General features: G+C 35.6%; 56 protein-coding genes and 1 riboswitch (1 of these 57 cut by a window edge). Of the genes, 15 read left to right on the top strand and 41 right to left on the bottom strand.

Annotated elements, in window-relative coordinates; translation table 11 throughout:
• On the top strand, window positions 1-406 hold the end of the coding sequence (kinB, locus tag ACYVEC_RS08985) for a sporulation sensor histidine kinase KinB (RefSeq protein WP_048526810.1). Its footprint begins 803 nt before the window's first position; the window shows 406 of its 1209 coding nt (coding positions 804-1209); its start codon lies beyond the left edge, outside the window; the stop codon is at window positions 404-406.
• 11 nt (window positions 407-417) lie between these two features.
• Here the strand turns inward: kinB and ACYVEC_RS08980 are convergent, their stop codons facing one another.
• The 4 genes from ACYVEC_RS08980 to ACYVEC_RS08965 form a co-directional block, all read right to left on the bottom strand.
• The gene (locus tag ACYVEC_RS08980; protein WP_000038254.1) at window positions 418-534 is read right to left on the bottom strand and encodes a DUF6254 family protein; all 117 of its coding nucleotides are present in this window, start codon (window positions 532-534) and stop codon (window positions 418-420) included.
• A gap of 100 nt (window positions 535-634) precedes the next feature.
• Window positions 635-1168 (bottom strand): DinB family protein, encoded by a 534-nt coding sequence (locus ACYVEC_RS08975; protein WP_016088772.1) that lies wholly within the window; start codon window positions 1166-1168, stop codon window positions 635-637.
• A 139-nt stretch (window positions 1169-1307) separates the two neighbouring features.
• A complete protein-coding gene (locus ACYVEC_RS08970; RefSeq protein ID WP_460506190.1) occupies window positions 1308-3002 on the bottom strand; it encodes a M3 family oligoendopeptidase in 1695 nt (564 codons plus the stop codon).
• Window positions 3003-3162: 160 nt separating this feature from the next.
• Window positions 3163-3609: a MarR family winged helix-turn-helix transcriptional regulator gene (locus ACYVEC_RS08965; RefSeq protein WP_000203340.1), complete on the bottom strand. Its 447-nt coding sequence runs from the start codon at window positions 3607-3609 to the stop codon at window positions 3163-3165.
• A 194-nt stretch (window positions 3610-3803) separates the two neighbouring features.
• Between ACYVEC_RS08965 and ACYVEC_RS08960 the strand changes: the two genes are divergently transcribed.
• The gene (locus tag ACYVEC_RS08960) at window positions 3804-5300 is read left to right on the top strand and encodes a DUF3149 domain-containing protein (protein WP_098556557.1); all 1497 of its coding nucleotides are present in this window, start codon (window positions 3804-3806) and stop codon (window positions 5298-5300) included.
• Window positions 5301-5329: 29 nt separating this feature from the next.
• On the opposite strand, the gene ACYVEC_RS08955 is transcribed toward ACYVEC_RS08960, so the two are convergent.
• A complete protein-coding gene (locus ACYVEC_RS08955) occupies window positions 5330-5611 on the bottom strand; it encodes an aspartyl-phosphate phosphatase Spo0E family protein (RefSeq protein WP_063224501.1) in 282 nt (93 codons plus the stop codon).
• Window positions 5612-6006: 395 nt separating this feature from the next.
• Here ACYVEC_RS08955 and ACYVEC_RS08950 point away from each other — a divergent pair, with 395 nt between their 5' ends.
• Window positions 6007-6777: a divergent polysaccharide deacetylase family protein gene (locus tag ACYVEC_RS08950; RefSeq protein WP_063224502.1), complete on the top strand. Its 771-nt coding sequence runs from the start codon at window positions 6007-6009 to the stop codon at window positions 6775-6777.
• 67 nt (window positions 6778-6844) lie between these two features.
• On the opposite strand, the gene cbpA is transcribed toward ACYVEC_RS08950, so the two are convergent.
• The 11 genes from cbpA to ACYVEC_RS08895 form a co-directional block, all read right to left on the bottom strand.
• Window positions 6845-7468: a cyclic di-AMP binding protein CbpA gene (cbpA, locus tag ACYVEC_RS08945; RefSeq protein WP_063224503.1), complete on the bottom strand. Its 624-nt coding sequence runs from the start codon at window positions 7466-7468 to the stop codon at window positions 6845-6847.
• Window positions 7469-7597: 129 nt separating this feature from the next.
• Window positions 7598-8227 (bottom strand): class II aldolase/adducin family protein, encoded by a 630-nt coding sequence (locus ACYVEC_RS08940; RefSeq protein ID WP_063224504.1) that lies wholly within the window; start codon window positions 8225-8227, stop codon window positions 7598-7600.
• 248 nt (window positions 8228-8475) lie between these two features.
• Entirely contained in the window at window positions 8476-10794 is a 2319-nt protein-coding gene (locus ACYVEC_RS08935) for an NEAT domain-containing leucine-rich repeat protein (protein ID WP_080468688.1), read from the bottom strand.
• Between the two features lie 410 nt (window positions 10795-11204).
• A complete protein-coding gene (locus ACYVEC_RS08930; RefSeq protein ID WP_063224506.1) occupies window positions 11205-11987 on the bottom strand; it encodes a DeoR/GlpR family DNA-binding transcription regulator in 783 nt (260 codons plus the stop codon).
• 40 nt (window positions 11988-12027) lie between these two features.
• Window positions 12028-13212, bottom strand: a complete 1185-nt coding sequence (locus ACYVEC_RS08925) for a saccharopine dehydrogenase family protein (protein WP_063224507.1) — start codon at window positions 13210-13212, stop codon at window positions 12028-12030.
• A complete protein-coding gene (gene phnW, locus ACYVEC_RS08920; protein WP_063224508.1) occupies window positions 13209-14306 on the bottom strand; it encodes a 2-aminoethylphosphonate--pyruvate transaminase in 1098 nt (365 codons plus the stop codon). Before phnW ends, ACYVEC_RS08925 begins: the two co-directional genes overlap by 4 nt.
• Window positions 14307-14321: 15 nt before the next feature.
• Window positions 14322-15116, bottom strand: coding sequence for a phosphonoacetaldehyde hydrolase (gene phnX / locus ACYVEC_RS08915; protein WP_063224509.1), 795 nt, complete (start codon window positions 15114-15116; stop codon window positions 14322-14324).
• 21 nt (window positions 15117-15137) lie between these two features.
• Window positions 15138-16895: a putative 2-aminoethylphosphonate ABC transporter permease subunit gene (locus tag ACYVEC_RS08910; RefSeq protein ID WP_199677667.1), complete on the bottom strand. Its 1758-nt coding sequence runs from the start codon at window positions 16893-16895 to the stop codon at window positions 15138-15140.
• A complete protein-coding gene (locus tag ACYVEC_RS08905) occupies window positions 16896-17897 on the bottom strand; it encodes a putative 2-aminoethylphosphonate ABC transporter ATP-binding protein (RefSeq protein WP_063224511.1) in 1002 nt (333 codons plus the stop codon).
• Window positions 17898-17917: 20 nt separating this feature from the next.
• Entirely contained in the window at window positions 17918-18994 is a 1077-nt protein-coding gene (locus ACYVEC_RS08900) for a putative 2-aminoethylphosphonate ABC transporter substrate-binding protein (protein ID WP_063224512.1), read from the bottom strand.
• A gap of 227 nt (window positions 18995-19221) precedes the next feature.
• Complete coding sequence (locus tag ACYVEC_RS08895; RefSeq protein WP_000240799.1) at window positions 19222-19374, bottom strand: hypothetical protein; 153 nt, start codon at window positions 19372-19374, stop codon at window positions 19222-19224.
• A 148-nt stretch (window positions 19375-19522) separates the two neighbouring features.
• Here ACYVEC_RS08895 and ACYVEC_RS08890 point away from each other — a divergent pair, with 148 nt between their 5' ends.
• Window positions 19523-19858, top strand: a complete 336-nt coding sequence (locus ACYVEC_RS08890) for a DUF3905 domain-containing protein (protein WP_063224513.1) — start codon at window positions 19523-19525, stop codon at window positions 19856-19858.
• Between the two features lie 38 nt (window positions 19859-19896).
• On the opposite strand, the gene ACYVEC_RS08885 is transcribed toward ACYVEC_RS08890, so the two are convergent.
• The 5 genes from ACYVEC_RS08885 to phaR all read right to left on the bottom strand — a co-directional run bounded on the left by ACYVEC_RS08885 (window position 19897) and on the right by phaR (window position 25103).
• A complete protein-coding gene (locus tag ACYVEC_RS08885) occupies window positions 19897-21246 on the bottom strand; it encodes a TrkH family potassium uptake protein (RefSeq protein ID WP_063224514.1) in 1350 nt (449 codons plus the stop codon).
• A gap of 22 nt (window positions 21247-21268) precedes the next feature.
• The gene (locus tag ACYVEC_RS08880; protein ID WP_063224515.1) at window positions 21269-22462 is read right to left on the bottom strand and encodes an NAD(P)/FAD-dependent oxidoreductase; all 1194 of its coding nucleotides are present in this window, start codon (window positions 22460-22462) and stop codon (window positions 21269-21271) included.
• A 95-nt stretch (window positions 22463-22557) separates the two neighbouring features.
• Entirely contained in the window at window positions 22558-23643 is a 1086-nt protein-coding gene (gene phaC, locus ACYVEC_RS08875) for a class III poly(R)-hydroxyalkanoic acid synthase subunit PhaC (protein ID WP_060630047.1), read from the bottom strand.
• An 82-nt stretch (window positions 23644-23725) separates the two neighbouring features.
• Window positions 23726-24469, bottom strand: a complete 744-nt coding sequence (locus tag ACYVEC_RS08870) for an acetoacetyl-CoA reductase (protein ID WP_000250412.1) — start codon at window positions 24467-24469, stop codon at window positions 23726-23728.
• A 151-nt stretch (window positions 24470-24620) separates the two neighbouring features.
• Window positions 24621-25103: a polyhydroxyalkanoic acid synthase subunit PhaR gene (gene phaR, locus ACYVEC_RS08865; RefSeq protein ID WP_000566952.1), complete on the bottom strand. Its 483-nt coding sequence runs from the start codon at window positions 25101-25103 to the stop codon at window positions 24621-24623.
• A 198-nt stretch (window positions 25104-25301) separates the two neighbouring features.
• Here phaR and phaQ point away from each other — a divergent pair, with 198 nt between their 5' ends.
• The 7 genes from phaQ to ACYVEC_RS08830 all read left to right on the top strand — a co-directional run bounded on the left by phaQ (window position 25302) and on the right by ACYVEC_RS08830 (window position 30777).
• The gene (gene phaQ / locus ACYVEC_RS08860) at window positions 25302-25754 is read left to right on the top strand and encodes a poly-beta-hydroxybutyrate-responsive repressor (protein ID WP_000939954.1); all 453 of its coding nucleotides are present in this window, start codon (window positions 25302-25304) and stop codon (window positions 25752-25754) included.
• A 42-nt stretch (window positions 25755-25796) separates the two neighbouring features.
• On the top strand, window positions 25797-26321 hold the full coding sequence (gene phaP, locus ACYVEC_RS08855; RefSeq protein WP_063224516.1) for a polyhydroxyalkanoic acid inclusion protein PhaP: 525 nt from the start codon (window positions 25797-25799) through the stop codon (window positions 26319-26321).
• 101 nt (window positions 26322-26422) lie between these two features.
• Window positions 26423-26866 carry a MaoC family dehydratase gene (locus ACYVEC_RS08850; RefSeq protein ID WP_063224517.1) on the top strand — a complete coding sequence of 148 codons (444 nt, stop codon included), beginning with the start codon at window positions 26423-26425 and terminating at the stop codon, window positions 26864-26866.
• A gap of 147 nt (window positions 26867-27013) precedes the next feature.
• Window positions 27014-27199, top strand: coding sequence for an alpha/beta-type small acid-soluble spore protein (locus ACYVEC_RS08845; RefSeq protein WP_000241212.1), 186 nt, complete (start codon window positions 27014-27016; stop codon window positions 27197-27199).
• 114 nt (window positions 27200-27313) lie between these two features.
• On the top strand, window positions 27314-28633 hold the full coding sequence (locus tag ACYVEC_RS08840) for a TrkH family potassium uptake protein (RefSeq protein WP_063224518.1): 1320 nt from the start codon (window positions 27314-27316) through the stop codon (window positions 28631-28633).
• A 38-nt stretch (window positions 28634-28671) separates the two neighbouring features.
• Window positions 28672-28837, top strand: a riboswitch (yybP-ykoY riboswitch).
• A gap of 90 nt (window positions 28838-28927) precedes the next feature.
• Window positions 28928-29722, top strand: a complete 795-nt coding sequence (locus tag ACYVEC_RS08835; RefSeq protein WP_000383325.1) for a TerC family protein — start codon at window positions 28928-28930, stop codon at window positions 29720-29722.
• A 203-nt stretch (window positions 29723-29925) separates the two neighbouring features.
• Complete coding sequence (locus ACYVEC_RS08830) at window positions 29926-30777, top strand: formate/nitrite transporter family protein (RefSeq protein WP_063224519.1); 852 nt, start codon at window positions 29926-29928, stop codon at window positions 30775-30777.
• A gap of 27 nt (window positions 30778-30804) precedes the next feature.
• On the opposite strand, the gene ACYVEC_RS08825 is transcribed toward ACYVEC_RS08830, so the two are convergent.
• The 9 genes from ACYVEC_RS08825 to ACYVEC_RS08785 all read right to left on the bottom strand — a co-directional run bounded on the left by ACYVEC_RS08825 (window position 30805) and on the right by ACYVEC_RS08785 (window position 38961).
• The gene (locus tag ACYVEC_RS08825) at window positions 30805-31116 is read right to left on the bottom strand and encodes a cyclic-phosphate processing receiver domain-containing protein (protein WP_063224520.1); all 312 of its coding nucleotides are present in this window, start codon (window positions 31114-31116) and stop codon (window positions 30805-30807) included.
• Between the two features lie 14 nt (window positions 31117-31130).
• On the bottom strand, window positions 31131-31853 hold the full coding sequence (locus tag ACYVEC_RS08820) for a prepilin peptidase (RefSeq protein WP_460506178.1): 723 nt from the start codon (window positions 31851-31853) through the stop codon (window positions 31131-31133).
• Between the two features lie 112 nt (window positions 31854-31965).
• Window positions 31966-32676 (bottom strand): LutC/YkgG family protein, encoded by a 711-nt coding sequence (locus tag ACYVEC_RS08815; protein WP_063224522.1) that lies wholly within the window; start codon window positions 32674-32676, stop codon window positions 31966-31968.
• Window positions 32676-34097, bottom strand: a complete 1422-nt coding sequence (locus ACYVEC_RS08810) for a LutB/LldF family L-lactate oxidation iron-sulfur protein (protein WP_063224523.1) — start codon at window positions 34095-34097, stop codon at window positions 32676-32678. Before ACYVEC_RS08810 ends, ACYVEC_RS08815 begins: the two co-directional genes overlap by 1 nt.
• A 16-nt stretch (window positions 34098-34113) precedes the next feature.
• The gene (locus tag ACYVEC_RS08805; RefSeq protein ID WP_063224524.1) at window positions 34114-34833 is read right to left on the bottom strand and encodes a (Fe-S)-binding protein; all 720 of its coding nucleotides are present in this window, start codon (window positions 34831-34833) and stop codon (window positions 34114-34116) included.
• 168 nt (window positions 34834-35001) lie between these two features.
• Window positions 35002-35691, bottom strand: a complete 690-nt coding sequence (locus tag ACYVEC_RS08800; RefSeq protein ID WP_257148953.1) for a FadR/GntR family transcriptional regulator — start codon at window positions 35689-35691, stop codon at window positions 35002-35004.
• Window positions 35692-35918: 227 nt separating this feature from the next.
• The gene (locus ACYVEC_RS08795; RefSeq protein ID WP_063224526.1) at window positions 35919-37319 is read right to left on the bottom strand and encodes a sensor histidine kinase; all 1401 of its coding nucleotides are present in this window, start codon (window positions 37317-37319) and stop codon (window positions 35919-35921) included.
• 3 nt (window positions 37320-37322) lie between these two features.
• A complete protein-coding gene (locus tag ACYVEC_RS08790; protein WP_063224527.1) occupies window positions 37323-37994 on the bottom strand; it encodes a response regulator transcription factor in 672 nt (223 codons plus the stop codon).
• Complete coding sequence (locus tag ACYVEC_RS08785) at window positions 37987-38961, bottom strand: YncE family protein (RefSeq protein ID WP_063224528.1); 975 nt, start codon at window positions 38959-38961, stop codon at window positions 37987-37989. The genes ACYVEC_RS08790 and ACYVEC_RS08785 overlap by 8 nt, the downstream gene beginning before the upstream one ends.
• Window positions 38962-39097: 136 nt before the next feature.
• Between ACYVEC_RS08785 and ACYVEC_RS08780 the strand changes: the two genes are divergently transcribed.
• The 4 genes from ACYVEC_RS08780 to ACYVEC_RS08765 all read left to right on the top strand — a co-directional run bounded on the left by ACYVEC_RS08780 (window position 39098) and on the right by ACYVEC_RS08765 (window position 44394).
• Window positions 39098-40213, top strand: a complete 1116-nt coding sequence (locus tag ACYVEC_RS08780; RefSeq protein WP_063224529.1) for a CdaR family transcriptional regulator — start codon at window positions 39098-39100, stop codon at window positions 40211-40213.
• A gap of 117 nt (window positions 40214-40330) precedes the next feature.
• Complete coding sequence (gene glcD / locus ACYVEC_RS08775; RefSeq protein WP_063224530.1) at window positions 40331-41743, top strand: glycolate oxidase subunit GlcD; 1413 nt, start codon at window positions 40331-40333, stop codon at window positions 41741-41743.
• Complete coding sequence (locus tag ACYVEC_RS08770; protein ID WP_063224531.1) at window positions 41740-43068, top strand: (Fe-S)-binding protein; 1329 nt, start codon at window positions 41740-41742, stop codon at window positions 43066-43068. Before glcD ends, ACYVEC_RS08770 begins: the two co-directional genes overlap by 4 nt.
• Window positions 43069-43533: 465 nt before the next feature.
• Window positions 43534-44394, top strand: coding sequence for a CAP domain-containing protein (locus ACYVEC_RS08765; protein WP_275718905.1), 861 nt, complete (start codon window positions 43534-43536; stop codon window positions 44392-44394).
• Window positions 44395-44434: 40 nt separating this feature from the next.
• On the opposite strand, the gene ACYVEC_RS08760 is transcribed toward ACYVEC_RS08765, so the two are convergent.
• From ACYVEC_RS08760 to inhA1, 11 genes are all read right to left on the bottom strand, one after another.
• Window positions 44435-45040 (bottom strand): DUF1648 domain-containing protein, encoded by a 606-nt coding sequence (locus tag ACYVEC_RS08760; RefSeq protein WP_060630033.1) that lies wholly within the window; start codon window positions 45038-45040, stop codon window positions 44435-44437.
• Window positions 45041-45131: 91 nt separating this feature from the next.
• Window positions 45132-46055, bottom strand: a complete 924-nt coding sequence (locus ACYVEC_RS08755; RefSeq protein WP_063224533.1) for an RluA family pseudouridine synthase — start codon at window positions 46053-46055, stop codon at window positions 45132-45134.
• Window positions 46056-46154: 99 nt separating this feature from the next.
• The gene (locus tag ACYVEC_RS08750) at window positions 46155-46571 is read right to left on the bottom strand and encodes a hypothetical protein (protein WP_060630031.1); all 417 of its coding nucleotides are present in this window, start codon (window positions 46569-46571) and stop codon (window positions 46155-46157) included.
• Between the two features lie 100 nt (window positions 46572-46671).
• Window positions 46672-48864, bottom strand: coding sequence for an MMPL family transporter (locus tag ACYVEC_RS08745; RefSeq protein ID WP_098556546.1), 2193 nt, complete (start codon window positions 48862-48864; stop codon window positions 46672-46674).
• 110 nt (window positions 48865-48974) lie between these two features.
• Window positions 48975-49622, bottom strand: coding sequence for a phosphatase PAP2 family protein (locus tag ACYVEC_RS08740; protein WP_142332818.1), 648 nt, complete (start codon window positions 49620-49622; stop codon window positions 48975-48977).
• A 60-nt stretch (window positions 49623-49682) separates the two neighbouring features.
• Window positions 49683-50732 (bottom strand): spermidine/putrescine ABC transporter substrate-binding protein PotD, encoded by a 1050-nt coding sequence (potD, locus tag ACYVEC_RS08735; protein WP_063224536.1) that lies wholly within the window; start codon window positions 50730-50732, stop codon window positions 49683-49685.
• Between the two features lie 38 nt (window positions 50733-50770).
• Window positions 50771-51571: a spermidine/putrescine ABC transporter permease PotC gene (gene potC / locus ACYVEC_RS08730; RefSeq protein ID WP_000714199.1), complete on the bottom strand. Its 801-nt coding sequence runs from the start codon at window positions 51569-51571 to the stop codon at window positions 50771-50773.
• Between the two features lie 6 nt (window positions 51572-51577).
• On the bottom strand, window positions 51578-52426 hold the full coding sequence (gene potB / locus ACYVEC_RS08725; protein ID WP_000715496.1) for a spermidine/putrescine ABC transporter permease PotB: 849 nt from the start codon (window positions 52424-52426) through the stop codon (window positions 51578-51580).
• Window positions 52423-53406: a spermidine/putrescine ABC transporter ATP-binding protein PotA gene (gene potA / locus ACYVEC_RS08720; protein WP_063224537.1), complete on the bottom strand. Its 984-nt coding sequence runs from the start codon at window positions 53404-53406 to the stop codon at window positions 52423-52425. The genes potB and potA overlap by 4 nt, the downstream gene beginning before the upstream one ends.
• 238 nt (window positions 53407-53644) lie before the next feature.
• A complete protein-coding gene (locus ACYVEC_RS08715) occupies window positions 53645-55012 on the bottom strand; it encodes an aldehyde dehydrogenase (RefSeq protein WP_063224538.1) in 1368 nt (455 codons plus the stop codon).
• A gap of 172 nt (window positions 55013-55184) precedes the next feature.
• The gene (inhA1, locus tag ACYVEC_RS08710; RefSeq protein ID WP_098556545.1) at window positions 55185-57572 is read right to left on the bottom strand and encodes a M6 family metalloprotease immune inhibitor InhA1; all 2388 of its coding nucleotides are present in this window, start codon (window positions 57570-57572) and stop codon (window positions 55185-55187) included.
• Window positions 57573-57671: the final 99 nt, after the last annotated feature.

Genomic DNA, 57671 nt, shown 5'->3' with positions numbered 1-57671 from the left:
GTTAATTACACCGCTTGCTAATTTAGCAAATGTGCGTACACATTATATAAAGCAAAGCACTTCTTTTTTTATCGCGGGAGAAAAACAAAAACTAAATCAATGCTTGTTAAATATTTTAAAAAACTGCATTGAGGCCATGCCAAAAGGCGGTGATCTTTATTTCACATTAGTTCCTGATCATAAACATATTCAGTTATATATAAAAGATACAGGAGTCGGTATGGATACCGAACAAGTGAAGCGTCTTGGCTCTCCTTTCTACTCAACAAAAGAAAAAGGGACTGGACTTGGAATGATGGTCGTATTCAGTGTTGTTCAAGCTATGAATGGAAAAATTGATATTATAAGTGAAAAAGGAATCGGTACAACCTTCTTATTAACTTTTCCACTCATACAAAAAACGTGATGAAATAATCATCACGTTTTTTCTGTTCCTTCAACTAATTCAGCAAAAGCTTTCACTTTTCCATGTGGTTTTTGATTTTCTTTACGTGCTTTCCAAGCGCGCTCTTCTTCTTTCTTTTTCTTGGACATACTTTTCAACTCCTTCTTTCCTTTCTCCATCTAGTATTCCAAAATAAGAAAGAAAACTATGCACATATCAAAAAAGAAGTGGTCTCCCACTTCTTCCTAATTATCTTTGTAAAATTGCGTGTTTCGCCTCTTTTAACTGCGTAAGATGTCTTTGTTCATGCAAATCAAGAAATTGAATCCACTGATACAAATTCAGATCATTAAAAACAGGATGCTTTAATCCATTTTCAAATAGATCTTTTTCATCTATAACACTATGAAGCGCGTGTAATAGTTCTTGTCGTGAATGTTCTAGTAATTGAATTCCTTGCTGTTTTTTCATTAACGTTTCTGTTGGTTGCATTTGCTGAGGAGCTTCTCGTTTATGTGTGCGATCAAGCGTAAGTTGGAGGTCTTTAAATGGAGTCGTGTTTCTTTCATTTTTTTGTAAAGCATATACAAGGGCAGACGTGACAGATTGTTCAACTAAATGCAAGTGATGCAAAATTTGAATAATACTCCATTTATCACGGCGTGGCTTTACATTCACTTCTGTATCATTTAACATTTCAATTTCTGATAATAGCGTGCTTCGAGTAGACTGTAATGAGTTCACCAAACTTTCTAAACTCACATCCATATTAGATTGAAGCATACTTCTTTCCCCCCTTTTTGTTGGTGAAAAGAGGTGCTCCTTATTAGAAACACCTCTTTAGTATTCTGAATTTTCTTTTATTATCTCATCATTTTCACATTATGTCGATGTTAAACATGTGAAAAAAAGCGCATGTTTTTTACAATTTTGTGTCGTCAATCGCATGTAGCCATGCTTCAATTTCTGTAATGACGCTTTTTACACAGCCTTCAGCAAATGGTGATGTTAAATTTGCAACTTCTACTAATTCTAAGAACGATTTACTTCCACCTTGTTGGCAAAGATTCACATAATCTTCCCACGCCTCTTGTCTATTATCTCTTGCACGTTTCCAAAATTGCAGTGCGCAAATTTGTGCTAACGTGTAGTCGATATAGTAGAACGGCGAGCTATAAATATGCCCTTGACGTTGCCAGAATCCACCGCGCTCTAAATAATCATTATCTTCATAATCACGATGCGGCAAATACTTTTTCTCTATATTACGCCATGCTGTCTTACGCTCTTCTGGCGAAGCTTCTGGATTTTCATATACATAATGTTGATATTCATCAACAGATACACCATACGGTAAAAACAGAAGTGCTGAACTTAGGTGAGAGAAGTAATATTTATCTGCATCTTCTTCAAAGAATAACTTCATCCATGGCCATGTAAAGAATTCCATACTCATAGAATGAATTTCACAAGCTTCATACGTTGGCCAGTTGTATTCTGGAATTTCAAACTTACGACTTTCATATACTTGGAAAGCATGACCAGCTTCATGTGTTAATACGTCAATGTCGCCAGATGTTCCGTTGAAGTTTGAGAATATAAATGGCGCTTTATAATTCTCGATATATGTACAATATCCACCGCCAACTTTTCCTTTTTTCGCAACTAAATCTAATAAATCATTATCTAGCATGAAATTGAAAAATTCATCCGTTTCAGCCGATAACTCTTTATACATCGTTTTCCCATGATTAACAATCCAATCCGCATCTCCTTTTGGAGTTGGATTACCAGTAGAAAACTCAAAGTTCTCATCATAATATGCTAATTTTTCTACACGAATACGTGCTTTTTGTCTTTGTCTTAATTCGGTTGTAACTGGAACAATATAATCAAGTACTTGCTGACGATAATTCGCCACCATTTCCGCATTATAATCTGTACGGTACATTCTTGCATATCCAAGTTCAACAAAGTTTTTGAAACCTAAAGATTTGGCAATTTTCGTTCTCACTTTAACAAGCTCATCATAAATACGATCTAACTCTTCCTCATTCTCAGATAAAAAACCGTAATATGCTTCACTTGCTGCTTTACGTTCACTTCTTTCCTTCCCTTGCATAAATGGAATAAGCTGTGATAACGTTCTTTCTTCTCCTGCAAAGTCAATTTTTGCAGACGCTAATAACTGTGTATATTGTGAAGACAATTTATTCTCTAATTGTAAATCTTTCACGACTTCATCAGAATATGTTTTTAAATCACACTCCGCAAGGGCAAATAATTGCTTCCCATAATACGCTTCTAATTCTTTACGGAATGGAGAATGAATTAACGCATTATAATACTTTGTACCATATCCTTGTACAACTGGAGAGAATTCATCAAAGAAATCTTGCTCTTCCTTATAAAAAGCATCTGTCGTATCAACAGAATGACGAATATAACAAAGATTCCCCATTGTACCAAAATCGTTGCGAATTTCGTTAATTGAATGAATGACTTGCTTTTGTTCTTCTACAGTTTTTGCGTTATCAAACTTCTCTAAAGCAACAGTAAACTTCTCTTTTAATTCTTCAATATGTGGCCGTTTATATTCATAGTCTTTAAATGACATGAACGAGCCTCCTCTCCATTATATGCATCCTTACTATAATTCAATGCTTACTTACAAATCTCCTCTTATTCTTCAGCAAAATACGGCAAATGCTGTCATAATTACATGTAAACAAAAAAGCCTTGGATTTCTTTATCCAAAGCTCCTTTGGAACATACTATTATTTTTCATACTTTCCAATCTTTTTTAATAGATCAAGTAATTCATCCTTTTCCTCTTTCGTTAACATTTCAAAAGACTGATGTATAACTTGCTCATGCCCTGGAAAAATAGAAGCAATAAAGTTCTCTCCCGACTCAGTTAGTTGTGCATAAATAACACGTCTGTCATTCGGGCACGGAATTCTCTTTACTAGTCCCTTTTTCTCTAGCTTATCTACAACATATGTAATGCTGCCACTAGCTATTAAAATACGCTCACCAATTTGCTGAAGTGGTTGACCACCTTTATGATATAGCAGTTCTAATACAGCAAATTCAGTTGGATTTAACCCGTTACTTTGTATAGACTTATTTGTAGTATCCATAACAGAACGATGTACACGAGATAATGCAATAAATACTTTTAAAGATTGAGAAATATCTTCTCGTTCATTATTTGATGTCATACAACTTTCAACCCTTCACTTAAATTCTCAGTAATAAAAAGAAAAAACAGCTTAGTACTTCATGTAATTCCCGAATGAGCATTCACTCATTCATTACCTCTCCCCAAACATATTATGCATGATTCTTGAATAAAAACATGACAATTTTAACATAGTTTATATATAATGATAATAAAAAAGAAGGAGTACGAAATTTGAAAGTCAAATTCCACAGCATAGTTTTATATATATTGCTTGTCATCCTACCAACGATAGGGATTGGTGCTACATTTTATTCGTATCATTCGTATAAAATGAAACAGGAAAACAAACTATCTGCTCACACCGTTCTCTTTTTATATAGAGACTATTTAGATCATCACCTTGGTGAAGCAATTTCCGCATTAGAAATGCTCGCAAAGGTCGTAGGAACCGAGACTGGAAATATAAATGGAATTAAAGAAATTGTACATGATACAGATGGAAACGATGCACGTTTTTCTGGTCTATATTACGCTACACCAGAAGGCGTCATTACAATCGCATCGGAAGGCGACCGACCACCTGTTGATGTCTCAGATCGTAAATATATTCAAAACGCATTACAAACTAAGAAAACAACTGTATCATCCGTCATTACAGATCGTGTTCTTGGACATCAAGCTATTATGATTGCTTCTCCCATTTTCAATAAACAGAAAGAGTTCTCAGGCTTATTGTTAGCAAGTTTACGCTTTGACTACATTTCATCATCTTTAAATGCCATTAAGCCGCAATACCATTTTGAAGTAACCGATAAATATGATGTAGTTTTTCTAACCGATGATAATAACGAAACAAGTGCTGCTCATTCAAATATGCTTACTACTCCACTTCAAAGATTAGATTGGAAGGTCTCTGTTTCTCCGTTACCTATTCATCAAAAAACTTTATACCAGTGGGTTTCCGTAGAATGTATAGCTACTTTATTTTTAATGTCAATTTTATTTTTACTCGCTCAATATATGTTGTTAAAACGGCAAACAAAACTGGAAAGACAACAAAATGAACTACAAAAAATTGAATTGGTTGGAACTTTTGCAGCTAGTACAGCCCACGAAATCCGTAATCCTCTTACCGGAATTAAAGGGCTCGTCGCTCTATTAAAAGAGAAATATAAAGATGAACAAGATCAGTTCTATTTTTCCATCATCGAACAAGAAATAGAACGGATTAATGAAATTGTAAGCGAATTTCTTATTCTCGGAAAGCCAACTGCTATCATTGAACAAACTTATGATGTGAGAACCATTCTAAATGAGGTAACGTTAATTATTCAATCTGAGGCGAATCTACATAACATTGTATTCCATTTACATTTGCCAGACCATCCTGTTCATATCCGTTGCTCAAAAGACCATATGAAACAAGTGGTTTTAAACATTACAAAAAATGCAATTGAAGCCATGACTTCTGGTGACACACTCACCATTGTCGTAACAAACAATGAAACGCACGCACAATTGCAAATTATAGATACTGGAAAAGGGATTCCAAAACATATTCAAAAACACCTCTTTCATCCGTTCTTTACTAATAAAGATACTGGAACAGGTCTTGGACTTGTTATATGTAAACGAATTGTAGAGATGTACAATGGGCATATTTTTATTGACAGTATAGAAAACGAAGGAACAACAGTTCATATCGAAATTCCGTTACACTCAGTATAATTATCCTTATCCCAAAAGGGTAATTATACTTATTTCATAAAACCAGCCACAAGCATTCGCCAAAAATTACTCGATTTCCCTTCATACCCAATTTGAAAAATAGGTACCTTTATAATCGATAACCATCTTGGTGTTTGTTTCTCTTTATAACACTGGTACTGTAAAATAAGCTTGTCCAATTCTTGACTAACTTGAATTGTCTCCATACTATTTAACCCACTCGTTAAACCTAATTGAATCATCTCTTCACGTTTCATATGAATATCACGTGAAAGCTTTTCTAATGTGTACTTCCTTTTTACAGTAAACATTCATATCCCCCTTATTATACTTCCATGCTCTCAACTTCACTTCTCCATCGACCTTTTAACTACTTAATCATATTTGAATTTGAAGAATCAGAAAATTAAACATTTTCTCCCTGTAATTTACAAATCTTTACCCTCACTTTGAGAATTATTACAAATTATTCTATCTTTGTAAATACATTCGCAATAATAGACATTTTTTTCACCTTCTTTTTTTATAAACACCTATTAAATAGCGGATTCTCTATTTTCCATATACTTTTCTTCGACATTTTTTGTTTAATTTATATAAAAACGCAAAACATAATGATGATTGATAAAGTGAAAATTTAATCATTGAGGGTGTTCACTCCCCACTGCCCGCAAATAGTAGGATAAAATAGAAAGGAAATATTTATATGCGCAAATATACAATTGCATTTCTTATGCTTACTATGTTCTTACCATCTTTCTTGTTTCCTGTTCAAGCAAAGGCACATACAAACAAAGTAGCTATTGTCATTGATGACTTCGGCAATAATATGAAGGGAACTGATAAAATGTTATCACTTCCTATTCCACTGACTGTTGCCGTTATGCCTTTTCTTCCTTCCACAAAGGAAGATGCGATAGCGGCTCACAAGAAAGGGCACGAAGTTATTATACATATGCCAATGGAACCTATTAAAGGTAAAAAAGAATGGCTTGGACCAAAAGCAATTACAACTGATTTAAGCGATGAAGAAATAAATAACCGACTCGAACAAGCGATTCAAGAAGTACCGCATGCAATTGGGATGAACAATCATATGGGATCAAAAGTGACCGCGGACGAAAGAATTGTACGACTTATACTTGCAGCTTGTAAAAAACACGGTTTATTTTATTTAGATAGCAAAACAAATCCTAAGAGTGTCGTCCCGAAAATCGGGAAAGAATTAGGAGTGCCTATTATTGAAAATCAATTATTTTTTGATGATGTGTATACAGCCGCACATATTTCAAAACAAGCCCAATTACTCATAAAAAAACTTCAAGAAAAACCGATTATGGTAGCTATCGGACATGTTGGGCCTCCAGGTGAAATTACATCACGTGTAATAGAAACTTCTATTCCTAAAATTCGCGCACATGCAGACTTTATTTTTTTATCTGATTTAGCATTATCTCCACCTCCTGTTTCAAAATAAGATTCATTACTCAAAATAAAAAAGGACCAATCTGCATATAGCAAATTGGTCCCTTTTCCTTTTCACCTTAAATATAATCTACATGACTCACCCTGAATCCTTTTTTCTCTATTTTTCCGATTAATTGCTTTAATTTTTTTTCATTTAACTCATCTGTTATATTTACGATAACACGGCGAATATATTGATCGCCGTTATCTAGCGTAAATAATCCACCGATATTAAATGCTTTCAACAATGTCCCAAGTTCCTTAATCGTTCCCTTACAATCTTGTGTTGCAATTGTTAATATATAACCACCCGTCCGCATACCGAATGAATCTTCAATAACATCAAATATATTAGAATGCGTTAAGATACCGACAAATTCATTATAATCATTTAACACAGCTAAAAATGGAAGGCGACGAATAACATAAAATGCTCTAAAAAAAGAATCCTTTTCAAAAATAAATGCAGCGGAATCTTCCAGCATATGTTCCGTACTTAATTTCTCTAATCCACCATCACACTTCTTTTCTAAAAGATCTACTTTATAAATTATCCCCATGAATTTCTTTTCATCTTCTGCTACTACAGGGATTGCTCGAAATCCCGTTTCATTCATAATTTGCAAAGCCTCTTCACCTGAATCTTTCATTTTGCAAAATGTTACTTGCTGTTTTGGCAGAAAATGATATTTAACTCGCAAAATATGTTCCTCCTTACATGTCAACATGTAATCTATATATAATAAGGAAACCTATATTTTATGAGTAAAATCATTTTTAAAACGCTTTCATTTATTTATTGACTTGTAACGAACGACACCACAAACATTTTATATTACAGAGCTCTTCGCACCTTTTATCATTAACAATTTCACATGGTAATTCATTAAATATTCTATACCCTCTAGCCATTTTTTCGCTTCTTCTGGAGTTTTCCCCCACACGATCATGCCATAATTATGAACGAGAACTACTCCTCCACCTTCAATAAAATTCGGCACATCATTTTCTAATAAATCAGCGAATTTTTTCTCATCTTCTACAATGGGAATTGTCATTTCTGTTATACCTTCTTTTCCAAAAACACGTTCCACGCTACGTTTATCGAATGTTACTTCCCCTTCTTCTCCGTATAACTCTGATATTAAATGACTATCTACAGTCTGCACTTGTAAAATACATTCTGCACTACTTTTTTTATAAATATCCGCATGCATAAATGATTCCGCAGCTGGTTTTTCTTCATTTTCAAATACTGGCTCACACATACAATTTACAACAATAAAATCTTCTTCTGAAAATAGCCCTTTATCTCTTCCCTCAACGTTTACTAAAAAAGTTAACGGCTCTTTTGACGTACAGAGTGATAAACTAATTTTTGTACCATAAAACCAATCACGAAGTGCTAATTCAGATTTCACATCTTTCAATTCATTCCATTTTTTTAGAAAAAATAACATTTCGTCACCCCCGGCGTAATATTTATATAATGTTCAAATCCTTTCTATGTAAAAGGAGTATTTTTTGATTATTCTAAAAATTTAATTGAATTATCACATGAGAACGCTTTTTTGTCAATATAGTTTCACAGCTCTTCTTTAAAATGGGCCATTCATATGTCCATACACCTGTCGATTGCCTATTTCATTTTATACATAAAAAATACGTTATTCTTTTTACATTAAAGAATAACGTATTTTCTCATCTTTTATTTCGTTATTGCATTATATAAAAACTGTGCATATTGTTCACGTGTTACGAAATCATCACCTAAAAAGTTTCCTTTTCCATCACCTTTAGATATATTATTATCCGCTAAAGATGTCACATATTCTTCTGCCCAGTGACCAGTTGGTACATCTTTAAAATTCACTTTATTATTTCCATATTCTTTTAACTGAAATACTTTATATAATACTACAGACATTTCGTATCGAGTTAATACTCCATCTGGACGAAATTCCCCAGTACCATCTCCTTGCATAATTCCAGCTTGCGCAACTGTAGCAATATCTTGCTCAAACATATGCCCTTTCGTATCTGTAAATCTCTCTTTCTGCTCTACTTTATTTTCTAATTTCAAGTACCTTTGTACTAAAGACGCAACTTGTCCACGAGTAATATTATCCCCAAATCCAAATTGTCCATTTCCATATCCTTTGAAAATATTTTCTTTCGCTAAATAGTTAATTGCTTCTTCTGACCAATGTCCTTTTGGTACATCTTTAAATTCTACTACTTCTACTTTTTCATCTTCTTTAGAAGTGTTGTCTTCTTTAGAAGTGTTATCCCCTTTGCTTTCTACCACATTTTGAATTACAGATCCTGTGAAGAAGATTCCTGTATCAGCAAATGGATCTTTCACACCAAATTCGTATATTTTCTCACCTGATGTACTCCACTTAACTGCATCATTACTATACGTACCACCTTCGCTCTTCAAACGAATTTTTGTAGAGATGTTACCATCTTTTTCGTATATAGGTACTTTTACTTCTTTATTTACTTCTGTTTCCCCTAAAAATACTTTTTGATTTTGAACATTGATATAAGCTTTCTTACTTAGTTCTATTACTGGTCTAACATCGCGGATCTCATTTGCAACAAAACTTAAATATACTAACTTATTCAACTTACTAACTGACGATAAGTCTGAAATATAATTTGCTTCTAAATCAAGCTTTTGTAAGTTTACTAGACTGGATAATGGCGTAATATCTTTTAATTCATTGTTAGGTAAATCTAATTCTGTAAGTTGAGTCATTTTAGCAAGTGGTGTCACATCTTCAATTTGATTTTTCCCGATAAATAACTTACTTAATTGATTCATTTGATCAATGCCCGATAAATCTTTAACTTTATTACGTGTTAATACTAAGTCTTTTAAAGGTAATGAATATAACGGTTTAATATCTTCAATTTGATTACCAGCTAAAGTCAAGTAAGTTACATTTTTTAACGCGCTTAATGGAGCAACATTCGTAATTTTATTATTTGCTAAATTCAAGTAATCTAGTTGTTCCATTTTCGCTAATGCTGTTACATCTTCTATTTGGTTGCCTGATAGATATAAACTTTTTACATTTTTCATTTCAACTAACGGTGCAACGTTTGTAATTTTATTATTACTTAAATCTAGAGATTCTAAATTATCCATCTTAACAAGTGGCGTTACATCTGAAAATTCATTACCACGCAAAGCTAAATGATTTAATTGCTTTAAGTTCGCAAAGAACGACGGATCTGTTATCTTCGCATTCGCAACTGTTAAAGATTTTAAATTTGGCATATATTTTAATGCACTATAATCAAGAATCTCATTCGTATTTAAAAACAAGTTCTTTACTTGTAATAACTCTTCTTTCGTAATTGGTGTATTTAAATCTTTTCTATTAAATACTTTTTTATTAACAAGTTCTCTTAATTTGTTATCTGTTATCATATTTTGATTATCAACTGGATTATCCGTTTCTGTATTGCCTGAATTGGAGTTATCATCTGGTTTCTCTGTTTCTTTGTCACCTATAGTTGGATCTTTAATTTCAAATTGAACTTGATATTTGTGATCATATCCAATAGCCGGAATAAGTATGTGCATTTGCATATTATGCTTCTTCTCAAACTCGCCAATTTCAAATTGAACTACTTTCGTTCCATTCTTCCTCTTATCTTCTGACAAAACTTTCACATCATGAAATACACCTGGTTGGTTTCTATCTTCTATTCTAAGATATTGAAAATAATCACTATCTTGCATTGTTACAGTAACAATTTTTTTCCCGGCTGCAATTGTTACTTTAGGATCTTTTATATATTGAGAAACCATTGATGGCTCATCTTTTTGATCCTTATATATTTTAATCTCAGTATCATACATACGATCACTCGCTGCTGCTACTGATTGGTTTGCTTCAATTTTTATTGCTGCCAATGCTGGAGTAGAATAAGCAGCAAATGGAATTGCTAATGTCGTTGCTACTACTAACGCCTTCATATAGTTTTTTTTCAAAATAATATCCCCTATCATATATAGTTTTTATAATTGATAACACTTATCAATTACCTACAATTAAATGATAATGAATATCATTATCATTGTCAATGGGAATATTACATTAGATTTATATTTTCAAAGATAAAAAATAAAAAACCCTTTATTCAAAGGGATTTTTTACCTATCGTATGAAGAATTTCACTTTTTTCCTTCTCATTAATTACACCGATTTTCTGCAAAATATTCGCGTACAATACAAGTTTATTATATATTCGTTCTGACATGTTCCCCCTTCTTTCCTTCGACCAACTTTTTTTGTATTGGTAAATTATATGAAAGAGACGAGAAAATGTGTCCACTTTTTGCATAAATACAAATCTTTTATTCCGCTCTTTGCAGGCAGTAAAACTCCCACCTAAAAATCAGGTGGGAGTTCAATTTATTTAGCAAATTGTCCATTGAATATTATGCTTTTTAATTTCCTCTTCAAAACTATAGGGCATTTTTTTATCACAAATAACATGCTGAATACGAGAAAATGCTGCTATTCGATAATTCCCTTTTACGCCTATCTTTGTATGATCACATAGAATATATGTTTTTTCCGCTAATTTCATCATCGCTTCTGACAGTTTTGCCTTTTCTAATTCAAAACTAGAAACTCCAAAACTAGGCAATAATCCATCAATCGAAACGAATGCTTTATGAAAATGGAATTGCTGTATTACTTGCTGGGAAATAGATCCTGATACGCGTGAATGCTTTGGAGATACTTTCCCACCAATAAATAAAACTTCACCGTGAAACATTTTTTTATTAATAGAAGAAATTAATTGTGTGGCTACTGGAAATGAACTTGTTACAATCGTTAAATTTTTTCGATGAACCAGATATGGTACCATTTGAAGTGGTGTACTTCCGTCATCAATTGCAATCACATCTCCATCTTCCACAAACGTTGCTGCTTTATACCCAATTCTCTTCTTCTCTTCTATATGCAGCATCTCTCGTTCTAACATTGGTGCCTCTATTCCGGCTCCCGGAAGTTGGACTGCTCCACCATACACTTTCTTCAACTTCTTTTCACGATCCAATTCTTCTAAATAACGACGAATCGTCTCTGTTGAGACAGCAAACTCTCTCGCTAATTCTGAAACTTTTACTTTCCCTTTAAACTCTACCTTCTCAAGAATGGTTCGCTTTCTTTCTTCACCTACTACAGACATAACCTCACCCCATTGATTTCTACCTCATACACTGCTTTACTTATACAAAGTTATAACTTTCTTTGTAAGTGAAAACTTCTTCATGAATATGAATGCCACGCTTTTTTAGTTCATCAAAAATAATTTGTGGATTTACAAAAGCTTCCTCTGGCGTCACAACACCAACTTTATTTACATTCCCTTTTGCGATTAACTCTGTAGCAATCCCAAATGGAATACCGACGTTTCTCGTATACGCTCTTAATTTTCCCCATCCTACAACAGATCCATCAGATAACGGGTGTGTATGATATAATACGTGCCCTTGTTTCTCATTATTTTTCATACCTATTACTTCTACATGAAGTGCATAACCGTAAACCTCTGTTTCTTGTCCTTCTTTCGATTGCAATAGGTACTTCGAAATACAATCCATAATCCCAATGTCTTTCCCGTTTATTTCAATTTGATCATTACGCAATATACCATAATCATATAAAGCACGTACGAGCTGCATATTTTGCTTTGGCCAAGTTCCTCTCGTCTCTATCAGCTTGACGTCTTTATTTTCTAGCGCTTTTGCTAACGTCATTGTTTCAGAATGCGGAATGATATACTGCGTTGTTTTACCGTAAGGCGCAGGCAATTCAATTTCTCTCGGACGCGCAAACGGAGGTACTTGCTTAAACTCACCATCTTCATACACTGTACGCGATGGCAAATGTGGATCATATTCATATGTCGTTGTCTCTGTAATGGATGCAGAAAAAGCAATTGGACGATATGAACCGTGACTTACACGAACTGACTCTACAGTATCTAGCTGATTTGCTGCATGCATCGCCATCATTTGCGTTACACCTGGCGTCATACCAAAACCAGGTAAACACGTTTTTCCATTTTTAACAAATATAGAATGCGAATCATTTTCTTCACCAAATCCATTCAAATTCACACCGTGACAACCTGCTTCTGCAATACATCGAGTAGACAATCCATTTAGCTTTATCGTCGTACCGTCCATTACAATGTCATAGCCTTTCATCTTTGCAACCGTATCCTCGTGATTCATTACATCTACTTTAACAAAATCTACGCGAGGATCGTTGAGCCATTCTACTACTTTAAGGCCCTCTTCCTCATTAAAATCAGCTACTGTAATCGTCTCAAAAGATGAAAATTGCACTAAATCTAAAATGGCTTCACGACAAATTTTACCTGCTCCACCTAAGCAAAATACTTTCAACCTATAACAACTCCTTTAGTGATACTATCAACTAAGCGATTTATGTCTTCCTCATGTACATCACCAATATTTCCAATGCGGAACGTATCTACTTTCGAAATTTTCCCAGGGTAAATAACAAATCCATAGCGTTTTAACTCATTATATAACTGTTGAAACTCGAAGTTCCCTTCCGGATAAATGAAAGATGTAATAATAGGAGATTGATATTTTTCATCTACGAGTGGTTTGAATCCGATTTCTCCCATTCTATACACTAGTAGTTTTTGATTGTTGTAATATCGATTGTAACGTGCGCTTACTCCGCCCTCTTTTTCTAATTCAAGCAATGCTTGATAAAAAGCGTGTACAACATGTGTAGGTGATGTAAAACGCCATTTTCCATTTTGATTTTCCATCGTTTCCCACTGATCATATAAATCAAGAGATAAAGAGCGAGCTTGCCCCTTACACTTCAGTAATTCAGCACGCTTTGCAATAACAAATCCGAATCCCGGAACACCTTGAATGCACTTATTCGCACTACTAACTAAAAAATCAATTTGCAAATCAGCAATGTCTATTTCAATCCCGCCGAAACTACTCATTGCATCAACAATTGTAACCTTTCCGTACTGCTTTCCTAATTTACATACATCTACAATTGGATTTATAATGCCTGTTGTTGTTTCACAATGAACAACTGCAACATGCGTAATCTCTTTGTCTTCTTGCAATATCTTTTCTATCTCTACAATATTAGTAGGTTCCCACTCTTCTGTTTGACTGACCACCACATTTATATGTAACATCTCTGCTATTTGTACAATTCGCTTACCGTACGCACCATTTGTACAAACAAGAAGCTTTCCGTTTTTTGGAATGACAGAACCAATCACTGCTTCAACTGAAAACGTACCGCTTCCTTGCATTAGAACAGTTGTATATTTCGCTTCTTCCTTCGTCGCTAACGATACAAGTTTAGCCCTTACTTCTTGTACCATCGTGTTATATTCAACATCCCACGTACACCAATCGTATAACATAACTTCTTTTACAGTTTTTGTTGTCGTTAATGGTCCTGGCGTTAATAATAAGTAGTGATTTTCAGTCATGATTCTATTCCCCTTTTATGAAATAATAAGTTCTTGTTTCTCGATATGTTCCATTACGGTTTCAAGTTCCTGCATCGTTTCAATCGTAAAGTGCGCCCCATTTTCAACGAAACGATTGCGAACTACTTCTACTTTTTCACGAAGTTCTGCTGGATCCATATTCTCCACTTCCTCTTCAGTTAAACCGAGTTCGCTACTGCCAAGAATTACACCAACTGTCCACATACCAGCATTTCTTCCCTCTTTCATATCTGATACCGTGTCTCCAACTTTTATCATATGATTCATCGGATATACACCAAGTTCCATCGCATTTTTATAGCACATCCACGGATACGGACGACCCGCTGGAACATCATCTGGCGTTACAAGAAAATCAGGTTTATATCCTTGTAGCGCTGCTTCTTTTGCTACAATGTCCATCATTTCTCTCGTATAACCAGTCGTTGAACCAATTTTAATTCCTCTTTCACGTAAAGAAGCAATCACTTCTTTTACTCCATGGATTGGCGACGCATAGCGCGGTAAAATAGCGAAGAGAATCTCTTCAAATTCTTCATACATCTCCTGAATGTCTGCTTCTGTTGGTAATTGTCCAAAAACACGATTCCACTCACTCGCAATACGAGGCATCTCTGTAAGTGCCCTTACATGATCAATCTTCAATAACCCCATTGGCTTACGAGCTTCTTCCGCTGTAATTGCAACACCGCGTTTATGGAAAATCTCCATAAACACTTCCAGTGGTGCAAAACATCCGTAATCAACTGTCGTACCTGCCCAATCAAAAATAACCGCTTCAATTTTCATTCTATCCATCACCTTTCTCACTTATCTTTTTTGCCATTGTGACGTTCGGTTACGAAGTGCTTTCGTTCCCCATTCATATACAACTCTTACTACAATATTTGTAACAACAATAAGTACACTCATTGCAGCTGCTGGCGCTACATTTCCTGCATCATCCATATTTACGATTGATACGGCAGCTAGTTTAAAATCAGCTGCGTATAAGAATACAACTGCTGACACAGTTACCATTGAATTTACGAAGTAGTACATCACCATTTCTAGAATGGCTGGTAAACACATTGGTACTGTTACTCTAAAGAATGTTTTATAAAACGGAATGCCCATCGACTGCGAAACAAGCTCAAACTCTCGGTCTAATTTCTTTAAAGCAGTCGTTGCCGTAACGAATGTTACAGAATAAAAATGAATGATATTGACTAGTACTAACACAGCGATTGTTCCGTATAAAGAATGAAACGGATTCGTTACTGATAGTCCAAGTATTTGGATTGTTGGTTGACTAAAGAAAAAGACGTATCCCAATCCAAGTACTAAACCTGGTATTGCTAAAGGGACGATAGAGAAAAAGTAACCTGCTTTTCGTAAAAATTGTAGCTGATTTATTTTCTCAATCGCATATGCGAACATAAATGTTAAGACGGCTCCAATAACCGCTGTAATTGCTGAAACAATTACGCTATTTTTAAACGCTTCAAGTCCATCTCCTGTTAAACTAGAAAAATTAAAATGCTCAAATGTAAAGCTCATATTATACGGCCATACTTTCACACTTGCAGCAATACCAACTGCCACAAATAATAGAATGATCATAAGTGTTATTACGCTACAATATACAAATGAAATAACATCTCGTTTCTTATTATTTATTATTCTGTAAGGTACTGCTTTGGAAGATAAGAAATTAGCCTGCTTTCTTTGCGTAATACGATCAACTGCAAACGCAAATATAGCTGGGATTAATAAAATCATTCCGACAGTTGCACCCATCGGCATATTTTGTTGTCCAATTACTTGTTTGTATACGTCAGTAGCGAGTACATTATATTGCCCACCAACAATTTTTGGTGCACCAAAATCAGTGAAACTCAGTGTAAACACAACAAACATCGCACTAATTAATCCGTACTTTACACTAGGTAAAGTAACAGTGAAAAATTGCTTTGTTTTACTCGCTCCCAACATATTAGAAGCTTCATATAATCGATAATCAGAGCCTTGAAATGCAATTAATAATATAAGAAAGGCTTGCGGAAATGTATACATGACTTCAGCCATTACAATTCCTACTGGTCCATATAAAGGGATTTGTATACCTTCAAACAAACCAAACATTCCTTTCGTTACTAACCCTTGATTACCAAATAAATATGTCAGTGCGATACCGTGCATCATCGTTGGTGCGAATAATGGTAACAACGCGACATATTGAAATACACGCTTCCCAAACACATTCGTACGAGCAATCGCATAGGCGTAAGCGAAAGCGAGTGTCACTGCAATAATTGTTGTCGCGCCCGAAATCCATACCGTATTTTGTAATGATTGAACTAGCGTTGGTGTTGTGAAATATTTACTGAAATTCGCAACACCAATGAAAGCTCCATCTTTATCATAAAAAGCTTGTGTAAACAGTTGTAATAGCGGCAATACAAGCATAATCAAAAAGGCAAGAATCATACCAATAACTAATAGTCTTTGTATCCACTCTTCTTTACCGATACGTCTCTTAATCTTTTTTTTCGTATTTTCTACCTTTAAATCTTCTAATATCTCCATCTATACGACAACCTTCTTTCCATATGACAACATATGATTTTCTGAGAAAGAGATTTGAATCGGCTTTCCTTTCCTAATAGCTGATTTTTCTACTTCTGATGCCAATATATCTACAACAATTTTCTCATTATATAGATGTGTTTCCTCCTCTATAACTCGCACTTCTGTCCGGTATACAGATCCCCGAAACTCCATGTTCTCTACAATTGTTTTCATACCATTATTTTGTACAACTGTTACATGTTCAGGACGAATTGCATGTTCTTCGTTATTTGTCGAAAAGAAATTAATAGAACCAATAAAATCTGCCACAAACGGATTGGCTGGTCTTTGATAAATCTCCTCTGGTGTGCCAATCTGCATAATTTCCGCATGATTCATTACAACAATTTTATCAGCCATCGTTAATGCCTCTTCTTGATCATGCGTGACCATAATAGTTGTTACTCCTACTTTTTCTTGCAAATCACGCATTTCTCTACGTAACTTTTCACGTACTTTTGCATCTAAAGCAGATAACGGCTCATCGAGTAACAAAATATCCGGAGACAGAGCGAGCGCACGTGCAAGTGCTACTCGCTGCTGTTGTCCGCCAGACATTTGAGCAGGATATTTATCTTTTACATTCAGCAAATCTACAAGTTCTAACGCATCGAGCGCTTTCTCTTTTACTTCTGCTTTTCCATGTTTTTTTGTCTTTAAGCCATATTCAATGTTTTCAAGTGCTGTTAAATTAGGAAACAATGCATATGATTGAAACACCATTCCGAAATTCCTCTTTCCAGGAGGTAATGCTGTAATATCTTTTCCATTCACAGCTATACTACCTGTTGTTGCTTCTTCTAACCCTGCTAAAATTCGAAGCAATGTTGTTTTTCCACAGCCACTTGGGCCTAATAAACATACAAACTCATTTTTTTTCACAGTAAAAGAAATGTCTTTTAACGCTGTAAATGCATCAAACTGTTTTTGAATGTGTTGAATTGATAAATATTCGCTCATTTTTTCTCTCTCCCACTCACTTACTTTTTCGGTTCTGCTTTTTGGCCAAACTCTTTTTCCCATTTTTCTAAAATTTTGTCGCGATTTTCTGCTGCCCACTTAAAGTCATTCTTTTTGTATAACTTTTCCGTCACATCTTTAGGGAATCCATCTGGAAGTTTATAATCATTTTTAATTGTCGCAAATCCATTTTTCTCAAAGTATAATTTCATTACATCATCAGTAATTGCCCAATCTAAAAATGCTTGCGCTAATTTTTCATTTTTCGCGTTTTCTTTTTTAATAAGTGCGTTCGCTTCTACTTCCCAGCCTAATCCTTCTTTCGGCAGTACAACTTCAACCGGTGCACCTTTTTGTTTCTCTTTCAAAGCACTATAAACCATTGATACACCAACTGGATATTCACCTGCTCCTGCTAATTTCGCTGGTTTTGATCCTGAATGCGTATAACTTGCCATATTATCATGAAGTTTCTTCATGTAATCCCAGCCTTTATCTTCACCCATAATTTGTAGCCATGCGGAAACTGTTAAAAACCCTGTTCCTGAAGAAGCCGGATGTGGCATAACAAGTGTTCCTTTATATTCTGGTTTCGTTAAGTCTTCGTATGATTCTGGCATCGGTAAATTTTTCTTCTTTAATTCTTCTTTATTTATAGCAATCCCCGTCATAAATGCAGTATTTCCTACCCATTTTTCTGGTTGCTTATCATCTTTAAATTGCGGAAGAACACGATCCGCTCCTTTTGGAGAGTATCCTTTTAACATATCTTTTTTATCTAAAGCTAATAGACTTGATGCAGCAGTTCCCCATACAACATCTGCTTGTGTATTCTTTCCTTCAGCTAGCAATTTCGCTGTAATAACTCCAGTTGAATCACGAACAATGTTCAATTTCACATCTGGGTATTTCTTTTTAAAAGAATCAAGATAAATTGGTACAAGTTCTTCTTCAATCGCTGTGTAAACAGTTAATGATCCAGATAGTTTATCATCTTTTACTTTTGCTCCAGCACTTTCTTCTTTCTTTGCACCACACCCCATTAATAACGAAAATACCATTCCAGTTGCTACAGCTTTAAAGATTGTTTTTTTCACTGTCTCTCTCTCCTTTTACAAATCTTATGTACAACTCAAATATAAACAACTAGTGTAAAAGCAGTATTAAACCAACATTAATCTTTTGTTTGTTGTTTGTTTTTGTGTAATACGTTGCTACTTCTATATTTTTTCGCATTTTTCTGCTAATAATGAACACTAAATTTACAAATAATTAAAAAACCTTTATAATCCCACAAAAAAATGAGGCGTTTGTAAAAAACGCCTCATTTTTGTTTACCCTTTTTTGAATTACGATTTGCATACTTCGCGCTATTTTCTCCTTCATACTCTAATGCAAATTCTGCATCTGGTAAGCTTTCTTTCGGAGTTTTATTATTGTTGATTGCCGCATTTTGTTTCACTTTTCTTTTTACCAATACATTCACCTGCTCTCAAGAATTCACTTTCTACTCTAGTTTGAAGCAACATAAAAGAATTATTACTGGCAAGTGTTAACAAGTACATAAGAGCCGTTAGATGGAAATACTACGTATGAAGAAATCATTATAAAAAGGAGCAATTATTTTGAAGAAGAAAGATAAAATTCAGTCACCAATTTTAGACGAAACGCTCCCGCATCAAATGAACTTTCCATCTTTTAAAGGCACAGGTAAAAAGATGCAACAACCTTTTATAAATCAATATGAAGTTGTAATCGGAGACAGTAAATATAATTCCGAGAACAGTCCGCTTAACAATTGGAGCGATGAAGTAGATCCTGCCATTATGGCTGGTGATGAATGGATCCATCCTACAAATGATATTGGGTGGATTTCAGAAGAGAATCAAGAGTTGCTAAAAAAAGAAGCAGATAATAAAAATGAAGCTTTCATGCACCCTCAATTTGGAATTAACGACTAAAAAACCATTCTACCTAACATAGGTAGAATGGTTTCATGCTATCCAATAATAATCCGCTCTTTCGGGTATTTATAGCGGGGCGGCTGTTCTCTTCCGCCACTAGCTAGTATAAATGTTAAAATACCAACACGACCAATAAACATAAGTACAATGAGTACAAGTTTACCAACAGTTGTTAAATCTGGCGTAATACCTGTCGATAGTCCTGTCGTCCCAAAAGCAGAACACACTTCAACAATTAAACTCATAAGCGGTACATTTTCCGTAATAGATAAGATAAATAGTGCTGTCGCACATAATAAAATCCCCATCGTCATAACGACAGATGCTTTCAGCACATCTTCTTCATGTAGCTGACGTTTGAAGACTCTAACCGTTCTCCCACCTCTTGCAAAAGTGTATAGCGATAATATACTAACAGCAAATGTTGTTGTACGTATTCCGCCTCCAACCGAACTTGGAGATGCTCCTATAAACATTAATATACTCATAAATAAAAGCGTCGGTTGTGACAACTCACGTATATCCATCGTAGCAAGCCCACCACTTCGCGTCGTCACAGATTGGAATAATGTATAGAAAACTGTTTCATGCCATGACTTTCCTGCTAAAAACTGATTTCGTTCTAGCAAAAAAATCATAATTGTCCCAACGATAACGAGTGCAAAAAATGTTGTTGTCGTCAGTTTTGTAAATAATGAAAAACGAAATAGTTGCTGTCTCCTTTTACTAAGGAATTGTTTCACTTCCATTAATACCGGGAAACCAATTGCTCCTAAAATAATAAGTAACATATGAATCATTTGAACAATATAATCTTTCTTATACGGAATTAGTGATTGCCCTGTTAAATCAAATCCGCCGTTCGTGGTTGCACTAACAGCCGCAAAGAAACCGTGAAAATAAGCTTCTTGCCAAGTTGGAAAATAAAGTAGGAATCTTGTACCTAATAGTATTGCTCCAATAAGTTCTATCGAAATAATTACAATTAAAATAGAACGCATCAATTCTACAAGACCTGATAAGTTTCCTTGATTATGGTCTGCCATAATCAATCTTCTTCTCTGCAAACCAATCTTTTTCCCCGTTATGATCCAAACAAAAGTACCAAGCGCCATAATTCCTAAGCCGCCTAATTGTAAAATAAGGGCTAAAACAATAATCCCTGCCGTAGTAAATGTATCTGAAATCGTAACAACAGACAGTCCCGTAACACTTACCGCACTAACAGATGTAAATAGGGCATCGATAAATGTCCATTTCACACCAGACTTCGTAACAAACGGTAAACTAAGTAATATTACCGATACAACTACTGCTAATAAATAAAACAAAACAATGAGTTGTACAGGACGTAATTTTTGTAAAAACTTTTTTATATCTCTCATTCCATCACTTCGCTACCTTTTTCTATCGATTAAATAAAGAAAAATCTTCACTTTCTTTATTTGTAAATAACTGCTCAAATAATTTGGCAAATACCATTCCATACAAAGTTCCATTACCTCCATGCAGTAATGCGTAAAATAAATTATGTATCTTTTTGTCTTCTCTTAAAATAGGTAGACCATCATGACTACTACCAAATGCTGCTGCCCAATAATACTCTGCTTGTATATTTTTATACTGCGGGAACATCTCTTTTACAATGTTAATAAGGATATCACGCTTATGCAATAATTTCGTATCACCGATTGTTTGAATTTGCATCGCTTCATCTAATCCGCCTACAATAATACGGTTTTGATGCGTCCGAAAATATAAGTAGGGCCGTGCTGTTTCCCAAATTAATGATCGCTCATGCCAGCCTTCAAACTGATCTATTTCATTTGTCACAACTGCATAAGATGTCTCTACTGTTGTATTTTTTTCTTTCTTCCCAAAAAGCGCTTCATAGCCCGTTGCCATAATAATATTCTTTGCTACAATTTGATTTCCTGTTTTCGTGTAACAAATTAAATCACTTTGGCGTTTTTTTATATGTATGGCCTCTGTATGTTCATGTATAGTAGCACCCATTTGATTTGCTTTATGCAAAAGACTATGTGCTAATAAATACGGGTTCACTTCGGCATCACCGTGTGTGTATAATGCTGATTGTTTTGTAAAGGAATAACGTTCCTTAATATTAGATTCTGTAAAATACTCAACAGGAAATCCATAGTTCTGTAACGTATTGTACTCCTCTTGTAAAAATGAGACATCCTCACTTTTACTTGCATAATATAAACTACTTCGTGGAATAAAATGGGGATCAATATCGAGAGTCTGTACAACTTTCTCCATTGTTCGTAACGCTTCGTAACAAAGCTTATATGCTCGTACCCCTTTTTCTTCACCAAATGTATGGATAAGTGAGGTTAACGATTTATCATGAAGAAACTGTAATAAACCTGCATTTGCAAATGTACTACCACATGCAATTTTTCTTTTTTCAATAAGCATCACACTCATGCCAATTTTCGCTAAAAAATACGCTATATGGGCACCTGCTTCGCCACTTCCGACTACAAGCACATCACATATCATATCATTTTCTAACGGTGGATAACAAGGTACAGAAACTCCTGTATTCCAAAACAACTTACCAGTCATAAGTTTCATAATTATACTCCTAAAATATAAATTTCTCCTTTCTATGTTTTGTTATTTTCCATAAAAAAATCCAACTAACACAACGCTAGTTGGATTTTTTATTTTTACTTCGAACGCTCGTCAAGCCAATCTCCAATCATCGGATAAGTTTGTTTTACAGCTGTTCCGCCGTAAACGATAGACATATGCCCTGTTGGTAAACATACATATTGTTTATCTGTGCTAGAAATATGATCTAGCAATGCTTCTACTTGGCATGGTAGGGCGATATGATCACGTTTCCCGGAAATATTTAAGACATTCGCCTTAATATTTGCAAGGTCTACCTTTTGTCCGCGAATAACGAGTTCACCCTTAACCAGTTTATTATTTTGATAAAAATCACGAATCCACTGTCTATATGATTCACCTGGGAACGGAATGCCATCGCCAACCCACTTTTGAACTAACCTCCAGCTTTCCACGAAGCGCTCATTCTCTGAACGATCTACTAAAGCAACGTATGGGCCAACAAAGTTTGTAATTGGTTTTAGCATTTTGTTTCCGAAATCAATCATTTCTGGGGGAATATTACCAAATGTATCAACCGCTTTATCTAAATTGAAATATTTTTCATCTAGTAAAGGACCATATAATCCTGTTTCAGAGAAATCAAAAGGACTTGTCATGAAAATTAAATTGCGAATTGGCATGTGCGGATGAAGTGCTGCATAAATGGAAGTTAGCGTTCCACCCATGCAATAACCAAGTAAAGAAATCTCGTCCGATTTTGCAGTTCGCATTACTTTTTTTACTGCTTTTGCAATATAATCAAACACGAAATCATCAAATTTCAAATGACTATCTTCTAAACCAAATGTGCCCCAATCAAGCATATACACATCAAAACCACGGTCCACTAGATATTCCACTAAACTATTTCCAGGAGTTAAGTCCATAATATATGGTTTATTAATAAGAGCATATATTAATAGAATTGGAACTCTTTGTGTTTTTTCTTGTTTTGGAATGTAGCGATAAAGCTTCGTCTTATTCTTCGTCCAAATAACCTCTTTCGGCGTTAAGCCTACTTGCGGCTCTGGTTCACGTAATAAAATTTCACTCGCCCTTTTCACTCGGCGGTATGCTTTTCGGTATTCTTCTGGGTATAGCTCTAATTGCTTTTCCCATTCTGTTGCGAATGTAGTCATTTTTCTATCTCCTTTTTGGTCGATTTCCTTCTAAAAAAAGAAGTGCATTCCTGCTATGGATATGCACTTTTTTCTTACTTCATTACATATATAATCCGCCGTTAATGTTTAATTGCTGACCTGTGATATAAGCACCGTCACGGCATAGGTATACTACACCTTTTGCAATTTCATCAGCTTGACCAAAACGTTTTTTAGGGATTTTTGCAACGATTTTTTGACGTACTTCTTCTGGTACTTCTGCTACCATTTCAGTATCAATAAATCCTGGGCAAATAGCATTTACAGTTACATTTGTTTTTGCAAGCTCTAATGCTAATGATTTTGTAAATCCTAACATACCTGCTTTCGCTGCTGAGTAGTTTGTTTGTCCAAATCCACCCGCTTGTCCAATAATAGAAGAAATGCTAATGATTCTTCCTTCTTCTGCTTCCGTTATGTATGGAAGTACAGCGCTTGTCGTATTAAATACGCTGCTTAAGTTCACGTCAATTACGCGCTCCCAATCTTCACGATTTAACTTTTTGAATGTACGATCTCTTGTAATACCAGCATTATTAACAAGAATATCAACTTTACCAAAATGATTCACTGCTTCTTCTACAAGTCGGTTTGCATCTTCTACTTTAGAAACATCCGCTTGAACTGCATAAACGTCATGTCCTTCTTTTCCTAGCTCATTTACTAAGTTTTCAGCTGCTTCTTTACTGCTGTTATAGTTAATAACAACTTTTGCTCCCTCTTGTGCTAGCGCTACTGTAATCGCTTTTCCAATTCCTTTTGCCCCACCTGTTACGATTGCTACTTTTCCATTTAATTGAACCATTTCTTTTCCCCCTTAAATGAATTTGTGAACGACTATTATGAATCATTTTGGTACTCATACTATGGAGTCCCTATATAATTATGTTTCGCTGTTTATACATAGAAAAGAGATTCTCCCTCTCTCTTTTATCTGTTATAAACAAGCGCTATTATCACTTTTTATTTTCTGGCTTATTCGTAGGTTTTACTTCTTCTTTTACAGGTTCTTGTAGTTTCGCTAGTACTGCATTTTGCTTTTCTAGCAATTCTAAAATTTGATCAACTTTCGTTTCTAATGTGCGAAGATCTTGTTTTACTTTCGTAACATCACGCTTTAATGTAGGAGCTTGTCCTAACGAATCCACTTTCTCTTCTAGAACTTCCTCAATGTTATCTACTTTATTTTCTAAGTTAATAACAAGCGTAGCCACTCTAGCTATATCCTCTTTCGTAGGCACATTTACCTGCTCTAAATAGTTTTTTGTTGTATCATTTAATGCTTTTTGATAAAACAAATTCAAATCTAGAACACTGCCCATCCAAGCAGAATATTCTTCTGTTTTAATTGTTTCATTGAGCGCTTTTCCCCAAAATGTTTCGGTTTGTTCATAAGCATTTTTCCATGCTTGTAGTGGATCGAATTTTTGATCAATCACTTTACCTACACTCCCTTTTTCGTTTTTGAAACAATTCAACCTATTCACTATTTTCTAATATTCTGAATAAAACTTCAAGTATATATTTTATTTTTCTTTATTTTCCAACAAATGTATTGACATTAAAAACAGATAGGTGTAAATTGCACTTATAAGCACAAAATTCTATCTAACTGATTCATGAGGTGATGCACAATCATGCTACAAAATGAACCAGAACAACGCGAAAGTTTGGAGAACAACCAAGCAAAACAACCAAACTCCATGCCAAAAAACTTCTTAGTTCCCTTCTTACTTCTCTGTCTAAAAGACTGGAGTCTTCATGGTTACAAACTTATTCAAATGCTAATGGATATCGGCTTCTCTTCTGTTGACCAAGGCAATGTGTATAGAACACTACGCAAATTAGAAAAAGAAAACCTTATTTCTTCTACTTGGGATACAAGCGACGGAGGGCCAGCAAAAAGAATTTATTCTTTAACTGAATATGGAGAGCAATATTTAACAACATGCGCGACTTCTTTTGAGCATTACCAAAATATGCTGCGGACGTTTTTCACGTTATACACCAACGCATTCTTTCCATTTTCTACTTCTCCAGAAAAGGATGAAAAGGATTCTTCATCTTCACCTGGTGGTACAGCAGAGTAATCTGCGTTCACAATATGCAAAAAAACATTTGGGGGTCAAACAATGGAAACTAAGCCATACGAATTAGTCGATGCATTTTGGAAAAACTGGTCTCAATCTCTTTCCCTTTTCTCTTCAGCAGGGAAACAATTAGAGCAACTTACTTTAGAAACGTTAAAACAACAACAAGACGCTTTGCATAAATTAACATCAGGTGTAGATGAACTAGAAAAAGAACTACACCAATTCACTGCTCAGTTCAATAACCAATATACAGATTACGTGAAGCAATTAACTGGAAACTCCTTAAATGACCAAATTAACGAGTGGCAAGAAAAATGGAATGAGCTTTCTACTCAAATGCACCAACTTACTGTTTCTCCTACGAAAACATCTTTGTCTATTCTTACTCAAACAAGTGGGCAATTTGAAGAAACAACAAAGCAATTTATCGAGCAACAACAATCACAACGTGAAGAGGTTCAAAAACAGTTAGAAGTTTTTTTGGGAGAGTTCAAGTCCAAACAACTAGAACTCGCAAAGCAATTCGAGGAAAACTCAAAAAATCTATTTACTTCCATCAAGTAAGAAAAATGTGGCAACTAACTGCAGCACAAACAAAACTCTTTCTTCCTCCTACTACATCAAGATGGCTGGCATTTTTCGATATGGAAAAGAAGGAGGACAAAATGAATCCATTTCAAGAAGCACAAACAGTTCCAGAGCTTCGTTATGATGAGATTCAAGTCGGTGACCAAGCATCATTAACAAAACAAATTACGGATGAGGACGTTATCAATTTTGCAAAATTGACTGGAGATGTGAATCCCATTCATATTTTAGATTCGTTTGCAAAAACGACAATGTTTAAAGAACGTATTGCTCATGGCATGCTCGTTTCCAGTTTTATTTCTACCATTCTCGGAACGAAACTCCCTGGCAAAAATACGATTTATTTATCTCAAAACGTTTCATTCCGCGCTCCTGTCAAAATCGGCGATACACTTCGTGTAGTGGCAGAAGTCATCAAAAAACGGGATGATAAAAAAATCATTACATTACAAACAAACATCTATAATCAATCCGATGCTATTGTCGTGGAAGGTACAGCGACAATACTGAAAAAAGAGTAGCAAATTTGCTACTCTTTTTTCTATCCAAGAACTTCTAATCACACCGGTTACTTCCGGGTATGAGTACGTTATTTACACATAAAATAACGGTACCAGTTCAGATAAGTATTTAACTGGACTGGACTACTCATAAGGATGTGTATCAACATGGTAAAAACAAACAAATTACTAGTTCCAGGTGCTGAACAAGCGCTTGAACAATTTAAATATGAAATTGCACAAGAATTCGGTGTAAGCTTAGGATCTAATACAGCATCTCGTTCTAACGGATCAGTTGGCGGTGAAGTAACAAAACGCCTTGTTGCTTTAGCTCAACAACAATTACGTGGATAAACCTATAACATATGGCTTAGAGGCAGATATTCTCTGCCTCTTTCTATTTTTAACATACATAATCGTGCTTTTTCACATACTAGTAAGAGCAAACTGAAAGGAACGATATGTAACATGAAACGGATTAATATTCGCATGAGTCCTCCCCGTGTTCTTACTTTGTCTTTTATTATGTTATCAATTATCGGTACATGCTTATTAAAACTACCAATTGCTACAACAACGTCTATTTCATGGCTCGATGCTTTATTTACAACCGTTTCTGCTTGTACGGTTACAGGGCTTGGTGTTGTGGACACTGGAAAAGTATTTACCTTATTTGGCCAATGTGTCATTTTAACGCTTATACAAGTGGGCGGACTGGGCATTATGAGCTTTGCCGTTTTAACCGCGATTATGCTCGGCAGAAAAATTGGTCTTCAAAATCGACTTTTACTGCAACAAGCGTTAAATCAAACGAATATCGGCGGTGTCATTCGTCTTGCCAAAGCATTATTTTTATTCTCTTTTACCGTTGAATGTATCGCTACGTTGATTCTTTCTTTTGAATGGGTACCAAAATACGGTATTGCTAAAGGGGTCTATTATAGCTTTTTTCATTCGATTTCTGCTTTTAACAATGCAGGTTTTTCTGTGTGGAGTGATAATTTAATGTCCCATTCTCATAGCGTTCTTGTCAATCTCGTTATTTCCTCCCTCATTATTTTAGGTGGGATTGGTTTTACAGTAATCGTAGATATAAAGAGAAAGAAAAATTTTAAAAACCTTACATTACACTCAAAACTTATGCTCTCTTCTACTCTAATCATTAATATTATTGCGACTGTTTTTATTTTTATATTCGAGTTCCACAATTCTCTTTCTATGAGAGGCTTTACCCCATTTGAAGAGGGAATGGCTGCTTATTTCCAAGCCATTTCAACGCGAACTGCCGGATTTAATACGGTTGATATTTCTGCATTATCCAAACCTTCCTTACTATTAATGATGCTCCTTATGTTTATTGGTGCTGGTAGTGCTTCAACTGGTGGCGGGATTAAGTTAACAACATTTTTAATCATGTTTTTTGGGGTGTTTAAATTTTTACAAGAACAAGATGATATTGTCGTATTTAAAAAATCAATTAAAGATACTCTCATTGTCAAATCATTGACCATCACTATTATTTCTATTTCATTTATCTTTTTCGCTATTTTAATTTTAAGTATTACTGAGCAAGTTCCTCTATTAATGAGTGCTTTCGAAGTATTTTCAGCATTTGGGACTGTTGGCCTCAGTATGAATTTCACACCCCACTTAACTATGATTGGAAAAGCTATTATTATCTTTATGATGTTTTTTGGGAAAATGGGACCTTTAACATTGGCTTTTTCCTTTGCACGTAAAAAGAACCGGAAAATAAAATATCCGAATGAAGATATTTTAACAGGTTGACAACCGTATAAATTATCCATATAATGAGAATACAACAGCATATCTCCAAAGGGGAGTAGCGTCCAAGAATGTTTCTTGGAAACAAAGTCGTCATTACGTAGAACTTAGTTCTTCCGGCTTTGTTGGCATTTTCATTACATATGTCTAGCAAGACCTTTGCCTATTAACGGCAGAGGTCTTTTTTGTATTCGTTACCAAATTATTCCAAAGTTAATAGGCAGGAGTATGGGGAAACTAAATAGTGGGGAAATTCTTCACTTATTTAGTACTTATAGAAATGAGAGGAGAATGTACATGGATGTATCATTATTATTGGAGTATGGTTGGGTATTACTCATCCTAATTGCACTTGAGGGGATTTTAGCGGCTGATAACGCGCTTGTTCTTGCAATTATGGTAAAACATTTACCAGAAGAAAAACGTAAAAAAGCACTATTTTACGGATTAGCGGGGGCATTTGTTTTCCGATTCGGATCGTTATTTATGATCTCGTTCTTAGTCGATGTATGGCAAGTGCAAGCAATCGGTGCAATTTACCTTATGTTTATCGCTGGTAATCATTTATTTAAAACGTATGTTAAAAAGAATACGGATGAAGAAACAGAAGAAAAAGAAGCAAAGAAAAAACAAGAGAACTTTTGGTGGACTGTATTTAAAGTTGAGGTTGCAGATATTGCCTTCGCAGTTGATTCTATTTTAGCTGCCGTTGCATTAGCAATGACTTTACCGAAAACAGGATTAGGTACAATTGGTAGTCTTGATACAGGGCAATTCGTTGTTATCTTTGTAGGTGGACTTATCGGATTAATCATTATGCGATTTGCAGCAACTGCTTTCGTACAAATATTAAAACGTAAACCAGGACTTGAAACTGCAGCATTCTTAATTGTAGGTTGGGTTGGTGTGAAATTAGCAGTTTATACGTTAGCACACCCTGCATTAAATGTAATTCCGCATTCATTCCCAGAATCTACACCATGGAAGCTTACATTCTGGATTGTATTAGTTGGAATCGCAGTTGGCGGTTGGTTCTTCTCGAAAGAAGTAGAAACAAAAGTAGAAAAGAATTTAGACGAAAAAGCGCTGTAATTACAGCGCTTTTTCTTTTTCCCTTGTCCCCTCTCTATGTCCAGAAAAAATTCCATTATACTATTTATTGTAAGCGTTTTCCTTATGTATGTATGTCCTTTTTGTGAAACATTGCACAAACTTATTGAAACTATGACTAAATCCATGTACTTTATTCATATAAGGAGTATTTATAGATGATGTACTAAAGGAGCGTATTACTCATGCTAGAACAAGGATTAGATTATGTTGTCAAACTGGCTAAAAGCAAAAAACAAATACTAGATACAAACCCGATGCAATATTTCATTCGTGCAGCACTTGCGGGTATTTATATCGGTTTTATTATTGTTCTATGTTTTAAATTAGGTAACTTTTTTCACATTGCAGATTCACCAGCAACTTATTTAGCAGCTTCTATGTTTTTCGGAATTGCTCTCGTACTTATTATATATGGTGGTGCTGAATTGTTTACTGGAAATACAATGTATTTCACAGTGGCAACTTTAAGAAAAGAAACAACGATTTCTGATACACTTCGTAACTGGGTTGCTTGTTATGCAGGTAACTTAGCCGGTGCTTTATTCTTTGCCTTACTATTTTACGCAACTGGCATTTTCGAAGCAATCGATCACGGTCATTTAATGAATAAAGTAGTGGAAGGAAAAATGAACACACCTACAATGCAATTATTCTTTAAAGCAATTTTATGTAACTGGCTCGTATGTCTCGCCTGCTTCTTACCTTCCCAAGTTAAAGGTGATACAGCAAAAATAATGGTGATGATGCTACTTGTTTTCACATTCTTCTTATCTGGTTATGAGCATAGCATCGCAAACTTATCACTGTTTGCTCTATCTTTAGTTTCACCGCATCCTGAGACAATTTCTTTTGCAGGTGCTATTCATAACTTAATTCCTGTTACAATCGGTAACATTATTGGCGGATCGGTATTTGTCGGTATGGTCTATCATTACTTAACAAAGAAAGCGCCTGTTTTTGAACAAGAAGAAACTGAATTAGTCGCAGCTCAAACAGAGGAAATCATACCTTTACAAGCACATATGAAACATTAGAAACTCCAAAGTTTTACTTTGGAGTTTTTAACTCCCCACATATTTAACGACAATATGAGGATCAATTTCTCTTTGCTCTTTCCCCTTCGCAATTCCCTGTTTCATCTGATGTATACCGATGACATCATTTGTATGAAGGTGAATTTCATTAACATATAGACCTTCTGTACAAAAGGCTTCTACAAATTCCGCCCCATTCTTTTGCCTCCATCCCATGTTAAAGTCAAGAGAGAGGATGTTTACCTTATTACTCCGAACAAATTGTAACGCAGATTCTACTGTAGTTGCCAAAACATACCCGTACGGACAACTTCTTTGATCATCCATATATACATTCATTTTCTATCCCCTCTCTATTTTGTATATGTAACCAACATATAACATATTGCCCCAAGGGTAATAAAAGGGCCAAACGGAATTTGGGTCCTCATTTTCATACGTTTTAATACTATAGCAGCTCCAAAGAAACAAAGACTAAAGCAAGATGCTAAAAATAAAATCATAAAAATCCCCTTCAGTCCCACTATATATCCAAGTAACGAAAGTAATTTTATATCTCCTCCACCAAGCCCTTCTGGATATATCTTTTGCATGCAATATAATAAAATGAATATAACGCCACTACCAACTATACTATCTATCAAAGTAACTAACGGCACAAAAGCACATTCTAAAATGAGTAAACAAGCAAACCAAGCTAAAATGCGATTAGGGATTAACATATATATGTAATCTGTAACTGAAATAATAAGAAGTAACGAAAAAAGCGATAAAATGATGATAAGCTCTCGTTCCACCCCAATCATATATACAGTAAGAAGAAATATTATTCCGGTTATAAGTTCAAATACTACGTACAAAATTGAAATTTTCCTCTTACAATTCGTACAACGTCCTCCTTGTATACAAAAAGAAATGATTGGAATTAATTCTTTTGGCATTAGCATGTACTTACAATAATGACAATGTGAACGAGGGGTAATGATAGACTCACCTTGTGGAACTCTCATCGCAATTAACATAAAAAAAGAACCAAACACCATCCCCACTAACAATGCATATAAATAAGTGAACATCCCTTCCTCTCCTTTCCAGAAGAACATAGCAAAAAAAGGAGAGAACTTCTACTTCATATTATCTCTATTCTATTAAAAAAGCAGGCCATTTTCTGGCCTGCTTTCCCCTCTTTTATACGATGAAATATACTGCTTTTAATGGTCCATGTACCCCGACAACAAGATTCATTTCAATATCTGCCGAGTTACTAGGTCCTGTAATAAAGTTAATACAAGATGCCACTGTCTCGCCATTTTCTACACGTGTGTTCATATCCTCAACTGCTTGTGTAATACGAGGCACAAGTGTTTCACGTGGAATAATAGCAAAGTATACAGTCGGTAAAAAGTGTAAAGAACGCCCTTGGCCTTTATGACTTTGTACAACAATCGTACCAGATTCAGCTAAAGTATAATCACTAAATGCAATTCCAATATTCGTTCTTTCCGCGATACGCATATTCTCTTCTTTTTTCTCCGGGTCCCATACATTCACTTCAACATTTTGCTTTGGAAGCTCTTCTTTAAATAAAGAAGTCAACCCATAAGAATCAAAACGTTCATCCGCCGATAACATAATAGGTCCCCCGCCGTTTTCCACGATTACCTTTTGAATATCTTCACGTAAACGGTCGTTTGTCGTTTCCACAACAGTTGTATGAATGTTTGTACATTGATTTTTAAATACTTCTAACAATTCTTCTTGTGAATAATCTTTTAACGTTTCTTTATTCACATTATTTTTCCATGCTGGGCGTTCTACACCATCCGTTTTACGTGCGCGTCCAAGTTCTTTTGCAATATTATCTAGAAAGGACTCACGGTTTTGAATTAATCCTGTCATTATTTGTCCCCGCCTTTCTTATGATCTTTATACCAATCACGGAATCGTTCCTTACTTGGAGCCGGGAATTCACGAATATCTGTCCAGTTTTTAAGTGGCCCAACACCTTTTGATACACGGTTACCAGATGTAAATGGACTCATTGCTGCTGGCGCCATTTTTGATCCCATTTTATATAAAGCTGCTGAAGATGCGCCCATACTAAACATTTTCATTGCTAATTTTTCTGCAAGTGGAGCACGTCCTTCTTGCTCAACGATAACTTGACGATGTTTTAATAATAAATCATGCAATGGAATTTTTACTGGACAAGCTTCTGTACACGCTCCGCATAAACTAGAAGCATAAGGAAGCTCTTTATAATCATCATATCCACCTAGAAGTGGTGTTAATACCGCACCAATTGGTCCTGAGTATATAGAACCATATGAATGTCCACCAACATGACGATATACAGGACATACGTTAACACAAGCAGCGCAACGGATACATTGCAATACTGAACGGAATTCAGATCCAAGAATTTGAGAGCGGCCATTATCAACAACAACTAAATGAAATTCTTCAGGCCCATCTACTTCCTTTTCTTGAATTGGTCCCGCTACAGTTACATAACTTGTTAACTTTTGACCTACTGCACTACGACATAGTAAACCAACTAAAACATCTAATTCTTCCATTGTCGGAACCATACGTTCCATACCCATAACCGCAATTTGTGTTTTTGGAATCGACATAACAAGATCGGCGTTACCTTCATTTGTTACTAAGCAAAGAGAACCAGTATTTGCAACAGCGAAGTTACAACCTGTCACACCAATTTCTGCATCCATAAATTTTTCACGAAGTTGTTTACGAACAAACTTCGTCATTTCGTAAGGATCATCAGAATTTTCATAGCCAAGCTTTTCTTTAAATACATCACGAATTTGTGTTCTATTTTTATGAAGTGCAGGCGCAATAATATGTGAAGGTGGATCGTTATCTACTTGCAGAATATACTCTCCTAAATCACTTTCTAACACTTCACAACCAATCTCTTCAAGCGCATGGTTCATACTAATTTCTTCTGTTACCATCGACTTTGATTTTACTACTTTTTTTGCCTGCTTCTTTTTCGCAACATCTTGGATATACTTTGCTGCTTCCTCTTTCGTTTTCGCAAAGTACACATGGCCGCCTCTTTTTGATACATTTTCACTTAACTGCATTAAGTAATAATCAAGATTTTCTAACGTATGTTGACGAATTTCTTCACCGAGTTCACGCCACTCTTCCCAGTTTCCTAATTCGTCCGCTGCTTTTAAGCGATTCGTATATAAACGCGTTTGTGCAGAAGATACTGCTCCGCGCATAAACGAATCTTGAATTCCATCGCCAACGCGATCATTAAATTTTTTCTCACTGATTTTCATAGACATAGCTTATGTTCCCCCTTCATGAGCGACTATTCAGTACCTCAGCAATATGCATTACTTTTATTTCTTTTCCTAAACGCTCAATACGTCCGCCAATGTTTAACAAACACCCACAATCTGCACCGATTAAATAATCTGCACCTGTTTCCATTGCACTATCTACCTTTTCATCTACCATTTGCTCAGAAATTGGAGTCATCTTCACTGAAAACGTTCCCCCAAACCCGCAACAATTTTGCACATTTGGCAACTTTCTCACAGTTAATCCTTTTACATTTGACAATAAAATTCCTGGTGCTTCTTTTACTCCAAGCATACGTGTCATATGACAAGATTTATGAATAGTAGCTATCCCTGGTAAACTTGCACCAACATCAGTAACCTTTAAAACATCTACAATAAATTGTGTAAATTCATATGTTTTGTCAGCAACTTTTTGTGCACGTTTAGCCCACTTTGGATCATCTTTAAAAACATGCGGATACTCATGAAACATTGTCGCACAAGAACCAGATGGCGTAACGATATATTCTGCATCTTCGAAAGTTTCAATCATATGTTTCATCGCTTCTTTTGCTGCTTCTACATGGCCGCTATTATACGCAGGCTGACCGCAACAAACTTGCGCTTCTGGAAATTCAATTTCACAACCTAAACGCTCCAACACCTCAACTGTTGCTTTGCCGACGTTTGTTTCAAACATATCGACTAAACAAGTAACAAATAAAGTAACTTTCATAATTATTACTCCCCCTTTTTACAACTCCACCAACAAACATATGGTCATCAGATGACTAAAGGAAGAAGAAATAGGCTCAACCATGGCCTATCCTCTCCCTTTTCTAAAGAAAACGCTTACTTAATCTCTCTCTATCTTATCAGAAAATTAGATTTTTAAAAGATTAAATTACGAATTTATATCGTTTCTACCTGTGACAATATGTTCTACATTTGTTAAATGATCTAGCATTGCTTGCTGCGCTAATTCTACATCTTGCTTTAACACTGCATCATATATAACTTGATGCTCTTCTATAAGTCGTTCTGATGTTGTTTGTTCACCATATAAAATAATGCGTCTTGATTCACCAATTGTTTCAGCAATCATCTCTGAAACATGATTCATGAGTTCAAGCAAAATGTTATTATGCGAAGACTCTGCAATTCCCATATGGAACTGAAAATCTGCTTTTTCACCAGCTTTTTCATCTCCAATGCTCTTTGCCATTTCATCTAACCAATGCTTCATATTTTGCAAATTAGATTCCGTACGTTTTGCCGCAGCTGCTCGAACTGCCCCCACTTCAAGCACCTTTCGTACTTCTAATAAATTCAAAATATCTTCTTTCTTCATTAATAATCTATTGTTTAATGATTTTGTTAATGAAGAAGAATCGAAATTCTTCACATATGTACCTTCTCCTTGTTTCATCTCAATTAAGCCCATCGCTCTTAGCGCACTTAGCGCTTCACGAACAGCAGATCTGCCAACTTGAAACTGCTCAGCTAATTGATGTACAGGAAGTAGTTTGTCACCAGGTTTTAACGTACCATTTTTAATCATTGTTAAAATAGCTTCAGATACTTCTTCGTAAATCTTTTTCGGTTTAATAGATTTGTACTCCAGTTAAATCACCTCAGTATCTTCCAAACAACAATTGAAACGATTTATAAGAACTTTGCATCATAACTATTTTAGAACGAATTGGTAAGAAGTACAAATGTTTTGTTCATAAAATCGTCAAAATTTCGATATTTATTACATATTAATTTATATCTTTACGTATAACTATTGTCTTCAATATAAAGAGCATGCTCTAAAAATTAGAACATGCTCTCCTCATCCTGTATTTTTAATTTAATACTAACCGTCGTTCCATTCCCTTTTTCACTTTCAATTCGCCACTGTCCATCATGTATATGAACAATTTGTCTTACAATTGCCAGGCCTAAACCTGTTCCACCATGTTGACGACTTCTCGCTTTATCAACTCGGTAAAAACGTTCGCCAAGGTTTTCTAAATGCTCTGTGTCAATACCGATTCCTGTATCTTTTATGTTCAGTTCACAGTAATCATCTATCTGCCTGAGCGTTATCATAATATCCCCGTCTTGATTTGTATACCGTATCGCATTATCTAACACGTTATGAAGTACTTGTTGCATACGATCCTCATCAATCATCACAATGATTTCTGGATTTAAATTTGTTGAAATACGAATTTTCTTTTCTATAAACTTAATCTCATACGTATCTAACACATCTTCAATCAGTTGTGAAAAAACGATAGGTTGTTTCTTTAACGGAAAATGTTCACCTTCTAATTGTGCTAAATCTAATAAATCATGAACGAGACGCTGCATGCGATCTGCTTCTTTATGAATGAGCTGTGTTACTTTTTCTTGCTGCGGTCCCTTCGCTACACCATCTAAAATAGCCTCGCTATATCCTTTTATATAACTAAGCGGTGTTCTTAGTTCATGCGAAACGTTAGCTAAAAACTCTTTACGCTTTACGTCTTCTGTCTCTAAAGAATTGGCCATTTTATTAAATGCTTTTCCTAATCGTCCAATTTCATCTTCGGAAGAAACCGTAATTCGTTCTGAGAAATCTCCCGTAGCCAAATGATTGGCAACTCGTTCCATTTGCGAAAGTGGTCTCGTAATAGCAATAATAATTTTTCTACCAATCCATATTGTCAGTAAAGTAATAGCAAGTGCTAACGGTGCTAAAATAAGGCCCATATCATATATTAAGTCTTTTATACTTTTTAAAGGAATATAAGAATATACAATGCCCACTAATTTCTTATTTTCTAAAACAGGGATGACAACACCCATAATATTACGATCAAAATGTTCCTCATATCCTATCTTTGTTACAGTTTTTCCATCTAATAAAGCTTGCCTGTCCCCTTCACTTATAAGAGAATGATGATGCACATCAAAAGGTAAACATGCGCTTAAATCACGCGGATTAGATACGAAAAGAACGTCTGAACTAGATATTTGATCAAATGCTCTTACTTTCTCTTCGAAAGTTGATATTCCTTCGCGCTTATCATATTGCGCAGCAAGACGCTTCCCTTCCATTACTAATGAATCTTTTAAATTATCAACGTATAATTTTTCATACGAATATAAAGATACAAAATAAAGAAAGGAAACTGTTACAAATACTGCACATACTACTGTCAGCCAAAGCTTCTGTACCATCGTAAACATAGGTTACACCTCAAATTTATAGCCTACACCCCAAACAGTTTGAATGTAGTTTCCACTTTCCCCAAGCTTCAAACGCATCGTTTTCACGTGCGTATCTACTGTCCTTGTACTTCCGGCATAATCATATCCCCATACCTTTTCCAGCAATTGTTCCCGGCTAAATACTTGTCCCGTATGTTGGCAAAGAAAATAGAGTAAATCAAACTCTTTTACTGTAAGAGAAATCGGTTCACCATCAGACTCAATCTTCCTACTTTTTTCATTAATAAGAATCGGTCCAAACTGAATCTCTTCTTGTTGCTCTTGCTTTGTATAACGTCTTAATACAGCTTCCATACGAGCGATTAGTTCACCAGGACTAAATGGCTTTACAATATAATCATCTGCTCCCATACGTAAGCCGTTCACCCTATTCCACTCTTCACCTTTTGCTGTTAAAAATATAATTGGTACATCTGACGTTTTTCTAATTTCTTTACAAACTGAAAGTCCATCCATCTCTGGCATCATAATATCTAGTACAACGAAATCATAATGATCCGTCTCTAATTTTTTTAGAGCCTCTTTTCCATTTTCAGCTTCTCCCCACTCGTATCCGAAATTATCTAAGTACATTCCAACAAGCTGCCTCATATCACTTTCATCATCTACAACTAATACCCTATATTTATTCATTGTCCTTCCCTTCCCTCTCTATGAGTTGAAACGGCCCTTTTCCTACTTTAATTGTTTGTTTTATTTTCAAATTCTTCATATCCATGACGCACACTTCATCACTATCATAGCTTGCTACGTACCCCTCTGCTCCGCTCTTCAAAAATGCAAATGGGTTCGATCCTACTTCTGCAGAAGCCACCTCTTTATACGTGCTAACATCAAACTTTCTAAGCGTATTCGAACCGTGACTTAATGCATATACATACTTATTATCCTTCGTTATATTCACAGGCATAAACGGAGCATGTAAAGAACGCACCATTTCTCCGCTTTGTAAAGAATACACTAATACTTTCTCATTGACTTGATTTCCATCACCATGTCCGCCAATCCATATTTCTTTCCCATCCGGACTAATTGTTGCTCCCGTTGACGCTGGGGGAATCATAAAGGATTGTATCACTTCTTTTTTCTTTGTATCAATTGTCGTTAGTTTCGTATCATAAAAGTTTAATACAGATAATTGGTTATGGTACTCTACCATCGTTATTGGTCCTTTTCCGGTTGACACACTCCCTGTCTCTTTCCCTTTTATCGTAAAGAACCTTACCTTTTGAGCAGTCTGATCGGCAGCAAATAATTGTTTTTTATCTTCAGATACGATTACATTTACAATACCTTTTCCAGTTTTATATTTTTTCACTTGTCTTCCTTCTGCTAGTGAATATACATACATGTACTCTAACTGCTTACCATATACAAGTATATCCTCGCCGTTTGGAAGTAGTACAATTCCTGCCATCGGTTCATTAAGTTCCCATGTCGTAATTAACCTTTTAGTTTGTTTATCAACAAAACTAATACTACCTTCTTTTATATTCGTTGTTATAATAACACTTTTATCTTTAGCAATCGGTGTATATGAACTTCCTTGACACCCTACTAATAGAAATAAAAAACAGAGAAGAAAAACGTACTTTCTCAAAAGATTCCCTCCATCTTCGGATGATTTCGTTATAATTGTAAAATAACAAATAAATGTGTGGAAAGTGTGAAATTTCCCTTTCTTACTTCATTTACATATATAATGTACAACAAATAGAATTTGAGGTGTGCAAATTATGCTTTTTCCTGATTTAGCGAATAAAATTGTACGAGAAGTACGCAGACTAATTAAAGAAAATATCATTATCATTAATATACAAGGCGTTATTATCGCAAGTACAGATATAGAAAGAATCGGTCAATTTCATGAAGGTGCACTCCGCTGTGCGAAACAAAAGAAAACTGTCATTATTACAAAAGAAGATGAACAACGTTTGCATGGCGTAAAGGCGGGTATGAACCTCCCTTTACTATTCCATGACGAAGTAATTGGTGTCATTGGAATTACAGGCGAACCTGAAAACATTTCACAATACGGCGAAATATTACGTAAGATGACCGAACTACTCATTCATGAGAACTACTTTTTAGAACAACTAGAACTTGAACACCGTTCTTATGAAGCATTTGTCTTTGATTGGCTTCAAAATACAGACTGGTCTCCAAGCTTTCTCGATCGCGCAAAAACACTTGGTATTGATTTATATAAGAAGAAACAACTTATTTTGTTCTCTATCGATCAAAATGACACGATGCTTCAGCGTAAGATTTGGCAACACGTACGCAATCTATTAACAAAGGAGCATCTATTTGTTCGCTGGGGAAATGATCGATTCATTTTATTTACAGCCACAAGCTCCAAAGAGCAAACGTATCAATTTTTAAAACGATTAAAACAAGACTGTGAAACTTTGTTTTCTATTCCTTTATATATCGGGATTGGACAATCCGTTACGCCAAGCAATATGAACTTATCATACGAACAAGCATTACAAGCCCTTTCCGTATCACTTGAAACGAAAAAGATTGTATTTAATGAAGATTTACGTTTAGAAATGTGCTTACAAGATATTTCTGCTGAAACGCGGGAACAGTTTCTAAGACGCACCATCGAAAACTTACTATCATCTTCTGAGCTTATGCACACTTTACGCTTATTTATCGATTATAACCAATCCTATAAACAAACAGCTGAACAATTACATATACACATTAACACATTGCATTACAGGCTTAAAAAGATTGATGAGCTTACAGGACTTGACCCGAAAGAATTCAAAGACTTAAACATTTTATACTTTTCGCTCCTTTTATTAGATAATCAAACAAAAAATAACGATAAAACAGATTAATCTTTAGATGATTATACATAGAAAGAATCCCTCGACTTTTTTATCATTATAATGAAAGCACTGTGACAACGTTTTTTATTATGACTAATTACGTTAACAGTTTGAGGGGGATTTCCAATGTTAGAAAAGCAAATTATTCATTCATTCGTATCCATTGTTGGCGAAGATAATGTAGATACATCCAATATGGGGCGTTTAACGTATAGTTATGATGCCACTCCAAACTTCCAAGCAATGCCTGACGCAGTCATTGCTCCTCGTAATACAAATGAAGTAGCTGAAGTGTTAAAAGTATGTAACACTCACAACATTCCTGTATATGTTCGTGGTTCTGGAACAAATCTTTGCGCAGGAACATGTCCACTTGAAGGCGGTATCGTCCTTATTTTCCGTCATATGAATAACATTTTAGAAATTGATGAAGAGAATTTAACAATTACTGTACAAGCTGGTGTTATTACGCTTGATATTATTAAAGCGGTAGAAGAAAAAGGCTTATTTTATCCACCAGATCCAAGCTCGATGAAAATTTCTACAATCGGCGGTAACATTAATGAAAACTCGGGTGGATTACGCGGATTAAAATATGGCGTAACACGTGATTATGTGATGGGTCTTGAACTTGTCTTACCAAACGGCGATATTATTCGTACTGGTGGTAAATTAGCAAAAGATGTAGCTGGTTACGATTTAACTCGTTTATTTATCGGTTCTGAAGGAACGCTTGGCGTCGTAACTGAAGCCATATTAAAACTTGTTCCTATGCCTGAAACGAAGAAAACGATGCTTGCACTATATGAAGATATTAACGAAGCTGCACGTGCTGTTTCTTCTATTATTGCAAATAAAATCATTCCAGCGACACTTGAGTTTTTAGATCAGCCGACAATTGAAGTAGTAGAAGAATTTGCACAAATCGGTTTACCAACTGATGTAAAAGCAATTTTATTAATTGAACAAGATGGTCCACCTGAAGTTGTCAATCGAGATATTGAAAAAATGGCTAACGTTTGCCGCTCTATGAACGCGGTCGATGTTCGCGTTGCAAAAGATGAAGCGGAAGCAGATGCACTTCGGACGGCTCGTCGTAGTGCACTATCAGCACTTGCAAGATTAAAGCCTACTACTATATTAGAAGATGCAACAGTACCACGCTCACAGATTGCTCCGATGGTTGAAGCTATTAATGCCATTGCCAAAAAATATAATATTCCTATTTGTACGTTTGGGCATGCTGGCGATGGAAACCTACACCCAACTTGTATGACAGATGCTCGCAACGATGAAGAAATGCACCGAGCTGAACAAGCTTTTGCTGAAATATTTGCGAAAGCAATCGAACTTGGTGGCACGATCACTGGTGAACATGGTGTTGGCGCGATGAAAGCTCCGTATTTAGAAATGAAATTAGGTAAGGAAGGTATTGCTGCTATGCAGGGAATTAAACAAGCCTTCGATCCAAATAACATTATGAATCCAGGAAAGATGTTCGCGAAGGACACTCGCAAAAGAGTGGTGGTTGAGCGATGACAACATTAAATAAAGAAAACATTCAAAAAGAATTTAAAGAACGATTAAGTGAAGACGAACTACTAAATTGTATGCGATGCGGTTTCTGTTTACCAACTTGCCCTACTTACATTCAATCTGGATATAAAGAATCACATTCACCACGAGGACGTATCGCATTAATGAAAGCGGTCGTTGACGGTTTAATTGAGCCAGATGAAGATGTTGAAAACACATTAAACGTTTGCCTTGGCTGTCGTGCTTGTGAACCTGTTTGTCCATCTGGTGTGAATTATGGCCATTTATTAGAAGAAGCCCGTGATATTATTAATCAAAATAAAAAGTTCTCAATGCCAGTGAGAGCTGTTCGTAAAGTCGTGTTTGAAGGACTATTCCCGCATCAAAATCGAATGAGAACATTAACAGGATTAATTGGATTTTATCAGCGTTCTGGTTTACAAACGCTAACACATAAAACAGGGGTTATGAAGTTATTCCCTGAAACACTTGCAACGATGGATCTTGTTTTACCAAAAGTCCCTAAAATGAAAGCAATGAAAGATCGTCCTGAATTTTTACCTGCTGAAAGTACAAAGAAGAAACAAGTTGCATTCTTCACAGGTTGTTTAATGGATACGATGTTTTTAGAAACAAATAACGCAACGATGAAACTTCTTCAGTTAGCTGGTTGTGATATCATTATTCCGAAAACACAAAGTTGCTGCGGGGCATTACATGGGCATGCTGGTGAGAAAAGTGGAGCAAAAGAATTAGCGAAACGCAATATAAAAGCATTCGAAGATTTAAACATCGACTATATTATTACGAATGCTGGTGGTTGTGGAGCTTACCTCGTAGACTACGATTATCTTTTAAAAGATGATCCACAGTGGGCTGAACGTGCAAAGCAGTTTGTTTCTAAAATTAAAGATATTACTGCTATTCTAGTAGAACTAGATTTCCATAAACGAAATGACTTACGACTCACGCCGCAAATTATTACGTATCAAGACTCTTGTCACTTACGCAATGTTATGCGAACATCTTCTGAACCTCGTATGTTATTAGAAGCAATCCAAGGCGCAACATACCGTGAAATGAAAGATGCGGACCGCTGCTGTGGTTCTGCTGGTATTTACAATATTGTTCATTCAGAGTTATCAATGGAATTTCTAGATTACAAAATGGACCGTGTGCATGAAACAGAGGCAGCAACCATCGTTACTGCAAATCCAGGTTGTTTATTACAAATGAAATTAGGTATTGAACGAGAGGGTCTTTCTCATAAAATGAGAGGAATTCACATTGTAGATTTATTATTAGAAGCAATTGAAACTAACTCGTAATAACTTGTAACATACGTAATAATAGGAAAACGGCTATCTCCTTCGTCTATGTAAAGAGATAGCCGCTTTTTTGTCTGCTACAACATTAAAAATATGTTACTTTATTATAAAAAAGAACAACAGAAACATTACAGTTTTGTAAAAATCAATCCAGTATATTCCTCGAAAAAATGCTCAAACCATTGATACAATAGGATTCTTCATTTTCTATTTAGGAAACTTTATCCAAAAACACCCTCTTAAAACTAGGTATTAAAATGCTGAAAATTCCTTTTATACTCTATGTTTCTCTTATTTTTCCCCTTTTCCACCCTTAGGATAAATTAGGTAAATTTTAAGTCTATGAATTTTTTTCCATCTTTTTTCTCGCAAAATCTATGCTACGATGAATTTGTCAGTCAGACAGGCTGTCAAAAACAAATCGTGTGAAAACAAATTAAAACTTTATATAGGGGGACACACATCATGAAAAAGCGTGTTTTATTATCTGTAGCTGCTGCAACAGCTCTTACTTTAGGAGTATCTTCTTTAGATGCACAAGCTGCAACAGTACAACCATCTAATATTAAGGTTCAAAATATTCAGCATTCAAAAGTAATGATGAAACAAATGAGCCAACAAGAATTACAAGCATTCTTACAATCTATGGGCGTTGAGTCATTAGCACAATGGCAACAAGGAAATTTCCAACCAAATTGCATTATTCCTGGTCAACAACCTACTGAAAATGTTGTAACTGAGCAACCAACAGCTAAGCCAGAAACTCAAAAGCCTGCTGAGGAAACTCAAAAACCAGCTGAACAAAAACCTGCTGAAGAAGTTCAAAAACCAGAAGCTCAAAAGCCTGCTGAAAACAACAATACTCAAAAGCCTGCTGAAAACAACAATACTCAAAAACCTGCTGAACAAAAACCTGCTGAGCAAAAGCCTGCTGAAGAAGCAAAATCTTTAAGCGAGTTCGAACAACGTGTTGTTGAATTAACAAACGCTGAGCGTGCAAAACAAGGTTTACCAGCTTTAAAAATCGACACTGAATTAAGCAAAGTAGCACGCATTAAATCTGAAGATATGCAAAAAAATAACTACTTTGATCATAACAGCCCTACATACGGGTCTCCGTTTGACATGATGAAGAAGTTTGGTATTTCATATACATCTGCAGGTGAAAACATCGCTCAAGGCCAACGTACACCTGAAGAAGTAGTACAAGCTTGGATGAACAGTGCTGGACACCGTGCAAACATCTTAAATAATGGCTTCACTCACATCGGTGTTGGCTATGTAGAAAGCGGCAACTACTGGACACAACAATTTATTACGAAGTAAATAGATTAAAAGAGTCTTCCCATAATGAGAAGACTCTTTTTTACGTTTCATAACTTTCTATTATGTATGAGTATAAAGCATAGAACATAAACAAAATAGAACCACCACTTATTACGCTAAGTAACACATAAAATCCCCATTTCAAGTTCAAAAACAATGAAAACAATATACTACATGCCATCACTTGAAAAATACGCCTACTCACTAAACGAATCTTTTTTAATTTGATTGGGTCTTTTTCTGTACTCTGAACTTTTTTAAACGCCTTACTCAGCATAAAAAGAAACATACTAATTCCAATTGTTAGTCCTGTTTGAAAGGATATCATGCTTCCAAAATTAATAAAGAGAATGAGCATATGGATAAACAACATAAATAAAGTAATCGTCTTTAGAAATCCACTTATAATGACATGCTCGTCTTCATTAAACTTATATATATTATGTGAAATAATATACATCAATCCATGTAAGAAAATAATAAGGCAAGGAATAAGTGCTATAACAATTTGTTTACTCACAAACTCGTTCGGCCGACCATTTTCATTCCAATGTACTGCCATCTGATTCGGTAAATATGGATAGAGACATAGAGTAACTAAAAGACAAGCGAAAAATATTCCTAGTATATATTTATATTTGATCAAGTGATTCTCACCTCTCTTTTCTCTTAACGGCTTCGCTTCTTTTAGAGAAAATCCTGCAAAAATCTACTTTTCTCAAATTTAAACTTACACTTTACGCATTCACTCTTTGAAATTCTTTCATGGTATTGTTTAATTTTGTAGGAAATGATACATCAACTTCAATTTCTTCTTTCGTAATTGGATGTAAGAAGTTTATCTTCATCGCATGTAACGCTTGCCCCGACATATATTTCGTTTGTCCACCATATAATACATCTCCAACTAACGGATTACCGTTATGGCTCATATGAACACGAATTTGATGTGTTCTACCTGTTTCTAATTGTAACGTGACGAGCGTAGCATTTTGGTTTTTAAAATACTTCTCTACTTTATAATATGTTATAGCTTGGTCTCCCTTTGGAGAAACACGTCGTCTCGTCGCATGATGGCGATCTCTTCCAATAGCTGCGTCAATTGTTCCTTGCTTCTTTTTTACTTTCCCTTCCACAAGCGCCGCATATGTTCTTTTAATTTTTCGTTCCATTAATAAACGATCCATAATTGCACCAGCAATTCTATGCTTAGCAAATACGACACCACCTGTCGTATCTTTATCTAATCGATGAATATGACGAACCTTCGTCTCTAAACCTTGCATTTGATAATGAAAGGCAACAAGATTTGCAAGTGTTCCCGTTCCACCTTTTTCAGCAGGATGCGTATCCATGTTCTCAGGCTTATTTACAATGAGTACGTGATCATCTTCATATACTACATCTAATTCACCATATTCAGGCTCTACACCGTATTCTTCCTCCATAAACATATGAACTTGTAACTTATCGCCTTCTTTTAAAAGCTCATTCCATCTTCTCTGTTCCCCGTTAACGGTAACACCTTTTTCCATACGAAGCTGATGTAACAACTTTTTCGGTATTTCCCATTCTATTTTTAATAACGAATCAATACTTATACCATTCCATTTCGCTGGAACAGTAATTTCGCACCATTCGCCCTTTTTCTTCGTTTCCATACTGTATCACCTTATTTCTATTGATTCTCTCATTGTAACGGAAAACACAATTTGATGCACCGTCAAAAATAGAGGACAGCCTTATAGTAGACTGCCCCCTCATGCTCTACGCCTTTTCATTTCCTGCAATACTTCTTCCGCTTTTTGTTCATACGATAAATCTTTAAAGAAATCCGCCAATCTTTTATAGTCATTATATGTATCTAATAAGTCATCCATCTTTTCTACTTTCATCACTTGTTGTTTTTGCTTCATTTTTACTGGATAACGATAGCCCGATACTTCTTGTATTTTGTAATACTCATCCTCTACTTGAATGACCTTTACAAGTTCCTCTTCTTCCGCATCCATCGTATACCCATCAAAATCTCTAAGCAATTCATAAATGATATGAGTCCATTCATCTTTTGGATAAAATCCTTTTTCTAACCGATAACCGACAATGCGATACATATGCCCATCGTTTTCTGCAAACTGTACTGTATCATTTAACTTAAACTTAAAATAACGAAACATTGCCTTCACCTACTTATATGTAATGTTCTTATCACATACTATTTGCAAAATGTAGGTCTTGCTATTCATAAAAAATACTCATCTTATAGATGAGTATTTTTTATGATGATTTTTCTCTTTTCTTTCGAAATGGTAACCACCAGTTCCAGTCTCCAAACAATTTCATTAAACTTGGTACGAGCATAAGACGAATAATTGTTGCATCAAGGAATATCGCTAATGCAACACCAAGCCCCATTTGCCGTACTGGTAAAATATCAGTAAAGGCGAACGCACCGGTAACAACAATCATAATTAAAGCGGCGGACGTAATAATTCTACTTGTTGACACAAGTCCTTCTAACGTTGCTTGATCATTATCTCCTGTTTCTTCATACAGTTCATGAATACGCGAAATAAGAAAGACTTCATAATCCATGCTAAGCCCAAAGACGAGACCGAAAATGAAGATTGGTAAGACAAATAGAACTGGACTCGCTTCTAAACCAAAATGACCACCTTCAAATAACCAAACAACAATTCCAATTGTTGCGCTTAAACTAAGTATATTCATAATAATCGCCTTAATCGGAATGAGTATAGATCGAAATGCAAATAATAATATAACGAAGGTCGATCCAAATATAACAGACATACCAATCGCAACTTTATCTTTAATTTCATCTTCTAACTCTTGTTGGAACGTCGTCATTCCGCCTAGATAATACGTAACATTCGTTTCTTTATAGTTTTGTTTAAAATCACGAACCCACTGTTTAGCAGTTTCAGTACGCGGCTTCGTTTTCAAAAAGATTTCTATCGTAGTCTTATTCTCTTTCGTATATGCTTCAAATACAGGGGCTAGTTTTGCTGCTTCTGGCGACTCTAATAATCCAGCAACTTGATCTGCTTTCATACCAGTTAACCCGTCGTATAAGCTTCTTACTTCATATACTTTCTTATCATCTTTTAATTTTTGAACGACTTCTTCTACCTTTTGTAAACTTTCTTTTTCTTTCATATCTTTTTTCGTCTCTACCACTAATGTAACATCAGCATGTGTTTTTGCAGTTTCATTAAATGCCTCTTCGTACTTCTCATATGCAATTCTTGTATCACTTTGTTTAGGTAGAGCCTCCACGTCAGGGAACTGCAAATTAGCTGTACGTAATGGTAATAGGCAAATAACAATAAATGTTGTAACAACAATAATCATCGCTATTGGGTGTTTCATTACAAATTGCGCAAATTTACGCCATGCCTTTGCCGGCGTATGTGCTACTTGATTCTTTTTTAATATTCGTTTACCAATTAGTGATAATAACGCCGGAAGAAGTGTGAGTGAGAATAAAATACTCATAATCACAACAATCATTCCGCTAATTGCGACAGACTGAATATAATCAATCTTAAAGAAAAACAAACCAGATAATCCAACAAATACACATAATCCTGAAAATACGATCGCGCGCCCTGCTGTCTGATATGTAATTGCAATCGCTTCTTTTACCGTTCGCTTTGCAACTTCCTCTCGAAAGCGATTTACAAATAATAGTGCAAAATCAATAGATAGCGCGAGTCCGATCATCGGTGCAACATTTAACACAAAGATAGATAGTTCCTTATCGCTACCTATAAAGTATAATATGCCCATCGTACTAATAACACTAAGTGCCCCATTTACAATTGGTAAAATTGATGCTAAAAGGCTACCAAATGAAAATAGTAATACGAGGAATGCAATCGGTAACCCAATCATCTCTGCTACTTTTAAATCATTTTGCGTTCTTTCATTAATCTCTTGATTAATTTTCGGAAACCCTGTAGGCGTTACTTTTAATGCTGCATTACTTTCCTTTTCGATTTTATCAGCAAATTGTAATGTCGTTTCCATTCGTTCCTTATTTGTTTTCCCGGAAAATAAAATTGTCGCATAGCCGATATCATCTTGTAACATTTCTTTATTTTGTATCGGGTGATGGAAAGATTCATATGTCTCTTTCTCTGGTACACTTTTTACAATTCCCTCTACTTGCTTTTGAAATTCCTCATGTGAAACACCCTTATTTTTTTCAAAAACCAGTAGCAGCGTATCTTGAGACCTCTTAAAATCTTTATCTAAAATTTCTTTCGTTTTTTGATAGTCCCCTTCCGTTTGAAAGCCATCGCCACCTAATACTCCCGGTAGCTTTGGAGCGAAAATACCGATTGCTATCGCAACCAGTAGTAGTGCTACAATTACTGTATAACGAAACTGATACAAAAAAGCTCCTAACTTCCCCCACTTATCCACTTTATGTACATTTGTTTTCAAACATTTTCACCTACTTTACATAATTCAATTGTCATTTATACTGTATCACATCTTCATGCAAACAAAAAACGTCTAGAAGAACTATAATAATAGTTTTTCTAGACGTTTTTCTATCTCTCTTTATTAAGACCAAGCCTCTCAGTAAGTAAACGATGGCAATAAATCGCGATAATTAATAGAATACCACCTACGCAGTAACCTGCTAAAATATCAGTTGGATAATGTACATTTAAAATGACTCTACTTAATCCAATCGATACGATTACTATTCCCAGCAAAATCGTTATAACATATTTCCCAGTCACATTCTTCAAATTTGCCGCAATAATATAAGCAAGAAACCCGAATGTCATAATAGATAACATTGCATGCCCACTAGGGAAACTATACCCAAGCGCATCAAATGCTTCATTTAACGACGGACGCTTCCTTTTCACAATTTCTTTTATCCCTTTATTCACAAGATGTGTTGTTAAAATGCCCATTGGATACACGATCATCGCAGCATAATAACGTTTTCTCCAAAAAACAAGTAAACTTATAACGAGCGTAGTTACAATCCCAATGGCAGACCCTAATTTTGTATAGTGTGAGAAAAATGTAAGCGAACCTTCTGTTTGTAATCCTTTTACTAATCCTCGGATATATGTATCCATCACTGTAACGCCACCAGCATGTACTCGCCAAGCAACAATGCCAAATACAGCAAGTAATAAACCGATACACATTCCCTCATATTGATGCAACTTCTTCTTCAAACGATTTCCTCCTACTATGAAAAAATGCGATTTCTACTTTAGAAACCGCATCCTCCTTACTTATTTACCTTTTGTTTTTAGCTCTGTCCAGTAACGATCATAGTCTTTTAACTTATCATCTACATCAACAAGCCATTCTGTACGATCTAATTCTTCTTTCGTTAAGAAAATCATATGGTTATCGCGATATTCTTTACTATGAAGAGGGTGAGCTTTTTCATTAGGATTACTGTATCCAATTGACTCGTAGTTTTTCACACTTACTTTTTCATCTAATAAGTAGTTCATAAACTTCTCTGCAAGCTCTTTGTTTTTCGCACCTTTTGGAATTGCTAACGTATCAGCCCAAATTGTGCCGCCTTCTTTTGGTACAACGTACTCTACATCTTTATTATCTTTTGCGATAAATGCTGCATCTCCAGACCAAACCGTTCCGATCCAAGCATCTTCTGTAATGAACTTTTGTTTAATATTATCTGTATCAAATGCTAATAAGTTTGGAAGTAGCTTCTGTAAATCAGTTGCTGCTGTCTTTAACTGCGCATCGTCTTTCGTGCTGTTTGAGAAGCCGTTTTTCTTAAGACCCATACCTAATACTTCACGAGAATCGTTTAATAAAGTTACATGCCCTTTATATTTCTCATTCCATAAGTCATTCCAGCTTGTAGGTGCTTCTTTGACATACTTTTTATTGTATGCAATACCAGTTACACCCCAAGTGTATACTAAAGAATATTTATTCTCTGGATCAAACGCAGGTGTTTTGAAATTAGAAACCATGTTTTCGATATTTGGGATATTCTTTTTATCTAACGGCGCTAATAAATCCATTTTTGCCATTGTTTTAACCATGTAATCAGACGGCTGAATTAAATCATACTTCGCGCCACCAGCTTGTAATTTCGCAAGCATTTCTTCATTACTTGCATACTTATCATAGTTAATTTTCACATTATATTTCTTTTCAAAATCTCTTAGCACTTGCTCATCAAAATTGTCAGCCCAGCTATAAATGTTTAACTCTTCTTTCTTTTCACCACAACCAGCAAGTACACCAGCAATAAGGCTAAAGCTAATTGCTGCGCCGGCTAATCTTTTCATTAATTTCATCGGTTTATTACCCCCTCGTACTTTCTATATCGTTCGTATTATAAAGGAAGGTGTCCTCCAGAGTTTTCTTCACCATCTGCACCTTTGTTACGGAAGATTTCAGATAGAACCATTAATCCTACGATAGCTACAATTAAAATTGTAGAAAGTGCATTAATTTCTGGTGATACTCCGCGCTTAACCATACTGTAAATGTATAATGGCAATGTTGTTGATCCTGGTCCTGATACGAAGAAACTAATTACAAAATCATCAATTGATAATGTGAATGTTAATAATGCGGCTGAAATAACTCCTGGTGCAATTGCTGGGAACGTTACATAACGAAACGTTTGCCACGGCGTTGCTCCTAAATCATTCGCAGCCTCTTCTAAATCACGTCCCATACCAGATAGACGTGCTGCTAAAATAACGACAACAAATGAAATACTAAATGTAATGTGTGCAATAATAATTGTTGTTTTGCCAAGTTCCATACCTAATTGACTAAATAAGATAAGTAAAGATAATCCCATTAAAATATCAGGAATTAAAATTGGTAAATACACAAGACCGTTAATAGCACCTTCATAACGATATTTATAACGATGTAATGCAATCGCGAAAATCACGCCAAGAACTGTCGTTACAATCGTCGTTACGATCGCGATCGTCATACTATTTACAAACGCATCAATAACATCTTGTTTTTGAAATAAATCTGTATACCAATGGAATGTAAAACCTTCCCATTCCGCGTTAATGCGAGAATCATTGAAGGAATATACCATTAAAACCATCATTGGAAAATACAAGAACAATAAAATTAACCAAGAATAAGAAACTAAAAACTTCTTCATCTTTGCCTATTCCCCTCCGTTCCCATCATATTTATATACTTTCGTTGCACGATAATATAAGTAAATTAACAGAACAGAGAATAGAACAACAATCATAGATAACGCAGATCCAAACGGCCAATCACGCGCTCCTAAGAATTGATTTTGAATTACGTTTCCGATTAACGCTACTTTCGATCCACCCATAACGTCTGATACAACAAACATTCCGATAGAAGAAACAAACACTAAAATAGAACCCGTAGCAATCCCTGACATCGTCATTGGTACTGTAACATTCCAAAATGCCTTTACTGGTGTTGCACCTAAATCATAAGCTGCTTCTAGCTTACGCTTATCAAGCTGCTCAATCGCTGCATACACTGGTAAAATCATAAATGGTAATAAAGAATATACCATTCCGAGTATTACAGAAGGTGTATTATATAGTAAATTTAAAGGTTCACTAATAATACCTAGTTTCAATAGCAATGTGTTTACAAGACCTTGTGAACGTAAAATAACAATCCATGCGTATGAACGAACAAGGAAGTTAATCCAAAACGGGATCGTTGCCAATAATAAAAGAATTGAACGGTATTTACGATCAACAATTGTAATTGTATAAGCAAATGGATAACCAATTACTAAACAGATTACTGTTGTAATAACTGCAATCTTAACAGTTTCCCATAACGTTCCCATGTATAGTGGATCAAACACACGAGCTATATTCTCTAACGTAAATTGCATTTCCACTGTTCCGTATGCTCCGCGCTGCATGAAGGCAAATGCCAATACAAACAGAAGGGGAATTAGGAAGAAGATTAACAGCCACGCGACTGTAGGTAGTGCGAGTAATTTCCCTTTTTTCAATTTAAGGTCACCTCGTCCTCTTGCTCCCAGCCTACGTATACATTATCTCCAATGCTCCACTGCGTTGCTTCTTCAGCAGTTTGATATGCCATTAGTAATTCTGATGTTTTCTCGTCACGTACATACAGCTTTTCCATATTTCCAACAAACTCAATGTCTTCAATATGTCCAAGATGGTATTCTTTTAAAATCGGCTCTTCAACCGAACGTACCTTTACGTTTTCAGGGCGAATTGCTACATAGCCTTCCCCGTTTTTCACAATATTATTTTCACCGATAAATGTTGCAACGAACATCGTTTTTGGCTTATTATAAATTTCTTTCGGCGTTCCGATTTGTTCAATATGTCCTTTATTCATAACAACAATACGATCACTCATGCTCATCGCTTCTTCTTGATCGTGCGTTACGTATATGAACGTAATTCCTAAATTACGTTGTAAGTTTTTCAATTCACGTTGCAAGTCTTTTCTTAACTTAAAGTCTAACGCCCCAAGTGGCTCATCTAGTAATAATACACGCGGGTTATTTACAATCGCTCTCGCAATTGCTACACGCTGCTGCTGTCCACCAGAAAGCTTCGCAGGTTTACGATTACGGAACTCAAGTAACTGCGTTAAACGCATTGCCTCTTCAGCACGCTCTTTCTGCTCTGCTGCCAGTACTTTCTGCATTTTCATACCGAAACAAATATTTTTCTCCACATTCATATGTGGGAATAGCGCATAATGTTGGAACACTAAATTCATATGACGCTTGTACGGTGGCAAATCGTTAATCTTTTCATCATCTAATAAAAGATTCCCTTTAGTTGGAGTTTCAAAACCTGCGATCATACGAAGTAACGTCGTTTTCCCGCAACCACTCGGTCCTAAAATTGTTAAAAATTCTCCTTCTTTAATATCTAAAGAAAGAGGTGGGATAATCACTTGATTTCCAAAATGTTTTTCTACTGCTTCAACTTTAATAATCTTTTTCATTTTCCCGTCCTATCTACCTTAAATTTTAATTTTTATATTCATGAATAAATATTTATGTTCTATAGACTATTTTTTGTTTCGATCCAAACAAAAATGATTATTTAACAAGCGTTCGCTTCTATTCTTTATGTATTATGTTTGATTCATTTTCGCACGATACATAACGTCGAACAGAAAAACCCCTTCCATTGCGAAGGGGCTATTATCATACGGCTACGCCTACTGATAAACACCATCATCATTTTAACAACTTTCGTATGAATTTTAAAGCACTTTTTGTAGAAGAGTAACGAATTTTCATATCAAATGCCGTAGATTGGGCCAAAATACTTTTATAATGTGAAAAAGTCCGAAAACTTTCTTCCCCATGATAACTCCCTAACCCACTACTACCGACGCCCCCAAAAGGTAAATATGGCGTTGCAAGATGATAGACAACATCATTAATACAACCTCCGCCATATGAAATATTACTCGTCACTTTCTTTTGTACTTCTTTATCTTCAGAAAATACATATAACGCTAACGGCTTTGGATGTTGCTGAATTGTGTCAATTACCTCTTCTATGTTGTCGTACTCTACAATTGGTAAAATCGGACCAAAAATTTCATCTTCCATAACCGCATCTTGCCATGTAATGTTCGTTACTACTGTCGGTTCAATATGTAATGTATCTTTCTTATAGTTCCCGCCAATTACGACTTGACCATCTTGTAAAAATCGACATAATCGTTCAAAATGACGATCACTCACAATTCGCACGTAATGATCATTATGCAGTGGCTCTTTGCCATACTGCTCCGCAATTTCGTGTCGTAATGCCTCGATTAACTGTTCTTTCACGGAAGCATGCACATACATATAATCCGGGGCTACACACGTTTGCCCTGCATTTAAAAACTTCCCCCACACAATTCGTCTTGCTGTTACATCTATTTTCGCATCTTTATGTACAATACACGGACTTTTTCCGCCAAGTTCTAACGTAAGCGGCGTCAACCGTTTCGCAGCTGCTTCCATCACAACTTTTCCAACACCGACACTACCTGTAAAGAAAATATAATCAAATGGTTCCTTTAACAATTCCGTACTCTCTTCTATACCGCCTTCTACTACCGCTACAAGCTCTTCTTGGAATAATTCCTCTAACATTCTCGTAAGCACTTTTGAAACATTTGGCGTTAACTCTGACGGCTTTAAAACAACTGTATTTCCAGCTGCCAACGCTCCTACAAGTGGTGCAATTGCTAATTGAAACGGATAGTTCCAAGGTGCAATAATAAGTGTCACACCGTACGGTTCGGGCACTACTTTCCCCTTTGATCCAAAATGGGTGAGTGCTGTTCGAACACGCTTCGGTTTACTCCATGATGAAATATGCTTCAATTGAAAGGAAATTTCTTTTAATACATACCCAACTTCCGTTGTAAACGACTCATGAATTGACTTATTTAAATCTAATTTCAACGCCTGAAATATTTCTTCTTCAAAACGCTGAATGCCTTCATAAAGCTTCTTCAAATTATTCTTTCTCACTGCTACACTTCGCGTATGGCCATTATAAAAATATTCCTTTTGTTTATTTACAATAGAAGAAACGCTCATTCATTCACCTTCCCCCACTATTTTTATCCAATTCTTTCATTATTTATATAGACTTCATATTATAATAAATTTCTATTCGTAAAGTTACATTATATATAATTTCTTCTTTTATATAAAATTCATTGCTCACAAAAAAACTACCGAAAGAAAATCTCTCGGTAGTTTTACTGTATTAACGATATAAGCGAACAGCACCTGCAGAATTATCATCAGCTTGTCCTACTACTTCAAACTTTAGGCCAAGGTTCGGTAAAATACGTCCTGCATCTGGAATCTGTTGATTAATATACGTTTTCGAATCATCAAACTTCGGCACACCTGCTAAGCCATTATACGTATACGTTCCACGCGTTGGAGATACAACTTTCCATGCTGGCGTTTTATCAAATGAGAACGCCGCATCAGCGATTTGGAATCGTGTACTACTGTCAATTGTCGGTTTACCATTTAAAGTTCCTACAATTGCTTCTGGATGAGAGTCAACTACACCAAGGAAACCATGTCCTGGATGTAAACCAACCCAGTTATCTGTGTAAGCTGAGTCTGCATACCATACAACCATACCAGAGTTATATTCTGGACCGCGAGCAAATTTCAATGCGCTATCTGATCCAGTATGATTTCTCCACTCTACATAGTAGTTATGTTTTTTCTTCTCAGTTCCGTTAGAAACTGCGAAACCATCTAATTTAAATTGTGGTGTACCTTCTGCATCATCAGAGAATACTACTTTACCATCTACTGTTAATGAAGCATTATCAAGTAGGAAACCGTTTAATGCTAAACCACCATCTGTAATGTACTCAAATGTTAATTTTACTTTCTTACCTTTGAATTGGCTTAAATCATATGATTTATCAACCCATTTTCCATTTGTCGAATCTGCATTTCCACTATTTGCTTTCTCACCAAGTTTTTCAATTAGCGTTTTTTGCCCATCTTCTGTTACAGCATGTACTTCAAGGAAATCATACTCTGCTTCGATTTCATATAACGATTTGAAATCAAATTTCGCATTCGTTGCATTCGTTAAATCGAACAGCGGTGTTTCTAACGTTGTATGAAGATTGTCACCTTTTGTGCTGTAGTAATACTGCTTACCAAATGCTGGAGCAATCGTTTTTATATCTTTATCAGGTAAGTTTACACGAATCATACCTGGACGGTTCGTTTTCGTAACACTTTGATCTAAATATGTTGCTAGACCGATACCTTTATTTAATTTCTCGTAATCTACTTCTACGATATTCGCCCAGTTACCACCAATTGTTTTTTGGAAAAACTCTTTATTTTGTGGTGAGAAACTCGTTGGCGTTGTTCCTGCAATCTTACCAGCCCAGCTTCCGCCACTCATAACAGACCAAGCTTGAATTGGCTCACCATGACCAGTATAGTCTGTATCATACTCATCTGGAAGGCCTAAATCATGACCATATTCATGCGCGAATACACCAACTGCGCCATCTTCTGGCTCAATTGTGTAGTCGAATGCCGCTATCTTTCCGCCCCAATATGGAACTTTCGCTTGTGTACCTTCAATTGGGAATGGTTTTGGTCCAACTGTCCAGCGATGTGACCAAATTGCATCGTCACCTAATTTACCACCGCCCGCTTCTTGTCCAACACCTGCATGAATAATCATTAAGTGATCAATTAAACCGTCCGGTTGCTTTTGATTTCCATCACCATTTACATCGTATTGATCGAACTGATCAAACTCAGATAAATCAATACCGCTATCTACAGCTGCTTTTAATGCATCTTTTACTAAATCACGTGGTCCTTTTGGTCCTTTATTATCATGACCTGTAGCAGCATCCGCACCGTAATCAGCAGCTTTACCAGGAACTGTTAACCATTTTGTAACTGTTCCGTCTACTGTGTAACTACCACCAGATTGCTCTTCATAATATTGTTTAAACGTTTCGATTTTGCTTCCATCCTCTAACGCAAATGGCTCATCACCGAATAACATTTTTTCATAATGTTCTTTGTTAAAGTCTTCCGAATACATATAGCCAGGCTCTTTATCGATATTGTTATGTTTAAAGTCAGCGTACTCTACAAGTAAAACGAGTACTTTATCTTTACGAACATCACCGTTGTACGCTTTTTCCTTTGCTGGAGATGTTGGTACTTTACCATTTAGACCACCCCTAACTGGTCCTGTCGCTGCAGACGTTCCTGTTGCAGGTTTGTCTAACTTTTCTTTCGTATCTGCTTTCGCATCTTTCACTTTCTTTAAAAAGTCAGATGCTTCTTTCGTAAGTGGGTCCCCATTTGTTACTTCTTTCCCCGGATTTTCACCCTTTTTGTTCTCTACGTATTTTTCGACAGCTTTCTTTGTTTCTTTCTCTGAAGCCTTCGAATCAATTACCCCACGTTTTTTTAGCGCATCCGCTAAACGTTCTTCCGGAATTAAATGATCATCAACTGGGCTCGTAGCTGTCTTATTCACAGGCGTTTCAGCATATGCAGATTGAGTACCAGCTCCGAACGAAAGACCTAATACAGCTGTCAAAGCGATTGAAGATAAAACTTTGAACGGTTTCTTGTTCATCCCTTATTTCCTCCCCTAATAAATAATATGTATTACAAATTGAATTTTATTAAAAATTCAATATTTTTTCAATATTTAGTCATATTATGTAATGTTTTT

Source organism: Bacillus sp. MN7755, assembly GCF_054771475.1.
The sequence above is the reverse complement of the archived record's forward strand: the minus strand, read 5'-3'. Positions and strand labels throughout refer to the sequence as shown.

Bases quoted from the DNA above. Each gene is read 5' to 3' on its own strand.
- ACYVEC_RS08980 (WP_000038254.1), bottom strand. From the start codon at position 534: ATGTCCAAGAAAAAGAAAGAAGAAGAGCGCGCTTGGAAAGCACGTAAA.
- ACYVEC_RS08975 (WP_016088772.1), bottom strand. From the start codon at position 1,168: ATGCTTCAATCTAATATGGATGTGAGTTTAGAAAGTTTGGTGAACTCA.
- ACYVEC_RS08970 (WP_460506190.1), bottom strand. From the start codon at position 3,002: ATGTCATTTAAAGACTATGAATATAAACGGCCACATATTGAAGAATTA.
- ACYVEC_RS08965 (WP_000203340.1), bottom strand. From the start codon at position 3,609: ATGACATCAAATAATGAACGAGAAGATATTTCTCAATCTTTAAAAGTA.
- ACYVEC_RS08955 (WP_063224501.1), bottom strand. From the start codon at position 5,611: ATGTTTACTGTAAAAAGGAAGTACACATTAGAAAAGCTTTCACGTGAT.
- ACYVEC_RS08950 (WP_063224502.1), top strand. From the start codon at position 6,007: ATGCGCAAATATACAATTGCATTTCTTATGCTTACTATGTTCTTACCA.
- ACYVEC_RS08940 (WP_063224504.1), bottom strand. From the start codon at position 8,227: ATGTTATTTTTTCTAAAAAAATGGAATGAATTGAAAGATGTGAAATCT.
- ACYVEC_RS08935 (WP_080468688.1), bottom strand. From the start codon at position 10,794: ATGATAGGGGATATTATTTTGAAAAAAAACTATATGAAGGCGTTAGTA.
- ACYVEC_RS08930 (WP_063224506.1), bottom strand. From the start codon at position 11,987: ATGTCTGTAGTAGGTGAAGAAAGAAAGCGAACCATTCTTGAGAAGGTA.
- phnW (WP_063224508.1), bottom strand. From the start codon at position 14,306: ATGACTGAAAATCACTACTTATTATTAACGCCAGGACCATTAACGACA.
- phnX (WP_063224509.1), bottom strand. From the start codon at position 15,116: ATGAAAATTGAAGCGGTTATTTTTGATTGGGCAGGTACGACAGTTGAT.
- ACYVEC_RS08910 (WP_199677667.1), bottom strand. From the start codon at position 16,895: ATGGAGATATTAGAAGATTTAAAGGTAGAAAATACGAAAAAAAAGATT.
- ACYVEC_RS08905 (WP_063224511.1), bottom strand. From the start codon at position 17,897: ATGAGCGAATATTTATCAATTCAACACATTCAAAAACAGTTTGATGCA.
- ACYVEC_RS08885 (WP_063224514.1), bottom strand. From the start codon at position 21,246: ATGAGAGATATAAAAAAGTTTTTACAAAAATTACGTCCTGTACAACTC.
- ACYVEC_RS08880 (WP_063224515.1), bottom strand. From the start codon at position 22,462: ATGAAACTTATGACTGGTAAGTTGTTTTGGAATACAGGAGTTTCTGTA.
- phaC (WP_060630047.1), bottom strand. From the start codon at position 23,643: ATGACTACATTCGCAACAGAATGGGAAAAGCAATTAGAGCTATACCCA.
- ACYVEC_RS08870 (WP_000250412.1), bottom strand. From the start codon at position 24,469: ATGGTTCAATTAAATGGAAAAGTAGCAATCGTAACAGGTGGGGCAAAA.
- phaQ (WP_000939954.1), top strand. From the start codon at position 25,302: ATGCTACAAAATGAACCAGAACAACGCGAAAGTTTGGAGAACAACCAA.
- phaP (WP_063224516.1), top strand. From the start codon at position 25,797: ATGGAAACTAAGCCATACGAATTAGTCGATGCATTTTGGAAAAACTGG.
- ACYVEC_RS08850 (WP_063224517.1), top strand. From the start codon at position 26,423: ATGAATCCATTTCAAGAAGCACAAACAGTTCCAGAGCTTCGTTATGAT.
- ACYVEC_RS08845 (WP_000241212.1), top strand. From the start codon at position 27,014: ATGGTAAAAACAAACAAATTACTAGTTCCAGGTGCTGAACAAGCGCTT.
- ACYVEC_RS08840 (WP_063224518.1), top strand. From the start codon at position 27,314: ATGAAACGGATTAATATTCGCATGAGTCCTCCCCGTGTTCTTACTTTG.
- ACYVEC_RS08835 (WP_000383325.1), top strand. From the start codon at position 28,928: ATGGATGTATCATTATTATTGGAGTATGGTTGGGTATTACTCATCCTA.
- ACYVEC_RS08830 (WP_063224519.1), top strand. From the start codon at position 29,926: ATGCTAGAACAAGGATTAGATTATGTTGTCAAACTGGCTAAAAGCAAA.
- ACYVEC_RS08825 (WP_063224520.1), bottom strand. From the start codon at position 31,116: ATGAATGTATATATGGATGATCAAAGAAGTTGTCCGTACGGGTATGTT.
- ACYVEC_RS08820 (WP_460506178.1), bottom strand. From the start codon at position 31,853: ATGTTCACTTATTTATATGCATTGTTAGTGGGGATGGTGTTTGGTTCT.
- ACYVEC_RS08815 (WP_063224522.1), bottom strand. From the start codon at position 32,676: ATGACAGGATTAATTCAAAACCGTGAGTCCTTTCTAGATAATATTGCA.
- ACYVEC_RS08810 (WP_063224523.1), bottom strand. From the start codon at position 34,097: ATGTCTATGAAAATCAGTGAGAAAAAATTTAATGATCGCGTTGGCGAT.
- ACYVEC_RS08805 (WP_063224524.1), bottom strand. From the start codon at position 34,833: ATGAAAGTTACTTTATTTGTTACTTGTTTAGTCGATATGTTTGAAACA.
- ACYVEC_RS08795 (WP_063224526.1), bottom strand. From the start codon at position 37,319: ATGTTTACGATGGTACAGAAGCTTTGGCTGACAGTAGTATGTGCAGTA.
- ACYVEC_RS08790 (WP_063224527.1), bottom strand. From the start codon at position 37,994: ATGAATAAATATAGGGTATTAGTTGTAGATGATGAAAGTGATATGAGG.
- ACYVEC_RS08780 (WP_063224529.1), top strand. From the start codon at position 39,098: ATGCTTTTTCCTGATTTAGCGAATAAAATTGTACGAGAAGTACGCAGA.
- glcD (WP_063224530.1), top strand. From the start codon at position 40,331: ATGTTAGAAAAGCAAATTATTCATTCATTCGTATCCATTGTTGGCGAA.
- ACYVEC_RS08770 (WP_063224531.1), top strand. From the start codon at position 41,740: ATGACAACATTAAATAAAGAAAACATTCAAAAAGAATTTAAAGAACGA.
- ACYVEC_RS08765 (WP_275718905.1), top strand. From the start codon at position 43,534: ATGAAAAAGCGTGTTTTATTATCTGTAGCTGCTGCAACAGCTCTTACT.
- ACYVEC_RS08755 (WP_063224533.1), bottom strand. From the start codon at position 46,055: ATGGAAACGAAGAAAAAGGGCGAATGGTGCGAAATTACTGTTCCAGCG.
- ACYVEC_RS08750 (WP_060630031.1), bottom strand. From the start codon at position 46,571: ATGTTTCGTTATTTTAAGTTTAAGTTAAATGATACAGTACAGTTTGCA.
- potD (WP_063224536.1), bottom strand. From the start codon at position 50,732: ATGAAATTAATGAAAAGATTAGCCGGCGCAGCAATTAGCTTTAGCCTT.
- potC (WP_000714199.1), bottom strand. From the start codon at position 51,571: ATGAAGAAGTTTTTAGTTTCTTATTCTTGGTTAATTTTATTGTTCTTG.
- potA (WP_063224537.1), bottom strand. From the start codon at position 53,406: ATGAAAAAGATTATTAAAGTTGAAGCAGTAGAAAAACATTTTGGAAAT.
- ACYVEC_RS08715 (WP_063224538.1), bottom strand. From the start codon at position 55,012: ATGAGCGTTTCTTCTATTGTAAATAAACAAAAGGAATATTTTTATAAT.
- inhA1 (WP_098556545.1), bottom strand. From the start codon at position 57,572: ATGAACAAGAAACCGTTCAAAGTTTTATCTTCAATCGCTTTGACAGCT.